We start from the raw sequence: 54,760 nt of genomic DNA on the forward strand, positions 1-54,760 counted from the left end.
GCTCGAGGGCGCCGAGGTCCCACTTCTGGGCGAGCGTCAGCTCGGGCAGCAGCTCCGAGGCGTCCGGGCCGATGATGTGGCCGCCGAGCAGTTCGTAGTGGGCCCTGTCGGCCACGAGCTTGACGAACCCGACCGGGTCGCCGAGGCCGTTCGCCTTGCCGTTGGCGGTGAACGGGAACTTCGCGACGAGCACGTCGTGGCCCTCGTCGCGGGCCTGCTGCTCGGTGAGCCCGAAGGACGCGACCTGCGGCGAGCAGAACGTGGCGCGCGGCATCATCCGGTAGTCGCCGAGCTCCATGGTCTCGGCGTCGGCGATGGTCTCGGCCGCGACGACGCCCTGCGCCTCGGCGACGTGCGCGAGCATGAGCTTCGCGGTCGCGTCGCCGATCGCGTAGATGTGCGGCACGTTGGTGCGCATGCGCTCGTCGATCGCGATGGCGCCGCGCTCGGTGAGCTGCACGCCGGTCGCGTCGAGGCCGAAGCCCTCGACGTTCGGCGCGAAGCCGACGGCCATGAGCACCTTGTCGACGACGAGCGAGCCCGGCTGGCCGTCGGAACCCGTGTACGTCACGGTGACCTGCGAGCCCTGGTCGGTGACGGTCTCGACCTTCGTCGACGTGAGGATCGGCACGCCGAGGTTGCGGTACTGGCGCGTGATCTCCTTCGAGACCTCGGCGTCCTCGTTCGGCAGCGCGCGGTCGAGGAACTCGAGCACGGTCACCTCGACGCCGTAGTTGCGCATGACGTAGGCGAACTCCATGCCGATGGCGCCCGCGCCGACGATCGCGATCGAGCGCGGCAGCTCGCGGGTGAGGATCTGCGTCTCGTACGTGACGACGTTCTCCGAGAGCTCGACGCCGGGCAGCAGCCGCACCTTCGAGCCCGTCGCGATGATCGCGTTGTCGAAGGTGAGGTTCTCGACGGTGCCGTCGGACTTGGCGACGTCGATCGCGTTCGGGCCGGTGAACGAGCCGCGGCCGTCGAACTCGGCGATGCCGTTCTTCTTCATGAGGAAGTGCACGCCCTTGACGTGCTTCTCCGAGACCTGGCGGCTGCGGTCGAATGCGGCGCCGAAGTCGAAGTGCACGTCGCCGGAGATGCCGAAGGTCTGCGCCTGCGCGTGGAAGATGTGCGCCAGCTCGGCATTGCGCAGCAGCGCCTTCGAGGGGATGCAGCCGACGTTGAGGCACACGCCGCCCCAGTACCTCTCCTCGATCACGGCGACCTTCCGGCCGAGCTGGGCGGCGCGGATGGCGGCCACGTAGCCGCCGGGACCCGCACCGAGGACGATGACGTCGAAGTGGGTGGTCATGGCGCCCAGCCTAGGCGGGGCGCATCGGATCGGAACAGGGCGGCATCCGCCTGCCAACGTTCGGCGGGTTCCGGACATCGCGTTCCGGAGCCCTCCCGGGCCGGCGACGGGCGACGTACCGTGATCCGGTGACCACACGTTCCGGCATCCGCACCTGGGTGCAGTTCCTCTCCGCTGGGCTCGTCTGGGGCGCGAGCTTCCTCTTCATGGCGGTGGCGCTGACGGGCATCTCGTTCACGCAGGTCGCCTGGACGCGCACGGTGCTCGGCGGCCTCACGCTCGGCCTGGTCGTCCTCGTCGCGCGGCCGCGCGTCGACGGCGGGCCGGTGCTGCCCCGGCAGCCCGTCGTGTGGGTGCACTTCCTCGTCATCGGCGTGCTCGGCTGCGTCATCCCGTTCCTGCTGTTCTCGTGGGCGCAGCAGTCGGTGACCTCGAGCCTCGCGTCGATCCTCAACGCGACGACGCCGATCATGACGGCCGTCGCCGCCACCCTGGCGTTCCGGGTCGAGCGGCTCGATGCGTCGCGCTGGCTCGGCGTGCTCGTCGGCATCGCGGGCGTCGTCGTCGTCATCGCGCCCTGGGCGGCCGAGCTCGGCGGATCCCTCGCGGGCCAGCTCGCGTGCCTCGGCGCGACCGCCTGCTACGGGCTCATGTTCGGCTACACGCGCCGGTTCCTGAGCGGCCGGCCGATCGCGCAGACCACGTTCGCGTTCCTCCAGGTGGGCATGGGCGCCGCGGTGATGCTGCTGCTCACCCCGATCCTCGCCGTCGGTCCGGTCGCGCTCGACGTGCCGATCGTCGCGAGCCTGGCGGTGCTCGGCATCCTGGGCACGGGCCTCGCCTACGTCTGGAACATCGGGGTCATCCGCGACTGGGGACCGACCAACGCCTCGACGGTCACCTACGTCACGCCGGTCGTCGGCGTGGCGCTCGGCGTGCTCGTCCTCGGCGAGCCGATGTCGTGGAACGAGCCGCTGGGCGCGCTCGTCGTGATGCTCGGCATCCTGCTGGCGCAGGGCAGGGTCCGGATGCCGCTTGCGCGCCGGTCGGCCACGGCCGTGTGACGCGGGCCCCGCGAACGGTCGCGGGCGGCTGCTCCTCGCCCGATGACCGATCGATCCCTGTGCAGCCGCCGCGCGATGTGATGAGGTGAGCAGGTGACGAGCGCCTCGCAGCCCGCCCCCGATCCCGCCGTCGACGCGACCTCCTCCGCGGCCGACCTCGGCGCCGCGTTCCGCGCGGGCGCGACGACGCCCGTCGAGGTCGCCGAAGGCGCGCTGGCGCGCATCGCGCGGTTCGAGCCGGTCGTGAACGCGTTCTCCGACCACGACCCCGACACGGTGCGAGCGGATGCCGCGGCCAGCGCCGAGCGCTTCCGGCGCGGTGCACCGCTGGGCCCGCTCGACGGCGTGCCGGTCACGGTCAAGGAGAACATGCTGCGCGTCGGCGTCCCGTCCCGGTCCGGCTCCGCGGCATCCGGCCCGGTCGTGCCCGACGCCGACTCGCCGATCGTCGCCAGGCTGCGCGAGGCGGGCGCCGTCATCCTCGGCTCCACGACGATGCCCGACTGGGGCATGCTCTCGTCCGGCGTCTCGAGCCTGCACGGCGTCACGCGGAGCCCGCTCGACCCGGCGCTCACGGTCGGCGGCTCGAGCGCCGGCGCCGGTGCGGCCGCCGCCGCGGGCATCGGCCCGATCCACCTCGGAACCGACATCGGCGGCTCCATCCGGTTCCCTGCTGCGTGGCTGGGCCTCGTCGGGCTGAAGCCGAGCGCGGGGCGCGTGCCGATCGATCCGCCGTACCTCGGGCGGGTCGGCGGGCCGATCGCGCGCCGCGTGGCGGACCTCGCCGCGGCCATGGCGGTCGTGACCCGGCCCGACGTGCGGGACCACACGGCGCTGCCGTACACGCAGCTCGATTGGACGGACCCCGGCCTCGACGTCCGCGGCCTCCGGATCGCCGTGCACACCGACGCGGGCGCCGGGCTCCCCGTCGATCCCGAGATCGCCGCCGCGGTGCGGACGGCAGCGGAACGGTTCGCCGCGGCGGGCGCGGAGGTCGTCGAGCTCGCGCCGTTCATGGACGACCGTCTGCTCGGCCAGGCCGACCGGTTCTGGCGCGTCCGGTTCCGCCGCACGTACGACGAGCTCGCGCCCGAGGCGCGGGCGCGCGTGCTGCCCTACATCGCGCGCTGGGTGGCGCCCGGCGCGGAGGTCACCGGCATCGAGGCGCTCGCCGCGTACGACGACATCGGCGAACTCCGTCACCGTACGGTGCTCGCGACGGCGCCGTTCGACGCGGTGCTCTCACCCGTCGCGCCCATGGCGGCGTTCCCGGCCGAGCGGCCGATGCCGTGGGGCGAGGAGGACCTCGGCATGGCGCACATCGCCTTCACGCTCCCCTGCAACATGTCCGGCCAGCCCGCCGTCAGCATCAACGCCGGCACGACGGCGGACGGGCGCGCGATCGCGCTGCAGATCGCCGGTCAGCGCTTCGCGGACCTCCGGGTGCTCGCGCTCGCCGCGTGGTGGGAGCGTGAGCGGCCGACGGATGCCGCGGCGCCGACCGTCCCGCCGGCGCCGGCAGCGTCATCGGCTCGCTGAGTCCGTCGAGCGCGCGTGCCGCGCGTCCGGGTGGGTCTTGACATCCGCTCGCCTGGATGATTGGTTACTTACTGAAGTAACTAACCAATGAACCGAAGCGAGGCGCCGTGGACGAATCCCGGCCGATCTTCCTGCAGATCGCGGAGCAGATCGAGAACGACATCGTCGACGGGCACGTCGCCGAGGATGCCGCGATCCCGTCGATCAACGAACTCGCCGCGTTCCACCGCATCAACCCCGCGACCGCGCTCAAGGGCGTGAACCGGCTCGTCGAGCAGGGGCTCGTGGCCAAGCGCCGCGGGGTCGGCATGTTCGTCGTCCCGGGCGCGCGCGAGCGCCTGATCGAACGTCGCCGCGCCGAGTTCGCGGCCGAGTACCTCCGACCGCTCATCGTCGAAGCCGCGAAGCTCGGCATCGGCGTCGACGAGCTCGCGGGCATGGTCCGCGAGGAAAGGATCCTGACATGACCAGCACCGTCGTCCGTGCGCGCGGACTCACCAAGCGCTACGGATCGTTCACCGCGATCGACGGCATCGACCTCTCGCTCGAGGAGGGCCGCATCTACGGCCTGCTGGGGCGGAATGGCGCCGGCAAGACGACGGTGATGCAGCTGCTCACCGGCCAGATCTTCCGGAACGGCGGCACGCTCGAGGTGTTCGGGCGCGAGCCGGCCGAGCACGCCGACGTCCTGCGTCGCATGTGCTTCATCGCGGAGGCCCAGCGGTACCCCGAGGACTTCACGCCGGCGCACGTACTCCGTGCCGCGCCGTGGTTCTTCGAGCACTGGGATACCGCGTTCGCCGAGCGGCTCGTCGCCGACTTCCGGCTGCCGCTGAAGCGGCGCATCAAGAAGCTCAGCCGCGGCCAGCTCTCCGCCGTGGGCGTCATCGTCGGGCTCGCGTCGCGGGCGCCGCTGACCTTCTTCGACGAGCCGTACCTCGGACTCGATGCCGTCGCGCGGCACATCTTCTACGACCGGCTGCTCGAGGACTACGCGGCCCACCCGCGCACCGTCGTGCTCTCGACGCACCTGATCGACGAGGTCGCGAACCTCCTCGAGCACGTGATCCTCATCGACCAGGGGCGCATCCTGCTCGACCGCGACGCCGATGAGGTGCGCGGCAGCGCGACGACCGTTGCGGGCGCCCGTGCGGCGGTGGAGCAGTTCGTCAGGGACCGGCAGGTGATCGGCCGGGAGGGCATCGGCGGACTGGCCTCCGTCACGATCGACGGCCGCCTCGACACGGACGAGCGCATCCGCGCCGCCGAGCTCGGCCTCGAGCTCGCCCCCGTCTCGCTCCAGCAGCTCATCGTCCACCTGACCGGCGCCGAACTCGCCGAGTCGACCGAGAAGGAGGTCGCGGCATGACCGCCGTCACCACCGCGTCCGTGCCCGTCGCGGAGTCGTCGCGTCGCGTGCGACCGAACGAGATCCTGCGCATCGTGCGCCTGCACACCGTCAACCCGGCCATCTTCTTCGGCGTGCCGTGGCTGATCCTCGCCGGCGCCTGGGCCGTGACCATGATCGTCGCGCTCATCATCCAGGGCGCGGCGGGCCCGCTCGATGCGACCGAGACCGGCTTCGAGTACAGCTGGGCGGTGCTCTCGCCGCAGTGGTACCTCATCGTCGTGGGCGTCCAGGCCGTCTCGTTCACGTTCCCGTTCGCGCTCGGCTTCGGTGCGACGCGACGCGACTACTGGCTCGGGACCGGCTTGATGTTCGTGATCGTCTCGGTCGTGAACGCCGCCGCCATCGCGACGCTGCTGCTCATCGAGCGGGCGACGAACGGCTGGTGGATCGGTGCCGGCATGTTCGACGCGCTCTGGTACGTCGGGGCCGACTGGGGCACGGCGTTCTACACCACCTTCGCGCTCCAGCTCCTCGTGCTGTTCATCGGGGCGGGCGTCACGACGGTGTACATGCGCTGGCGCATGACGGGCATGATGACGGTGCTCTTCGGCGGCGTGGCGCTCATCCTCGCGATCATCGCGTTCCTCACGTTCACCGAGAGGTGGGAGGCGCTCGGCAGCTGGCTCGCCTCGATCGGCGTCGTCGGCGTGTTCACCCTCGTGCTCGCGACGGCGCTGGTCTGGGCGGTCGCGGGCCTGCTCGTGATCCGGCGGGCGACGCCGCGGTAGGGGGCCGCGGGCGTCCGAGGGGGCGCGGGCGTCCGAGAGGGCGCGGCATCCGGGGGTGTCGCGCCCCTCGTCGCGCCGGCGGGTGGCGCCGCCCGAGTCGACCCGCCTGCGCGGCATCCTGCGCCTTGCGGAATACCCCATGGGGGTATACCGTTCAGCTTGGAAGACGTACCCCATCGGGGTACTCTCGAACACGATCCGATCACGAACGAGGAGAAACCCATGACCGAGCGCGAGTACCAGGTGACCGGCATGACGTGCGGGCACTGCGAGCTGTCGGTGCGCGAAGAGGTCGAGCAGGTCGCCGGCGTGACCGGCATCCAGGTCTCCGCCGCCGCCGGCACGCTCACCCTCTCCGCCCCCGCCGACCTCGACGACGCCGGCGTGATCGCCGCGGTCGAGGAGGCCGGCTACTCCGCCGTCCGCGTCTGAGCATGCGCACGGCAGCCCGACTGGGGCTGTTCGCGGCGGGCGCGGCGGCGGTCTTCGCCGTCGCACTCGCCGCGGCGCCCCTGGTCATCCCGGCCGACGCGTCGGCCGCCTGGACCTCGAACGAGGAGGATCCGATGGACCCCGCCGGCACCGGGCACGGCGGCCCCGCCGCCGCAGCGGCCTCCGCCGACGACGTGCGCGGCCTCTCCGTCTCGCACCGAGGCATCACGCTCACCGCACTCGCCGCGCCGTCCCGGGCGGGTGAAGCCGGCGAGATCTCCTTCCGGCTCACGGATGGCGCGGGCGCCGCGGTCACCGATGTCGAGATCTCGCACGAGAAGCCGCTCCACCTCATCGTGGTGCGCACCGACGGCGCCGGTTTCCGGCACGTCCACCCGGTCGTCGACGAGGCCGGCACCTGGCACGTGCCGTTCACGTTCGATCGCGCGGGCGCCCACCGGGTGTTCGCCGACTTCGTCCCGGCAGCGGTCGGCGAGGCCGTCACGCTCACGAGCACGGTCGAGGTCGCGGGCGACGTCGCGCCCGAGCCGCGCACGACCGACGTCACGACCTCGACGGTCGACGGCCTCGAGGTCGAGCTCGACGGCGCACTCGTCACGGGCGCCGAGAGCGAACTCACCTTCACGGTCACGCGCGACGGCGAGCCGGTGACGAGCCTCGAGCCGTACCTCGGGGCGTACGGTCACCTCGTCGCGCTCCGCCAGGGCGACCTCGCCTACCTGCACGTGCATCCGATGGGCGAGCCCGGCGACGGCGTCACCGACCCCGGCCCCGAGATCGCGTTCATGGCGACCGCGCCGACGGCCGGCCGGTACCTGCTCTACCTGGACCTGCAGGAGGGCGGCGTCGTCCGTTCGATTCCCTTCGTCGTCACGGCGACGGCAGGGGCGACGGATGGCGCCGGGTCCGACTCGCACGAGGGCGCCGACTCGCACGGCGGCACCGACACGCACGGGGAGGACCACCGATGACCGACCTCGCGACCGGATCCGCCGACCAGCGCGTCGTCGAACTCGAGATCGGCGGCATGACGTGCGCGTCGTGCGCGATGCGGATCGAGAAGAAGCTCAACAAGCTCGACGGGGTCACGGCGACGGTGAACTACGCCACCGAGAAGGCGCGCGTCTCAGCGCCCGCGGGTGTCGACGAGGCCGAGCTCATCGCGACGGTCGAGGCGGCGGGGTACCGTGCCGAGCTGCCGCCGCCTCCGGTGGTGGCGAGCCCGGCCACCGGGGCGGGCGGGGCCGGCACGGCCGCGCCCGCCGAGACCCGGGCCGATGCCGAGCTCCGCTCGATCCGCACGCGCCTCATCGCCTCGGTCGTCCTCTCCGTGCCGGTGATCCTGATGTCGATGATCCCGGCGCTGCAGTTCACGTACTGGCAGTGGGCCTCGCTCGCGCTCGCCGCACCCGTGGTGACGTGGGCGGCCTGGCCGTTCCACCGCGCGGCCCTCGTCAACCTGCGGCACGGTGCCGCGACCATGGACACGCTCGTCTCGCTCGGTGTGACCGCCGCGTTCCTGTGGTCCCTGTACGCGCTGTTCCTCGGCACGGCGGGCGTGCCTGGCATGGTGCACCCGTTCGAGCTCACGGTCGCACCGAGCGACGGCGCCTCGAACCTCTACCTCGAGGTCGCCGCCGGCGTGACGATGTTCATCCTGCTCGGCCGCTACCTCGAGAAGCGCTCCAAGCGTGCGGCGGGGGCGGCGCTCCGCGCCCTCCTCGAGCTCGGCGCGAAGGACGTCGCGGTGCTCCGCGGCGGTGTCGAGACGCGTATCCCCATCGAGCAGCTCACCGTCGGCGACCGGTTCGTGGTGCGCCCCGGCGAGAAGATCGCGACCGACGGCGTCGTGGCGGAGGGCCGGAGCGCGGTGGACGCGTCGCTCGTCACCGGCGAGTCGGTGCCCGTCGAGGTCGAGACCGGCGACGCCGTCATCGGCGCGACCGTCAACGCGGGGGGACGCCTCGTGGTTCGCGCCACGCGCGTCGGCGCCGACACGCAGCTCGCGCAGATGGCGCGGCTCGTCGAAGACGCCCAGGCCGGCAAGGCCGAGGTCCAGCGCCTCGCCGACCGGGTCGCGGGCGTCTTCGTGCCCGTCGTCATCCTCATCGCGGTCGCGACGCTCGGCATGTGGCTCGGCGGCGGGTTCCCGCCCGCGGCCGCGTTCACCGCGGCGGTCGCGGTGCTCATCATCGCCTGCCCGTGCGCACTGGGCCTTGCGACCCCGACGGCGCTGCTCGTCGGCACCGGACGCGGCGCGCAGCTCGGGGTCCTCATCAAGGGCCCCGAGATCCTCGAATCCACCCGGCGCGTCGACACGATCGTGCTCGACAAGACCGGCACCGTCACGAGCGGCCGGATGTCGCTCGCGGGCGTGCACCCCGCCGACGGCGTCGACGAGGGCGAGCTGCTGCGCCTCGCGGGCGCGCTCGAGCACGCCTCCGAGCATCCCGTCGCGCGGGCGATCGCGGATGGCGCGGCCGCGCGCGTCGGCGCGCTGCCGACCCCCGAGTCGTTCGAGAACCGTCCCGGCCTCGGCGTGCACGGCGTGGTCGACGGGCACCTCGTGCTCGTCGGACGTTCCGCGCTGCTCGACGACTGGTCGATCGAGCCCGACGCGCGAGTCGCGGCATCCGTCGCCGCCGCCGAGGCCGAGGGGCGCACCGCGGTCGTCGTCGCCTGGGACGGCGCGGTGCGCGGCGCGCTCACCGTGGCCGACGCCGTGAAGCCGACCAGCGCCGACGCGATCGCGCGGCTGCGGGGCCTCGGGCTCGAGCCGATCCTGCTGACCGGCGACAACGAGACCGTCGCGCGACGGGTCGCCGGCGAGGTCGGCATCGACCGGGTGATCGCCGAGGTGCTGCCCGCCGACAAGGTCGCCGTGGTCGCCCGCCTGCAGGGCGAGGGACGCACCGTCGCGATGGTCGGCGACGGCGTGAACGATGCCGCCGCGCTCGCGCAGGCCGACCTCGGCATCGCGATGGGCACGGGCAGCGACGTCGCGATCGAGGCCGCCGACCTGACGCTCGTGCGCGGCGACCTGCTCGCCGCGGTCGACGCCATCCGGCTCTCGCGGCGGACGCTCCGCGTCATCAAGGGCAACCTGTTCTGGGCGTTCGCGTACAACGTCGCGGCGATCCCGCTCGCGGCGCTCGGCCTGCTGAACCCGATGCTCGCCGGGGCCGCCATGGCGTTCTCGAGCGTGTTCGTCGTCGGCAACAGCCTGCGCCTGCGCGGGTTCCGGTCCGCGGTGCCCGCGCACCGCGGATGACGCGGGCGGTCCGCCGGGCCGCCCGCGTCGCCTAGGGTCGAAGCATGAACGCCGAGACCCCGGACCGCGACGCCGCTGCGACGGGCGGCGCGACCAGCCCCGCCGAACGCGACGCCGCGATCAGCCGGCTGCTCGGCATCCGCTCGAGCATCGACAACATCGACGCCGCGCTCATCCACCTGCTGGCCGAGCGCTTCAAGTTCACCCAGCAGGTCGGCCGGCTGAAGGCCGAGCACGGACTCCCGCCGAGCGACCCCGATCGCGAGAAGCGCCAGATCGAGCGTCTCCGCTCGCTCGCGGAGGACGCGCACCTCGACCCGGCGTTCGCCGAGAAGTGGTTCAACTTCGTCGTGGCCGAGGTGATCCGCCACCACGAGGAGATCGCCGACGGAGCGGACCGCCCGTGAACTGGTATCCCACCGCGGTTCCGCCGCAGGAGGGACGCCAGGTGCTCGTCACCGGCGCGAACGCCGGGATCGGCTTCTTCACGTCGGCGCGACTCGCCCGCGCCGGCGCGCACGTCACGATGTCGGGCCGGAGCGCCGAGCGTCTGGCCGCCGCCGCCGCCGCGATCAGGGCACGGATGCCGCGGGCGGTCGTCGACACGCTCGTGATCGACACGTCGTCGCTCGACTCGGTCCGCGCGGGCGCGGACCGGCTGCTCGACCGCGCGCCGCTCGATGCGGTCGTGTTGAACGCCGGCATGGTGCACACGCCGTCCGAGCGCCGCGAGTCGGTCGACGGGCACGAACTCGTCCTCGCGACGAACGTTCTGGGGCACTTCGCGCTCGTCGCCGACGTCGTGCCGCACCTCGCTCGCGGCGCGCGCGTCATCACGCTCGGCTCGCTCTCGACGCGGCTCTCGACGTTCCGCGTCGACGACCTCGAGCTCGCCCGGTCGTACGACTCGTGGCGCGCGTACGCGCAGTCGAAGATCGCGGCCTCCTCGCTCGCGTTCGAGCTCGACCGGCGCCTGCGCCGTGCGGCGACGGATGCCGCCGAGGCGGTCGGCGCGGCATCCGTCACGCCCCGCGTGCACAGCATCGTGGCGCACCCTGGCTACGCGATCTCGGGGCGCACGCCTCGCGTGCCCGGCGTGAACCAGCCGCCGACCGCCGACCGGTTCGCGGACGCGCTGCAGGCGGCGTGGGCGCAGGGCAAGCACCGCGGGGCCGACGTGGTCGTGCACGCGGCGACCGCCGACGACGTCGAGGGCGGCCAGTTCTGGGGCCCGCAATGGCTGGTCAAGGGTGCGCCGCGGCTCGCCACGCCGACCCGGACCAGCCGGGATGCGCGGATCGGGGCGCGGGTGTGGGCGTTCGCCGAGGACGCCGTCGGGCGACGCGTCGACGTCGGGGTGCGTTCGTGATCCGGGGGATGGTGTCGCGCTGGTGGTCGCAGCCCGGCGTCCGGATGCGGATCGCCCGGGTCGTGGTCGTGATCGGCGCCGCGCTGGGCGTGTTCGGCGTGCTGAGCGGTCGCTACGGATTCCTCTTCGCCGGGATCATCGTCGTGGGCCTCGGCGCCGGGCTCGGGCCCGCCCGCATCCGGAAGCGGCGCGAGTAGGCCCGACCGCGTAGCGTGTCCGCATGATCAGCCGCGACCTCGCCCTGCAGCTGCGCGACGCCGGCCTGGTGTGGCATCCCGACTCCGGCGACCGCTTCCAGCTCGACCTGCCGAGCGATGTCGAGGCCGACGTCGAGGCCGACACGTTCACGGTCAGCGAGATGACGATCGAGACCCGCCGCTACCCGACGGGCACGATCCTCGCGTTCAACGGCACGACCGAGTGGGCCCTCGACTCGGTCGCCCTCGCCGACGCGGTCTGGCTCCCGCGGGAAGACCAGCTGCGCGAGCTGCTGCGGGCCACGTTCCGCGCGCTCCGGCGCCTGCCCGACGCCTTCGAGGTCGAGGTCGAGCTCGGCGGGGAGCGGCGCCGTTTCGAGCACCCCGACGCGGCCGAGGCGTACGGGATGGCGCTGCTCGCGCTGATCGAGCGCACGCGCTGATCGGGGGGCGGGGTAGCGGGCCCGGCCGCGCAACCGGCCGGACCCGTTGGACGCCGGCCCCTACTGCAGCGCCTTCGCCTTCAGCGCCTCGTACTCGGCGGCCGTGATCGCGCCGCTGTCGAGCAGCCTCTTCGCCGACTCGATCTCCGCGGCGGCCGACTGCGGTGTGCCCGCGACCGAGCGCACGTACGCGTCCTGCTGGGCGCTCATCTCCTGCGCGCGTGCCAGGTTGCGCTTGGTCATGCTGTCGCCGCGCGCGATGAGGTAGATGAAGGCCGCCAGGAACGGCACGAAGACCAGGAAGATCACCCACAGCGCCTTCGCCCACCCGTTCAGCGTGTGGTCGCGGAAGATGTCGATGAACACGGTGATGAAGATCCAGATGCACGCGACGATCACGTAGAACCAGAAGATCCAGACGATGAAGTCCCACAGGCTGTTCACGGCGTTCCCTTCGACAGTGGGGGTGAGGGCCACTCCCGCGTGGCGCTGACGCTAGCCACTGCACGACGGTCGTCGTGGGACCAAAGGCACATGCCGGAACCCGGGGTCACTCGGCATAGGCTCGGAGCGTGGGTCGAACGGATGCCGCCGACGCGACCGCGCGGGCACGCGACGCGGTCGACCGGGCCGTGCAGGTTCTCGCCGAGGCATCCGCTCGCACGGAGACGCTCGCCGAGTTCGTGCCCGGCCACCGGGTGCTCGGGATGCCTCGTGCGCCGCGCATGCGGGTGATCGGGCCGATCTGGCGCCTCGGCGCGCTGCTGCTCGACGCCGACGGGCGGTTGTACTCGACCGGCCGTGTCGTGCGCGCGGAGCGCGCGGTGCGGCGGAGCGTGCTCGCCGAGTCGGTCGCCGAGCAGCGGGCCTACCGCGCGGCCGCGATCCGCGGCGGGATCCCCGAGGGCGCGAGCGTGGTGTTCGACGCGGTGCCCCTCGAGCTGGACGCCGAGGCGCTCGGGTCCGGCGCCGGGCCGCTCGTGCTCACCACGTCGCCCGACGGCGAGGCGGTCGTCGGCGTGCGCTGGAACCCGAACTCGGCGGATGCGGTGCTTCCGCTCGCGTCGTACCTCGCCGAGCGCGTCGAGCTGCTCGCACACCCGCCCCAGGGCGCCTGAATCGGGCGGCGATCAGCCTCGGGGCGTCTCGTCGTCCGCATCCGTCCGGCTCGGTCGCTGCTCCTGCTCGGCGATCGCCTCGATCACCGAGTCCTGGAGCCCGCGCTGCCCGGTGTGCAGCTCCTGGTAGGTCTCGCCGGCGCCCATGATCGGCCCGAACGCGGCCCGGGCGCGTTGCCCGCGCGGTGCGCGGATCGCGCGCACCGTCATCCCCACGACGAGCGCCGCAGCGAAGAGCGCGGCGAGCACCCCGACCGCGATCTCCATCAGAAGCCGTACGCCGTGATCGCCGGCAGGCCGCCGTCGCGCCAGCCCTCGAGCGCGAAGCGCTCGTGGTGCACGAGCCGCTCGGGCAGGTCGTCGAGCGCGAACCACTCGAGCGCACTCGCCTTGTCGGGCTCCTGCAGCGACGGGATGCCGCGCCAGGCGCGCGCCACGAAGAACACGTCGAGCCGCTGGTCGATCGGCAGCCCCGTCGGCGCCGTCCGGTGCATGGCCGTGACGGGTTCGAGGGCGGCCTCGTCGACCACGACCCCGATCTCCTCGAGGGTCTCGCGAACGGCGCCCGCCATGATCGTCTCGCCCGGGTCGACGTGCCCGGCGGCCGAGGCCGCCCACCAGCTGTCGTAGTAGCCGGTGCCGTCGCGCATCTGCAGCAGCACGCGGTCGCCGTCGACGAGGAACACGTACGCCGCGGGGATCAGCGCGAACGTGCCGTGCGCGGCGGCGTACGCCTCCGGGTACGGCTGGCGCGGCTCGTCGGACACGGGTCGAGGACGCCCGGCTCAGTACCCGACGACCGGGCCGAACGCGTCGGCGAGCGGGGCGCGGTTGACGCCGCGAAGCTCGTCGATCGACACCGTGAACGCGCCCTGGATCTCGAGCGAGCCGGACGCGGCATCCGTCACGCCGATGCGGCGCACCGGGTAGCCGCGGCCCTCGCAGAGGCCGCGGAACTTCACGTCGTCCTCGCGGGGTACGGTCACGATCACGCGGCCGGTCGACTCGGAGAAGAGCGCGGTCGCGAGGTCGATGCCCGCGTCCTCGGTCACCTCGCCGAGGAACACGCGCGCGCCGACGCCGAAGCGGTTCACGCCCTCGGCCAGCGCGATCGCGAGGCCGCCGTCGGACAGGTCGTGCGCGGAGTCGATGAGGCCCTCGAGCGCGGCGGCGCGCAGCAGTTCGGCCAGCCGCTTCTCGCGGCCGAGGTCGACGTGCGGCGGCACGCCGCCGAGGTGGTCGTGCACGACGCCGGCCCAGGCCGAGCCGTCGAGCTCGGAGTGCGTCTCGCCGAGCAGGTAGATGTTGTGGCCCTCGTCCTGCCAGCCCGACGGGATCCGGCGCGCCACGTCGTCGATCACGCCGAGCACCGCGACGACCGGCGTCGGGTGGATCGGCACGTCGCCGGTCTGGTTGTAGAAGCTGACGTTGCCGCCCGTGACGGGGATGCCGAGCTCGAGGCATCCGTCGGCCAGGCCCTCGACGGCCTCGGCGAACTGCCACATGACCTCGGGGTTCTCGGGGGAGCCGAAGTTGAGGCAGTCGGAGATGCCCATCGGCGTGGCGCCGGTCACGGCCACGTTGCGGTACGCCTCGGCGAGCGCGAGCTGCGCGCCGCGGCGCGGGTCGAGCTGGCAGTAGCGGCCGTTCGCGTCGGTCGCGACCGAGACGCCGAGGCCCGACTCCTCGTCGACGCGGATCATGCCCGCGTCATCCGGCGCAGCCAGCGCGGTGTTGCCGAGGACGTAGTGGTCGTACTGGTTCGTGATCCATGCGGCATCCGCCTGGTTCGCCGAACCGACCAGCTGCAGGAACTGCGCGCGAAGCCCGTCGCCGTCGTCGTCGGCCGGACGCTCGAGCGCGGCGGCCGTGTCGGCCTGGAGGGCGTCGAGGTACGACGGGTAGGTCATGGGCCGCTCGTAGACCGGGCCGTCGACCGCGACCGTGCGCGGGTCGACGTTCACGATCTCCTCGCCGCGCCAGGTGATGCTCAGACGGCCGGTGTCGGTGACCTCGCCGAGCACGCTCGTCTCGACGTCCCACTTCTGCACGACCTCCATGAAGCCGGCGAGCTTCTCGGGGCGCACGATGGCCATCATGCGCTCCTGGCTCTCGCTCATGAGGATCTCCTCGGGCGTGAGCGAGGGGTCGCGCAGCAGCACGTCGTCGAGCACGATCGCCATGCCGCCGTCGCCGTTGGCCGCGAGCTCGCTCGTCGCGCACGAGATGCCCGCCGCGCCGAGGTCCTGGATGCCCTCGACGAGGTCGCCCTGGAAGAGCTCGAGGCAGCACTCGATGAGCACCTTCTCGGCGAACGGGTCGCCGACCTGCACCGCGGGGCGCTTGGTCGGGCCGCCCTCGGCGAACGTGTCGGACGCGAGGATCGACGTACCGCCGATGCCGTCGCCGCCGGTGCGGGCGCCGAAGAGCACGACCTTGTTGCCGACGCCCTTGGCGTTGGCGAGGTGCAGGTCCTCGTGGCGGAGCACGCCCACGGCGAGCGCGTTCACGAGGGGGTTCTTCTGGTAGGTCGGGTCGAACCAGGTCTCGCCGCCGATGTTCGGCAGGCCCAGGCAGTTGCCGTAGAAGCTGATGCCCGAGACCACGCCGTGCACGACGCGCGCGGTGTCGGGGTCGTCGATGGCGCCGAAGCGCAGCGCGTCCATGACGGCGACGGGCCGCGCGCCCATCGAGATGATGTCGCGCACGATGCCGCCGACGCCGGTCGCGGCGCCCTGGAACGGCTCGATGAAGCTCGGGTGGTTGTGCGACTCGATCTTGAAGGTGACCGCCCAGCCCTCGCCGATGTCGAGCACGCCGGCGTTCTCGCCGATGCCCACCATCAGGTGCTCCTTCATCTCGGGCGTGACCTTCTTGCCGAACTGGCGCAGGTGCACCTTGCTCGACTTGTAGGAGGCGTGCTCGCTCCACATGACGGAGTACATGGCGAGCTCGGCGCTCGTCGGGCGCCGGCCGAGGATGTTGCGGATGCGCTCGTACTCGTCGGGCTTCACGCCGAGCGCCGCGTACGGCTGCTCCTTCTCGGGCGTCGCGGTCGCGACCTCGACGGTGTCGAGCACCGGCGTCGTGGGGGCTGCGGCCCCGTCGGGGGCAGCGGTCGTGGCGGGTGCGTCAGTCACGGTGTGGCGAGCTCCTGGAAACGGCGGCGAGACGGATGCCGCGGGCGGATGCCGGTCCCCCCGAGTCTACCCGTCGTGCTCAGGCGAGCAGTGCGGCAGCGAGCGAGCGTGCGACTGCCGTTCAGTCGCTACCGAGGCGGTATCGCCGTCGGCGGCTGGTCCGCGGAGCGGTCGGCACGAGCGCCCCCTGTGACACCAGCACGCGAAGTCGCGGTCGAAGCGCGTTCGGTGAGCTGCTCACACGTTCCGCGATCTCGGAGACACTCAGTTCCCCGGCCTCGCGCACCGCCTGAAGGATTCGCTCGTCCATTGCAGTGGGCTGGTTGCCGAGTTCCTGTTCAGTTCCGATGCCCCCGAACAGACTCTCTGCCTCGCGCTCTGCTGCGTCGAGCCGAGGACCTCGGCGATACGGTTCGCCAGGTCGAACCGGGTACTGAATCCAGCCGGAATCTGCGAGGCGTTGAAGCAACTGGCGTGCATCGCCGCTATCCATCCCGAACGTGGAGCGGAGGACCTGATCGTCGATCGGTACGTCGCGATGGACCATGACCATGGCCATCTGCGAGTCGGTATCGAGGTGGGATGCCCCGATCCCATCCAGCCAGCGGGTCGTGTCGGGGTCCAACAGGCCGTGACGTTCGAGCGTGAGCATGACGTTGGTCGTTGTGACGTCGAATATCGGGGCGCCCAAACCGGCTCGTCCGAGCGCACCGGCCATCCTGGGCACGCCGGATCCGGCGTTCTCGGAAACGGTCTCATCTCGTCCCGGAAGGAGTACCTCGGTCAGGAGTGCAGCGAGCACGGCGTTGCGAGATCTCGACACGCCATCGAAGAGGTCCACGACCCTCCTGCCGCCCCAGATATCACCTGGATTGGCGATCTCGATTCGGTCCGGGTACATCTCGACCCTGACCTGTTCTCCGAGTGCCCACTCGCTGTAGTCGCGGTGGGTGAGCGCGTTCACCACCGCCTCGCGAATCGCATCGACTGGCACCTCCGGCTCGTCGGACGCGCCGGCACCGCGGGAGACACGCCGGGTCTTGAGGTTGTCGAGGACAGCCCGGACGGCGTCTTCCACCATCACGGGGATCGGGCCTTCGATCACCTTGCGATCCAGCATCCGCACGTCGCCGACGATCGTGCTCTTCGAGCGGCCCGGGTACACGGCGAAGGTGATCATTGCTTGCGGCAGGAACTGCTGGGGATAACGCCCCAGCGCGAGCAAGCCTGCGACGGTTGGCGTCGATTCGTCCCGAGAAAGGACGTTGTGTCGCCGAAGAATCTGCTCGGGGGAATCGAGACCTGCGATCGATCTCGGTCTCGTGCGCTCGAGTCGTTCGATGAATCGGTGCATCTCTCGCTGGTCCAAGTCAGCGAGCGTCGCACCTTCGACGGCTCGTAGGTCATCCCTTGGCTGGTGGCCGGACGTTGAGAGGAGGAAGACCCCATAGGTGCTCGTTCGGCGGTCGCCATCGCCGACGCGTTCGTATGTTCCGGACTCCTTGCCCTGGGTAGTGACGAATGCCGGCTTCTGGTTCGGCGGCAGTTCCTCGACATCGACGACGACGACCGGGCTGCCGTCGACTTCTCCGACGTCGATCGTGCCGATCGGTCGAGGTGTTATCGGTCCCGCGATCTCGTTGTGGCGTCGTGGGCGGAATGCGTCGGCTACCGCATTGCGGATCGCCTCTGCGTCGAATCCGGGGGCCGGCGCGAATCCGCCGTCCTCCCGGAGGCCGAGGATGATCACGCCGCCGGCGTGATTGCTGAAAGCGCTCACGGTTGGCCAGATGCTCTTCGGAAGCGCTGTCACGGCGGCTTTGACTTCGACGTTGGTCAGCTCAGTTCCGACCGTCCGCAGCCGACCCATCAGGTCGCCGAGATCCCCTAGCGATGTCTCCACCCCGCCCCCAGTCACGCGGCACTCGCTGTCACTATACCCATCACTATAGTCCTCAGTGTAGTTCGACAGTGAGGCGGCAGTGACGTGCAGTGACGAAATCGGTGACGGTCAGTGGCGGCATGAGACGTCGGGGCTGCATCGACCCGAGCTTGTGAGGCAGCCCTGCCGCGGTGCGCTACTCGGCGCGCGAGAACGCGGCGGCCCGCTCGACCTGCTCGCGCGTGAGCGCGACGCCCGTGTAGAGCTCGAACTGGCGTGCGGCCTGCAGCGCGACGACCTCGGCGCCGGTGATGACCGCGGTGCCCGCGGCGCGGGCCGCCGCGATGAGCGGCGTCTCGGCGGGGAACGCGACCACGTCGAAGACCGTCGAGGCGCGCTCGATGAACCGTTCGTCGAACGCCAGTGCGGCGGCATCCGCCCCCTGCATGCCGAGCGGCGTGACGTTCACGATGACGTCGAAGTCGGGCGCTGGGTCGGAGGCCGCGCAGGCGTAGCCGTACTTCTGCGCGAGCGCCGGCCCGGCCGCCGCGTTACGCGCGAGCACCGTGAGGTCGCCGAAGCCGGTACCGCGGAACGCGGCGACGACGGCCTTCGCCATGCCACCCGACCCGCGCACGACGACCCGCGCGGCGGGGTCGAGCCCGTGCTCGGCGATGAGCTGCGCGACCGCCTCGTAGTCGGTGTTGGATGCCGTGAGCCGGCCGCCGTCGTTCACGATCGTGTTCACGGACTCGATGGCCGCGGCCGAGTCCTCCATGACGTCGACGAGCGGGATCACCGCCTCCTTGAACGGCATCGACACCGAGCAGCCGCGGAACCCGAGCGCCCGCATGCCGCGGATCGCGCCCTCGAGGTCGTCGGTCGTGAACGCCTTGTAGAGGAAGTTCAGGTTCAGCTCGTCGTAGAGGAAGTTGTGGAACCGCGTGCCGAGGTTCGACGGGCGACCGGAGAGGGAGATGCAGACCTGCATGTCCTTGTTGAGGATCGGCATGCGGCCATTCTCCTCGCCGCCTGACGGTGAATATGTTGTGAGAGCGCTCTCTTCACTTGCGGGACGGTGAGCGGTTTCCCGTGCGCCGAGCGGGCGCAACCGGACAATCCTCCACCGATCCCAGTATCCACAAGAGGCTTGCGGGAATCGCGGATGCCCGCCTACCCTGACGGGGACCACCTCGGTGGATCCCTTCACCTACTGCAATGGAGCACGAATGGACTCGAAGAAGAGAGCGCTCTCACGGCGAGCGGCGGCGGCGGTGGCGGCTGCGGCCGTGGTCGCCGCATCGCTCGCCGCAGCCGCACCGGCCTCAGCGTCCGGCAGCATCTCCGTCCTCGCCGACTTCGAGGGCGGCGCACCGGACGGGTTCTTCTCCTACGGCGCGGCGGGCTTCGGCATCGTCGACGTCGCCGCCGACTCGCCCGACGCCAAGCCCGGCCAGAACGAGCCGACGAAGGTCGTCTCCTACGGGTGGGACGTCACCGCGCCGGGCTCCTTCGGCGGCGTCGGCCAGACGTTCGCCGGCGCCCGCGACGTCAGCGCGTTCGACGGCGTGACCCTCATGGTCGACGGTTCGGGCAACGGCGCGTCCTACCAGGTCGAGCTCTTCGACGGCGGGCCGAACGCCGACGCCTCCGAGCGCTTCGACGTCGACCTCGTCGACGACACCGACGGGTGGAAGGAGGTGCGGCTGCCCTGGTCGGCCTTCACGCGAGCGACCGACTTCCAGCCCGGCGGGGCGCCCGACGACGGGCTCGGGCTCACGACGCTCTGGGGCTACGCGATCCCCGCCGTGAACGGCGCCGACACGATCCGAGTGGACGACATCGCCGTCTACTCCGACTCCGACCTCACCCCGTCGGTCTCCTTCGCGGCCGAGGCCGCATCGGCGATCGAGGGCGACACGCTCGACGTCGAGGTACGGCTCGACCTCGCATCCGACGCGCCCGTGACCGTCGAGCTCGCCGCCGTCGACGGCACCGCGACGCACGCCGACGGCGACTATGCCGACCCCGCCGCGACCGTCGAGTTCGCGCCGGGCGAGACCACCCGCACCATCCAGGTCGCGACGACCGGCGACGACGTCGAGGAGGCCGACGAGACCTTCACGCTCGAGCTCGCCGCGCCGTCGGGCGCGCAGCTCGGCTCGGTCACGGCGCTCGAGGTGACGATCCTCGACGACGACGGCGAGGTCGTCGGACCGCCGGCCGGCCGAACCGCCATCGTCGACGACCACGAGACGGCGCTCGTCCGCGGCGACGCCGGCGGCATCCCCGTCGGCTGGTTCGAGGCGCAGGACCCGAGCAGCACCGTCGCGTTCGAGCGCACCGATGCCCCGCCGGCGCCGGTTCCGGGCGCGCCCGACGGCAACGACGTGCTGCGCGCCGACTTCGACGTGACGAGCTTCGGCGTCGTCGTGCGCAACTTCACGAACGAGGCCGCCGACGCCTGGATGACCGAGGACTGGTCGACCTACGAGGGCATCGGGTTCTGGATGTACGGCAACGGATCGGGCACCGACCTGTTCCTCGACCTGCTCGACAACCGCAACTCGGGCTCGACGACCGACGACGCCGAGCGCTTCGTCGTCTCGTTCGCCGACGACTGGCGCGGATGGCGCTTCCTGACGTTCGACTTCGCCGAGTTCCAGCGCAAGAACATCGGCAACGGCGCTCCGAACGACGGGCTCACCCTCACCGACGTGCACGGGTACGCGTTCGGCTCGCTGCGCACGGACACGCCCCAGACGTTCCTCTACGACGACGTGCTCGTCTACGGCGAGGCCGAGCCGCCCGCGCTGGCGGTCGGGTTCGACCGGTCGGGCTACGAGGTCGACGAGGGCGACACCGCGACCGGCGTCATCCGCCTGAACCGCGTGGCCGAGACGGACGTCACGGTCGACTGGGCCGCCGAGGCGACCGAGGCGCGCACCGCGACGGAGGACCTCTCGGCGGTCGCCGACCGCGACTTCACGCCGGTCGCCGGCACGGTCGTGATCCCCGCCGGGGAGCGCGAGGCGACCGTCGAGCTGCCCACGATCGAGGACGGCAAGCACGAGGTCGACGAGACGTTCGTCGTCCGGCTCTCCGACCCGCAGGGCGCCGAGTTCGGCTTCGTGCGCACCGCCACGGTGAGCATCCAGGACGACGACCCGATCGACGCCTCGCTCGTCGAGGACTTCGAGACCGTGCCGTGGCTCTACGACGTGACCGGCGACGCCGAGCTCACGACGCGCGAGATCGCCGCGGGCGACTCCGACGCCGTTCCGGGCCAGGGCGCGTACGAGCGGGTCGCGGACTTCACGCACCGCGGCACCGCGACCATGACGCGCGAGTTCGCCGGCGGACAGGACTGGTCGGACGCCGACGGCATCAGCTTCATGGTGAACGGCACGGGCAAGCCCACGCGCATCACGGTCGGCATCCAGGACGACCCGGCGCCCGACGCCGGCCCCGACACGTGGGGGCTCGCGTGGAGCGACGAGTTCGACGGACCCGCAGGCGCACCGGCGAACCCCGAGAACTGGACGTACGAGACCGGCGGCTGGGGATGGGGCAACGACGAGCGCCAGTACTACACCGACAGCACCGACAACGCGGCGCTCGACGGCGACGGCAACCTCGTCATCACGGCCCGGGAGGTCGACGGCGAGGCGGAAGGCCTCGAGTGCTGGTACGGCCCGTGCGAGGTCACGTCGGCGCGCCTGATCACCGAGCAGAAGCAGGAGTTCGAGTACGGCCGCATCGAGTCGCGCGTGCAGCTGCCCGAGGGCACCGGCATCTGGCCGGCGGTCTGGTCGCTCGGCACCGACTTCCGCGAGGTCGGCTGGCCGCAGACGGGCGAGATCGACGTCATGGAGTACGTCGGACGACTGCCGAACGAGGTGTTCGGCACGATCCACGGCCCCGGCTACTCGGGCGGCCAGTCGTACGGGGGCATCTACGACTTCGGTGCGCCCGTGCCCGACGGCTGGCACGAGTTCGCCGTCGAGTGGACGCCCGAGGAGATCACCTGGGAGGTCGACGGCATCGTCTTCCACCAGGCCGACCCGGCGGATGTCGCCCCGAACGAATGGGTGTTCGACCACCCGTTCTCGCTCATCACCAACATCGCGGTGGGCGGCAACTTCGGCGGTACGCCCGGCGAGGACCTCGTGTTCCCGCAGTCGCTCACGGTCGACTACGTGCGCGTCTACCAGGCACCCGACACGGCCGAGCGGTTCGTCGCGAGCGTCGTCGACCGCACGGCGGGGTGGCACGAGGTGACGATCCCGTTCGACGCCTTCAAGCGGGCCGACGAGCAGCCGGCGGGCGCGCCCGACGACGGGCTCACGCTCACCGACGTGCAGGGCTACTCCCTCACGTTCGCCGGCAAGGGCACGCACTCGATCGACCGCGTGACGGTCGACTGACCGGGTCGCCGAAGCCCCATGAACGAGGGCGGGGCGGATGCCGCGGCATCCGCCCCGCCCTTCGTCATGGCGCCGATGCCGTTCTCAGGAAGAATCCGGCGTGTCGCGGTCCGGCCCGGCGTGTCGTCCTGAGAAACGGGCGGAATCGCGCGGAACTCCTGAGAACGGTGGCTCGGCGAGCGTCAGGAGCGGCCGCCGGGCGGGCCGATCAGGAGCAGGATGACGAACACCGCCGAGATGCCCAGGATCGCGAGCACGGTCAACAGCAACGGGCGTGCGAGGAACCAGTGCAGCATCCGGTTCACCACGTTGCGGTCGGCCGGGTGGTCGGTCGCCTCGCGCCGCCACGGTCCCTCGAGCCTGCGCCGACGGAGCAGCCAGACCTCGAAGGGGATGGTCGCGTACGGGATCACCGCGAAGAGCACGCCGAGCACGATCAGCCCGACGGGCCAACGCTGGTTCACCCCGACGAGCGCCGCCGTGAACGCATAGCCGAGGAACACGAAGCCGTGGATGGATCCGCCGACGAGGACGGCCCAGTCGAGGCCGAGGGTGGCGCGCATGATGAGCGCCGTGATGAGGACGGTCCACGTGATCGCCTCGGCGACCGCGAGCAGGCGGAACAGCCGCTTCGGCGTCAGCCCCGGCGCGACCGACGTCACGGGGGTGGTGACCGGCGGAAGCCGGAGCGGATTCGAGGTGGAGGCGGTCGTCGGGGTCGCGTTCGGGTTCGCGTCGGGGGAGCTCACCGTCCCATCCTCGCAAGGCAGCCGTCGGGGCGCATCGACCGAAGGATGGACGGGGCTCCGGAGTAGGGTGTTCCGGTGAACGAAGCGCAGGTCCGCGAGCTCGTCGAGGCGAAGCTCGCCACGATCCCCGACTTCCCCGAGCCGGGCATCGTGTTCCGGGACCTCACCCCGGTCTTCGCGGACGGGCCGGCGTTCCACGCGCTGTCCGAGGCGCTGACCGCCCCGTTCGCCGGACGGTTCGACCACCTCGCCGGCCTCGAGGCGCGCGGCTTCCTGCTCGCCGGCGCCGCGTCGGCGCTGTGCGGCGCGGGCGTGCTGCCGGTCCGCAAGGCGGGCAAGCTGCCGCGCGCCGTGCTCCGCGAGGAGTACGACCTCGAGTACGGCACCGCGGCCCTCGAGGTCCACGAGGGCGAGCTGCCGCCCGGCTCGCGCGTGCTCATCATCGACGACGTGCTCGCGACCGGCGGCACCGTCGAGGCCGCCGCACGCCTGATCGAGCGGGCCGGATGGCACGTGGCCGGCGTCTCGGTCGCGATCGAGCTCGGCGGGCTCGGCGGCCGCGACCGGCTCGGCGCGCGGTACGAGATCCGCAGCCTGCTGACGTACTAGCCCCCGCCGGCCCGCGGCCGCCCGCTCGCCCCGCCGGTCCCGGTAGGCGAGGACCGCCCATCCGGCAACCCCGTGGCATCCGCTCGGTTCGGGCGTAGGTTCGGACCATGGCAGCAACACCCGACTTCAGCGACCTCCGCGCGGTGTACGTGAACTGCACCCTCAAGCGATCACCCGAGGTCAGCAACACGCAGGGCCTCATGGACGCGAGCATCGCCCTGATGCGGCAGCACGGCGTCGCCGTCGAGACGTTCCGGTTCGTCGACCACGACGTGGCGACCGGGGTCTATCCCGACATGCGCGAGCACGGCTGGTCGACCGACGCGTGGCCGGAGGAGATCTGGCCGAGCATCCGCGACGCCGACATCCTCGTGATCGGCGGGCCGATCTGGCTCGGCGACAACTCGTCGGTCACGAAGCGGCTCATCGAGCGCCTGTACGCGATGTCGACCGAGCAGAACGACAAGGGCCAGTACGTCTTCTACGGCAAGGTCGGCGGCGCGATCATCACCGGCAACGAGGACGGCCTCAAGCACTGCGCGATGGACGTGCTGTTCTCGCTGCAGCACATCGGCTGCACGATACCGCCCGCGGCCGACGCGGGGTGGATCGGCGAGGCGGGACCCGGACCGAGCTACCTCGACGAGGGCTCGGGCGGTCCCGAGAACGACTTCACCAACCGGAACACGACGTTCATGACGTACAACCTCATGCACGTCGCGAAGCTGCTGAAGGATGCCGGCGGCATCCCGGCGATCGGCAACGTGCGCACCGAGTGGGATTCGGGCGAGCGGTGGGGCTACCGGCCCACGCCGGACGACCCGAACCCCGAGTACCGCTGACCGCGCGGCCCGGAGCGGGGCCCGCTCGGAGCCCGGCTCGGGGCCCGGCGCGAATCCCGACTCGCCGTCAGCTCGGCACGTCGGCGGCGCAGCGGAACCCGAGGTGCGTCGTCGACGAGTCCTCGGCCTGCGACGACCGGGCCGCCGGCCGATACCGGCGGCAGTACTCGGGCGCGCAGAGGTGCGAGCCGCCCTTGGTCACGTGCAGCGCGCGCGACGGGGCGACGCCGGCCAGCAGGTCGGCGCGGGAGCCGCGGTCGACGGATGCCGCACCGGGCGGAACGTGTCGCGGCGTGAACGGATCGGAGGTCCACTCCCACACATTGCCGATGACGTCGACGAGGCCGAAGCCGTTGGGCGGGTACGAGCCCACCGGCGAGGTGCCGCCCCAGCCGGCGTTCCGGTACGGGAAGTCGCCCTGCCAGGTGTTCGCCATGACGGCGCCGTCGGGCGTGCGTTCGTCGCCCCACGCGAACTCGGCCCCGTCCAGGCCACCGCGGGCGGCGTACTCCCACTCGGCCTCGGTCGGAAGGCGCCGCCCCGCCCATTCTGCGTAGGCCGCGGCATCTGCGAAGGCGACGTGCACGACCGGATGGTCGGCGCGCCCGTCGAGGTCGGAGCCGTGCCCGAACGGATGGCGCCAGTCGGCGCCGGGCACCCATCGCCACCACTGACGCCAGTCGCGCAGGTCCACGGGGCCCTCGGTCGGCGTGAAGACGAGGGAGCCGGGCACGCGATCGGCCTCCGGGACGTCGGCGAACTCCTCCGGGTCGAGCGGACGCTCGGCCGTCGTCACGTATCCCGTCGCGTCGACGAACGCCGCGAACTGCGCGTTCGTGACCGGGTGGCGCTCGATCGCGAACGCGGCGACGCGCCGTTCGTGCTGCGGCGCCTCCTCGGCGTAGTGGACGTCGCTGCCCATGCGGAACGTGCCGCCGGGCAGGGTGACGAGCTCGGTGAGGGCCATCCGTTCAGGCTACCCGCGGCGGTGCGGCGGACGCCCCGCAGGCCCGGTCCGAATCGGGCTGGCCGCCCCCTCGGCATCCGCTGGGCAGGCGCCGAGAGTGCGCGTCCGGATTTGCGATCGCGGCGGGGGCCCCGCCTACGCTGGTGGACTTCGACCGGAGGGAAGCCCGTTGCCCGACGCATCCGCCTGGGAGACCACGCTCGTCTTCGCGATCGCGCTCGTCATCGCGGTCGTCGCGACCTTCGTCGTCTCCGCCATCGCCTCGATCATCGTCCGCGCCGTCGCCCGCCGCCGCGACTGGGCGGGCATCCTCATCCGCCGCGCCAGGTGGCCGTTCCGCACGGTGCTGCTGACCGCCGGCGCCTGGATCTCGATCGCACTCGCCTTCCCGGGCGCCGCATGGCGCCCGGCGGTCGATCACGCGTTCCTCATCGCCCTGATCGCCGCGGGCGCCTGGCTGGCGGCGCAGCTGTTCCTCTTCCTCGCCGACGTGGGCGTGAGTCGATACCGCATGGATGTCGCCGACAACCGCGTCGCACGCCGGGTGCACACGCAGTTCCAGATCGTGCGCCGGCTCGTGGTGGTCGTCATCGTCATCATCGCGGTGGGCGCCATCCTGCTCACCTTCCCCGGCGTGCGCGCCGTGGGCGCGAGCGTGCTCGCGTCGGCGGGCATCGCGTCGATCGTGGCCGGCCTCGCGGCGCAGACCGTGCTCGCGAACATGTTCGCGGGCATCCAGATCGCGTTCAGCGAGGCGATCCGCGTCGACGACGTCGTGGTCGTCGAGGGCGAGTGGGGGCGCATCCGCGAGATCACGCTCACCTACGTGGTCGTCGTCACGTGGGACGAGCGGACCGTGGTCCTGCCGTGCACGTACTTCACCACGAAGCCGTTCCAGAACTGGACCAAGTACGGCAGCGCGCTCATCGGATCGATCGAGCTCGACGTCGACTGGCGCATCTCGACCGACGCGATGCGCGAGGAGCTCGACCGGATCCTCGAGGGCGAGGAGCTCTTCGACGGCCGCACGAAGGTCCTGCAGGTCACCGAGGCCACCGGCGGCCTCGTACGCGTGCGGGTGCTCGTCAGCGCCGCCGACTCGGCGGCGCTCTGGGACCTGCGCTGCCTCGTCCGCGAGGACCTCGTCGAGTGGATCCGGGAGCAGGATGCCGCGGCGTTGCCGCAGCAGCGTGTGCTCGTGGGTGCGGAGCCGGCCGAGGTCGCGGACCGATCGGCCGCGGGCGGGCGGCGCGAGACGACGGATGCCGCGGACGAGCGCGCGTCGGAGCCGAAGCCGGTCACGGGCTCGACGCCGCGCGCCGGTCTCTTCTCCGGGACGGCCGACGGCGAGCAGCGCGCGTCGGAGTTCACCCAGGCGATCCCGGTGCAGCCGCCGGAGGAGGCCGCGCGTGCCGACCGTGCCGGCCGCGGGGCGGACGCATCGGACGACGTATCCGATTCCGGGGACGATCGGCGCGGGCCGGACGGGGAACCGCGGACGCGCGTCCCTTGATCTACGGAGCTCCTCCTCCGTAGGCTCACAGCACGCTCATGGGAAAGCCCCTTCCGGGTGATCCCAGGGGCACGTGCCGCCTTCACCGGCATGCCGTTCACACAGGGGAGACTCGATGTCCACTGGCTCGACGCCGAAGCACCACCGATCCCGAACCGTCACCTTGGCCGCGGCGGCCGCCCTGGCCGTCGCCGGCCCGCTCGTCGCCGGCGCTCCGGCGATCGCCGACCCGAACTTCCCGTCGACCGAGGGGGAGACCAGCACCGCGAGCATCGCCACCTACTCCGACCTCGTCACCGAACTCCAGCGACTCGAGGACACCGCTCGGTTCGGCGTCGACGTGCAGACGCTCGCCGAGGTCGGCACCGCGGTCTCGACGTCCGAGTCGGGCCGCGACCTCTACGTCGCGACGGTGGGCGACGGCGACGAGGCCGTCTGGCTGCAGGGCCGCATCCACGGCAACGAGCCCTACGGAACCGAGTCGCTCCTCGCCGTGCTCAAGGAGCTCGGCACGAACGGCTCGCCCGAGTGGACGCTGCTGCGGGACACCTACACGTTCCACGTCATCCCGATGTACAACCCGGACGGGTCGGAGCTCAACATCCGCCACACGATCCTGCAGGACGGCACGGAGAAGCGGATCGACCTCAACCGGGACTGGGGGGTCGGCAAGTTCGAGGCCGCCGAGTCGGAGGCGTTCTACGAGTACTGGACGATGGTCGACCCGGCGTTCGCGATCGACATCCACCACCAGGGCCTGAAGCGGGAGTACGGCACGGGCGACGACGTCACCCTGTCGCTCGGCATCTCACTCGCGCCCGGCGGACCCACGCTTCCCGGCATCGAGGGCGGGGCGTACGACGTGCTCACGCGTCAGATGCACGTGCACGTCTACGACGAGCTGGCCAAGTACGGGTACGTCAACATGGACCGCTACCAGGTCGGCGGCAGCCTCGAGATCGACATCAAGGGCGGTGTCGTGTCGGCGATGATGCTCGGCCTCGACCACGACGGGCTGAACCCGGAGGGTCACAGCAACCCGGCGATCTTCTTCGAGACCAGCGGCAACACGAGCGACGGCAGCCTCGGGCAGAAGGCCCGCGGCAAGTCGATCAAGCAGAACGTGCTCGCGCTGCAGGAGCTCCTGACCGGCATGGCCTCCGGCGAGGTTCAGCAGGAGGACCCGGCCCGCTGGGAGGAGATCCCGCACGCACCGGTCACCGGCTACCAGACCGACACCGGGGTCATCCCCGTTCCGTAGGTCGTGCCGTCGAGGGCCGGGTCGCCGCGGCGGCCCGGCCCTTCGCATGCGTGCGACCGCACGCCGCGGTCAGCGCGACGCGGTCAGGGGGTCAGAACGACTGCGCGGTCCCGGAGTCGGTGCCCGTGTCGCCGCCTTCGTCGCCCTCGTCGCCGAACCCGGGGCGATCCCCCGGCTCGCCCATGCCGGGGCGTCCGCCGCCGGGGCCGAAGCCGTCGCCGTCCCGGTCGCCGCCGAAGCCCGGCCCGGAGGGCACGCCGGTCGTGTCGCCGACGACGCCGCCGATGAGCGAGGCCGCGTTGCCCGCGACGAAGCCGGCGGCGAAGAAGACGAGTGCCGCGAGCAGGGCGCCGACGACGAGGACCCACACCCGGCGATACCAGGGCGCGCGCTCGGCGGCGGGCGGGGGTGCGCCGTGCGTGGGCGGCGTCGCCGCGGTGGGCTCGGCGGGGTGGAACATCGGGGGCGCCTGGCGGCCGTCGGCGGCGGGCTGCGCCTCGGATGCCGACGACGCCGCCGCTGCCGGAGGCAGCGGCTCGGTGGGAGCGGTCGGGGAAGCGTCCGACGGCGTCGCCCCGTCGGCCGCCGCCGTCGTCGTGTGCTGGGAGCTCATGATCGTGTCCTTCGGGCTGTCTCGGACGGATGCGGGCGCATCGGTCCGGCCACGATGCTCCGCCCGGAGGCTATGCGCGGGCTTTGGCCGAGCCCGGGAGCGCCCGCGAAGATGAACCGACGCGCAAGTTGTTTTGAGTCACTCAAAACAACTGCTACGGTGGACGCATGCCCGCCGAGCCCCACCGCGACGACGCCGCAGCGCGTCTCCGCGACGCGGGCCTCAAGGTGACCGCGCCGCGCCTCGCGGTGCTCGACGCCGTCAGCGGCCACGGGCACCTCGACGCCGACGCCGTGCTCGCGCGCGTCACCGGCACGCTCCCCGGCACCTCGCTGCAGTCGGTCTACAACGTGCTCGCCGCACTGACCGAGGCCGGCCTGCTGCGCCGGATCGAGCCCGCCGAGTCACCCGCGCTCTACGAGAGCCGCACGGGCGACAACCACCACCACGTCGTCTGCACGCGCTGCCGTGCGGTGGCCGACGTCGATTGCGTGGTCGGCCACGCGCCGTGCCTCGCACCGAGCGACACCGGCGGCTTCGCCATCCAGACCGCCGAGGTCACCTTCTGGGGCCTCTGCGCCGACTGCCGGCGGGAGGAGGCCGGCTAGCCCGGCGCCATCCGCTCGCCCGGCGCGCTCGCGCGCCGACCGCCCGACCGGGGCGGTGCTCGTCGTGCCCGCACGTCGTGCTCCGCTGCGCCGCGGCATCCACCCACCGAGAAGAGAAGGACGACATGTCGAACCCTACGACCCCGCCCGTGACGACCACCCAGGCAGCGACGACGACGCAGACCGGTACGCCGGTCGCCAGCGACGCGCACTCGCTCACGGTCGGCGCCGACGGCGCCACGGTGCTGCACGACCGGTACCTCGTCGAGAAGCTCGCCCAGTTCAACCGCGAGCGCATCCCCGAGCGCATCGTGCACGCGAAGGGCGGCGGCGCGTTCGGCCGCTTCGAGGCGACCCACGACGTGTCGGCCTACACCCGGGCCGCGGTCTTCCAGCCCGGCACCGAGTCGGAGACGCTGCTGCGCTTCTCGTCGGTCGCGGGCGAGCAGGGCTCGCCCGACACGTGGCGCGACGTGCGCGGATTCTCGCTGAAGTTCTACACGACCGAGGGCAACTACGACATCGTCGGCAACAACACCCCGGTGTTCTTCATCCGCGACGGTGCGAAGTTCCCCGATTTCATCCACTCGCAGAAGCGACTGCCGGGCTCGGGCCTGCGCGACGCCGATATGCAGTGGGACTTCTGGACCCTCTCGCCCGAGTCGGCTCACCAGGTCACCTACCTCATGGGCGACCGCGGCCTGCCGAAGTCGTGGCGCGAGATGCAGGGCTACGGCTCGCACACCTACCAGTGGATCAACGCCGCCGGCGAGAAGTTCTGGGTCAAGTACCACTTCCGCTCCCAGCAGGGCGACCTGCACCTGGATGCCGCGACCGCCGAGGCCATCGCGGGCGCCGACGCCGACTTCTACCGCCGCGACCTGTACGAGGCGATCGAGCGCGGCGACCACCCCAAGTGGGACCTCCACGTGCAGGTCATGCCCTACCAGGACGCGAAGACCTACCGCTTCAACCCGTTCGACCTCACCAAGGTGTGGCCGCACGCGGACTACCCGCTGATCCCGGTCGGCACGCTCACGCTCGACCGCAACCCGCAGAACTTCTTCGCCGAGATCGAGCAGGCCGCGTTCTCGCCGGCGAACACCGTGCCCGGCATCGCCATCAGCCCCGACAAGATGCTCATGGCGCGCGTGTTCAGCTACCCCGACGCGCAGCGCTACCGCGTCGGCACGAACTACACCCAGCTGCCGGTGAACGCGCCGCACGCGGCATCCGTGCACACCTACTCGCAGGACGGCGCGGCCCGCTACCACTTCAACGCGCCCACGGCGCCGGTCTACGCGCCGAACTCGGTCGGCGGCCCCGTGGCGTCGGCGGATGCCGCGGGCGAGGGCGGCTGGGAGGCCGACGGCTCGCTCGTCCGCACGGCCTACACGCTGCGAGCGGACGACTCCGACTTCGGGCAGGCCGGCGCGCTCTACCGCGACGTGTTCTCGGCCGAGGCGAAGGCCCGGTTCCTCGTGACCCTCTCGGGCCAGGCGCACGCGATCACCGTCGATGACATCCGCGAGCGGTTCTTCCAGTACTGGACGAACGTCGACGGCGGCCTCGGGGCCGCACTCCGCGACGCGTACGCGATCGGCGTGAACGCCGACGCACCGCAGCAGCCGGAGGCCGTCGAACCCGGCGAGGACGAGGCCGCCGCGTAGTCCCGCCTCCCGCGATGAGGAGTCCGGGTCGCGCCGCAGCGCGGCCCGGACGCCTCGCCTCCGCCTACGCGATCTCGGATCCGGCCCGCGTGAGGGTGGCGCGGGCTCGCGCTGCGAGCCGCGCGAACTCGGCGCGCTCGGTCGGGTCGTAGTCCGCGGCGTCCACGCTGGCCACCAGGCGTTCGAGCTGGCCTTCGAGCACGCGCACGTGCTCCGGCCGCGTCGTGCGCCGGCCCACATCGCCGATCAGGTCGAAGAGCCGCGCGGCGACATCCGGGTCGGAGGCCCCGTAGCGTCGCGGCTGCTGGACTCCCACCTCGACGAGCTCACGGAAGTCGTGCGCGACCGGGACGACCCTGGCCAGCCCGTCATCGTCGGCGTAGGCGCTGGGCGAGGGCGGGAGTTCGGCGAGGTCCCCGAGCAGCGCCGCGACGTGGCTCAGCGCGTGCACCGCGGTGGTCGGATCGTTGACGCCGGGCGAGAGGGCCTTCGTCGCGACGTCCGCGATCTGGCGGAGCCCGTAGCCGATGTCCTGCGGCGGCGTGCGCTCGTAGTCGATGGAGTAGGCGTCGACGATCGCCTGCTCGAGCGTCGAGCGGTCGGCACGGGTCATCGGCGTCGGCCGGTCGGCCCCCGCGTCCGGACCGGGCCACCATTCGGCGAGGATCGTGCCCTCGATCACGCTGGCGCCCACCCGGCAGACCTCGCGGATCACGGCGCCGTGCTCGTGTCCGGCCGAGATGAGGCGATCGCGATCGATTCCGGTCACGAACCCGGACCGACGCGCCGCGACGATGTCGACCTGATCCGGGCGGGCCGGCGCCGGCGCGGTCGGTCGGTCGTCGGAGCCGACCAGGGCGATCGTCCGGTCGGTCTCGCGGTGGACGTCCCGGAGCATGGTCTCGACTCGGAGGCGGCTCGCCAGGTGCGCCAGGAAGAGCACGAGCACGATCACGCTGCCGAGCGTGAGCACGAACGCGAGGGTGATCGAGATGCGCGGCACCTCGTCGCCGGTGTCCGAGACCGTGCGGAGGACGGTGAGCGAGTACGCGAACGTCCCGAGGAAGATCGCGAGCGTGAGGTGCACCATCCGGTCGGAGGCGAAGGTGCGCAGGAGCCGCGGCGACGCCTGGTTGCTCGCGAGTTGCAGCGCGACCACCGTCAGCGAGAACGTCAGGGACGTCGCCGTGATCAGCGAACCGCTGATGGTCGTGAGCACGGCCCGCGCTGCGTCGGTCCCCCCGCCGAAGAGCAGCGCCTGGAACCATCCGGAGAGGTTCTGGTCGACGGCCGCATCGAGGATGGGCAGGAAGACCCCCGCGATCACCGCGCCGATGGTCGCCGCGACGGGCAGGGGCCAGATGCGGGAGGAGAACGATTCGGAGAACGTCGCCCACCATCGGCGGGCCCCATCGGATGTCGGCATCGGCACCTCCCGCCGGCCAGCCTAGGCGGAGGCTCCGCATCACGGGAGGGCTTGACGACGGCTGCGGGCGGGAGGCTACGCCTCGACGAGGGTGCGGCGGATGACGCTGGTGAAGAAGCCGAGGCCGTCGACGCCCGACCGCATCGCGGCCGCGGTGTCCGGGCCGAAGCCAGGCTCGACCGCGTGCTCGGGGTGCGGCATGAGGCCCACGACGTTGCCGGCGGCGTTCGCGATGCCGGCGATGTCGCGCAGCGACCCGTTCGGGTTCACACCGACGTAGCGGAACGCCACGCGGCCCTCGCCCTCGAGCCGGTCGAGCGTCTCCTCCGACGCGATGAACCCGCCCTCGCCGTTCTTCAGCGGGATGGTGATCTCCTGACCGGCCTCGAACTCGCTCGTCCACGCGGTCGATGCGTTCTCGACGCGGAGCACCTGGTCGCGGCAGATGAACGACCCGTGGTCGTTGCGGATGAGCCCGCCTTCGAGCAGGTGCGCCTCGGCGAGCATCTGGAAGCCGTTGCAGATGCCGAGCACCGGGAGGCCCCGGTTCGCGGCGTCGACGACCTCGGTCATGATCGGGCTGAGCGAGGCGATCGCGCCGCAGCGCAGGTAGTCGCCGTAGCTGAATCCGCCGGGCAGGATCAGGGCGTCGACGCCCTCGAGGTCGTGCGAGCCGTGCCAGAGCGCGACGGGCTCGCCGCCGGCGAGGCGGACCGCGCGGTGCGCGTCGCGGTCGTCGAGCGAGCCGGGGAACGTGATGACGCCGATGCGCATGGGTCGACTCCCGGGCCTCAGTGCGTCTCGCCCGCGGGGGCGTCGTAGCCGTCGTGGTGCTCGGCGGCCTCGGCGGCGGCCTCGATGTTCGACTGCTCGTAGTGGATGCCGACGACGTCCTCGATGACGGAGTTCGACAGCACGTTCTCGGCGAGCGCGGCGACCTCGGCGCGGAGGTCGTCGTCGACCGGCCCGTCGACGGTCAACTCGAAGCGCTTGCCCACGCGCACCCCGCTGATGGAGCCGTGCCCGGTGCGGGAGAGCGCGCCGGCGACGGCCTTCCCCTGCGGGTCGAGCAGTTCGGCCTTGGGCATCACTTCGACGACGATGGTGGGCACCGCGGTTCTCCGTTCGGTGTCGAGGGTGTGGATGCCTCGATTCTATCCGTCGCCCGGACGCCGCTCGTCGCTCGCCGGAGACTGCGGCCGTGAGCGGCGGGACCGCGCGCACGTGCGGAGCGCGCCCGCCCGATCAATCGCGCACGATCGCCCGCACGATCGCGCCGATGCCGACGAGGATCGCCACGCCGGCGGCCGCCGCGAGGCCGAGCACGAGCGCCGGGTTCTCGCGGTACTTCTCCTGGAGCCAGTCCGTCGCGTCGTCGATGAACTCGGCCGCATCGTCGGCCGCGTCGGCCGCGAGGGCCTTCGCCTGGCTCGCGGCGTCGGACGCCGCGGCCGTCGCCCGGCCGATCGCCTCGTTCGCCGCGCTCGACACGTCGTCGAGCACGTCGGACGCCTCGTCTGAGGCGGCGTCCGCCGCGGCCTTCGCGCGCCCGACCGCCTCCTCGACGCGGTCGTCGAGGTCGCCGCCCGTCCGATCAGTCGCATCCGTCATGGAACCATCCCCTTCCATCCGATCGGCGTCGATCCCATCATGCTCCCGGGCGGCGCCTCGATCGAGTCATCCGTCGCGATCGTCCTCCGCCGCGCGCTCCGCGGCGGCCTCGTCGTCCGGCGCACCCGTCGTCGTCGACGGCAGGTCCCCGAGCTCGGGGCCGCCGTGGGCCGACGGATCCTCGTGTGCACGCCCGTGGTCGCGGGCGGCCTCGGTGTCCATCGACGTCACCGGCTGCTTCGGATCGGGCATCGGACGGCCCGGCTCGCCGTACGATCCGCTCATCGGCGGCCCATCGCCCGGACGATCGCGCCGAGCACCACGACGCCCGCCACCGCGGCGCCGATCACGACGCCCGGCCGCTTGCGGTACTCCTCCTTCACGCGCTCGGTCCACTCGCCGGTGACGCGCTTGGCGTCCTCGGCCAGCCGATCGAGGTCGGCGTTCTCCGCGGCATCCTTGAGCTTCGACGCGGCCTGCTTGGCCGCATCGGCGGCGGCATCGGCGACCTGCCGAGCGGCGCCGGTCGCGGCGTCCGCGGCGGAGCTGATCGGCGATCCCGACGTGGCCCCGACCGAGTCGACCGCCTCGCGATCGCCGTCCGGTCCCGGGCCCGCCGGCGCGGCCTTCCCGGTGGAGGCCCCCGTGGCCGACGAGGTCGAGCCCGGCCCGTCGTCCCCGGTCGTCGAGGACTGCGTGGCGCCGGCATCCGCCGCGCCGGCGGACTCGACGGCGTCGGTGCCGATGGGCGGCGTTGGCGGCATGGTGGACGTGCCGTGCGGGGTCGTCTGGTCGTCTCGGCTCGGGGACTGGTCGCTCATCCTCGTCACTCCTCCTGTCGTGGGACGGCCGCGTGCACAGGGCGCCGCAGCGGGTGCCAGCAGTCTCGCCGAGCCGCGGGTCGACGTCGAGGGCGTTGACACATCCGCCGCACCCGCGTAGCGCGCGCGCAGGCATCGCCCGGCGGACCTCACCGGCGGGGTGGGGTTCTCCCCGATGCGGCCACGACATCCTCGCAGCACGATGCGGTCATGAATCGGTTCGCACAGGTCCTCGCCTCCATCGAGGCGCTGACGCTCATCGTGATCGGCGCGCTGGAGACCTTCTTCCACCGCAGCCCCGGGTTGTATCCGATCTTCCTCATCGAGCCGGGCGAGTACGACGCCGTCGCGCTCTGGACGCGCAACGTCGGCGTCTACAACATGCTGATGGGCGCCGCGATCGTCGTCGGGCTCGTCCTCGTGCACCGGGCGTCGGTCGCCGCGGGGCGGGCGATCATCCTCACGGTCAGCGCCATGCACGTCGTCCTCGGGGTCTCGCTCGTCATCACTGCGCCGGAGCTCTGGCTCTCGGCCGTGTTCGAGTCCGGACTCGCGCTCGCGGTCATCGTCGCGATCGCGGTCGGCGACCGGGGGAGCGCCCGAGGGGCACCGAACGCGCCGGAAGCGCGGGCCGCGCTGGACGCGGGGGCCGCGCAGGACGCGCGCGCCGCGGCTACCCCAGCCCCGCCCGCTCCGCGATCACCTCGCGCAGCACCTCGCGCGTGACGTCGAGGCCGCGGTGCACCTCCTCGAAGCTCGTCGAAAGGGGCGCGAGCCCGAGGCGCAGGCCGCCGACGTCGCGGTAATCGGGGATCACGTCGCGCTGCCAGAGACGGGCGGTGACCTCGCGCATGGCGTCGTGCTGGAGGATCACGTGCCCGCCGCGCTCCGCCGCGTCGCGCGGCGAGCCGACGGTCACCCCGAGCGGCGCGAGCCAGGCGTCGGCGAGTTCGATCGCGTACTCGGTGAGCGCGACCGACTTGGCGCGGATCGCCGGCATCCCGACGTCCTCGATCATCGCGAGCGTCTCCTGCATGGCGATCATCGCCGTGATCGGCGACGTGCCGCTCGCGAAGCGGCGGATGCCGGACGCGGGCACGTACTCGGGCCCCATGGCGAACAGGTCGGCGGTGCCGAACCAGCCCTGGATCGGCTGCCGCAGCACGGAGTGCAGGTCGTCGCGCACGTATGCGAACGCGGGGGAGCCCGGTCCGCCGTTGAGGTACTTGTACGTGCAGCCCACCGCGAGGTCGAACTCCCAGAGGTCGGCGTGCACGGGCACCGAGCCGGCCGAGTGGCAGAGGTCCCAGAGGATCAGCGCCCCGGCATCGTGCGCGATGCGCGTCAATTCGGGCGCGTCGGCGACATACGCCGACCGGTACGACACGTGGTTGACGACGACGAGCGCCGTCTGCGGCCCGGCCGCCTCGGCGAGCTGCTCCGGGGTGACGCCGCGCTCGAGGTCGACGTCGATCCAGCGCAGGCGGCAGCCGGTCTCGGCGGCGATGCCCTCCAGCACGTACCGGTCGGTCGGGAAGTTGTCGCGGTCGACGACGATCTCGCGCCGCTGCGGGTCGCGGGCGATCTGGGCGTCGACGGCGGCCCGTGCGAGCTTGTAGAGCAGCACGGTGGTCGAGTCGCCGATGACGGTCTGACCGGCCTTGGCCTCGATCACGGCGCGGCCGATGCGGTCGCCGATCTCGTACGGCAGCTGCAGCCACGACTCGTCCCAGCCGCGGATGAGTCGCCCGCCCCACTCCTCGCGCAGGAACCGCTCGACGCGCTCGATCGCCGCCACGGGCGGCCGGCCGAGCGAGTTGCCGTCGAAGTAGACGAGGTCGGAGTCGGCGCCGACGAAGCGCTTCCGCAGGTGCGCGAGCCCGTCGGCGCGGTCCTGACGTCGGGCGTAGGCGAGCAGCGAATCCATGTTCAGCGGAGCTCCAGTTCCTCGGTCGGCACGAGGCGCGCGGTGGCGAGCCATCGGGCGACGGCGTCGGGGTCGGGCAGGAAGGTCGCGACGCCGGCGTCCGCCCATCCGGGCGCCACGTCGGGCCACGGGTCGGCGAGGGCCGCGATGACGTCGGATGCCGCGAGCCCGGCCTGCACGAGCGCGGCGACCTCGACGGGGTTCACGCCCGGTTCGAGCTCGCCGTTGCCGGCGTCGGTGCCGTAGACTACGCGCCCGCCTGCGGCGTGGAATCGCCGCACGTTGTCGATCGCGGTCTCGGCGACGGATGCCTCGTCCCGCACGTGGATCGCGAGCGTCGAGATCCACGCCTGGCCGGCGGCCGCGGCGCGGGCGACCACGTCGTCGTCGAGGCGCTCGCTGAAGGGCGCGTGCACGAGCACGTCGGCACCGGCGTCGATCGCGAGCTGCGCCATCCCCGCGCCCTCGGCGTGCACCGCGACGGGCAGCCCGGCGGCGTGCGCCGCGACGACGATCGCGTCGAGCGTGGCCCGGTCGAGGGCCGGGCCGGCGACCGCGTTCAGCGCGACCTTGACGACGGATGCCCCGAACCGCCGCTGCTCGTCGACCGCCGCCTCGATCGGGCCGCTGAGCGCGCGGTGGCGTCGCTCGCGCAGGTCGTCGGCGTCGCCGCCCACGGGGTCGAGTTCGCGCACGCTCCCGGCAGGCGCCCACGGGCGCCCGGACGGGTACCCGCCGCGTGCGGTCAGGAAGGCGCCCGCGTAGCGCACGTGCGGCAGCCCGTCGGCGCGGGCGATCGCCGCGATCGCGCCGGGATCGGCGCCGAGGTCGACGACCGCGGCGATGCCGCGCGCGACGGCGGGCGCGGCATCCGCCAGCTGCAGGTGCACGTGGTGGTCGATGAACGGCGGCAGCATGGTGCCGCTCTCGCCGGGGTGGTCGCCGTTCAGCGAGCGCCGGACGTGACGCGCGAGCGGGCCGAGGGGTTCGATCGGGCCGACCGGGTCGGGCGAGTGCGCGGCATCCGTCATCGCGCTCACCCCGGGATCTCGGTGCGGACCGCGTAGAGCTCGGGGAAGAACGTCAGCTCGAGCGCGCGCTTCAGGAACGGTGCGCCGCTCGACCCGCCCGTGCCCGTCTTCGAACCGATGATGCGCTCGACGGTCTTCAGGTGCCGGAAGCGCCAGAGCTGGAAGTTGTCCTCGAGGTCGACGAGCTCCTCGCACGTCTCGTACGCCGCCCAGTTGTGCTCGGGGTCGGCGTAGATCGCGGCGAACACGGGCACGAGCTCGTCGTGGAACGTCCACGCCTTCGTCACGTCGCGTTCGAGCACCTCGGCGGGGATGTCGTACCCGGCGCGGGCGAGCAGCCGCAGGAACTCGTCGTAGAGGCTCGGCGCCTCGAGGGCGCGGCGCACGATCGCGCTCGCCGCGGCATCCGCCTCGAAGACCTGCAGCATCTTGGCGTTCTTGTTGCCGAGCGTGAACTCGACCGCGCGGTACTGGTACGACTGGAACCCGCTCGCGTTGCCGAGCACGCCGCGGAACTGCGCGTACTCGCTCGGCGTGAGCGTCGCGAGCACCGACCACTGCTCGGTGAGCGTCTTCTGGATGTGCTTGACGCGCGCGATGCACTTCAACGCGGGGGCGAGGTCGTCGGCCCGCATGAGCTCGCACGCGGTCGCGAGCTCGTGCAGCACGAGCTTCAGCCACAGTTCGGTGGTCTGGTGCTGGATGATGAACAGCAACTCGTCGTGGTGCTCGGGGCGCGAGATCGGCCGCTGCGCGGCGAGCAGCGTGTCGAGGTCGAGGTAGCCCCCGTAGCTCATGCGGTCGCTGAAGTCGGTGACGACGGATGCCTCGATGCGTCGGGTGTTCGCCTCGACGCCCCGTTCCTCCGTCGCGATCGCTCGGTCGTCGCTCGGTGCTGCCACGCGGCCAGCCTAGCCACCGGACGTAGGGTCGTCGCATGTCCGAGGAGTACCGGTTCACCGCGGTCGTCTACCGGTGGGAGGAGCGCGCCACCGATTCGTGGTTCTTCGTCGACGTGCCCGAAGACCTGTCGGAGGAGATCCGCGACCGCCCGCGGATGCCGCGCGGCTTCGGGTCGGTCCGGGTGTCCGCGACGATCGGCGGCACCACCTGGCGCACGTCGATCTTCCCCGGCAGGGCGCGGTACTCCCTCCCGCTCAAACGCGCGGTCCGCGACGCGGAGGGCATCGAGCCCGGGGAGGCCATCGACGTGCACATCCAGATGCTCGAGTGACCCGAGGAAAGGGTGCGGCGGGCATCCCCCGGAGCAGCAGTCCACCCCGTACCCGCCGCACCGGCGCCCCTCCCCCGAGTGGGCGCACGTCTTCCGCCTAGGGAAGCGGAGTCGACACTCCGAATGCTACCGGATCCGGACAACGCCCGGCGCCACGGGCGTACGCTGGTGCGGTGACCACCACCGTGTCGACGCGGCGGGACGCCCGCCGCAACCATGAGCGCCTGCTCGTCGAAGCCCGGCGACTCTTCGCCGAGCGCGGCATCGAGGCGCCCCTCGACGAGCTCGCCACGCGCGCCGAGGTCGGTGCGGGCACCGTGTACCGTCACTTCCCGACGCGGGACGCCCTGATCCGCGAGCTCTACGACACCGGCGTCGACGACCTCCGCGCCTTCACCGCCGAGGTCATCGAGGCCGAGAGCGGATGGCAGGCCATCGAGATGTGGCTCGAACGCCTGTCCTCGTGGCTGATCGAGCGGCCGTACCTCCCGGCGGTCATGCGCCGGGTCGCCGAACTCGATCCCGACCACCGTCCGGGCACCGAGTTCCAGGCCGTCGCCGACGGCATCGTCGCGCGGGCCCAGGCCGAGGGCGCGCTCCGCGCCGACGTGACGACGGTCGACATCAGCGTGCTCGTCGACATGCTCGGTTCGCTCGGCCAGTACGGCGGTGCGTACCTGCCGTTCTGGCGGCGCCAGCTCGTCCTCGTCCTCGACGGGCTTCGAGCGCGTCCCGACGCGACCGAGCTCCCCGGCGCCGCGCTCGACTTCGGCGAGTTCCACGACATGTCGCACCGGAAGCGCCCCGAGGACTGATCCCGTCGACGCCGCGGCGCCGCCGCGGGCTACTCCGCCGAGCGCACCTCGACGACGTTCGCCCACGGGTCGTCGAACGCGAGCGTCCGACCGTCGTCACGCGACGCAACGCGGAAGTGCGCCATCCGCTCACCCAGTTCGCCGAGGTCGTCGGCCGTCGGCACCAGGATCTCGACCTTGCCGAGCCCCAGTGCGAGCTGCCGCCGCCCGGCCCCGCGGCTCTTCCACGTGTTCATGGCCATGTGGTGGTGGTAGCCGCCGGCGCTGACGAAGAGGGCCTGGTCGCCGTAGGTCGCGGTCTGGTCGAACCCGAGGCGGTCCACGTAGAACTCCCGCGCGCTCGCGACGTCGCCCACGGAGAGGTGGACGTGTCCGACGGCGGCGCTGCCGAGGCCCGTGCCCGCGGCCGCGGCATCCGCCCCTCGCTCGCTGAGGTGCTCGCGCAGGTATCCGTTCGGGTCGAGGAAGATCGTGGCCATCTCGACCGTGCCGTGCGTCCAGCTCCAGGTCGAGCGGTCGCGGTCGAAGTAGAGCTCCACGCCGTTGCCCTCCGGGTCGTCGAAGTAGAACGCCTCGCTCACGAGGTGATCGGCGCTGCCCGTGAAGGTGCCGGGGTGCTTCGATGCGACGGAGAGCAGCGCCGTGGCGAGCGCCTCCCGCGTGTCGAACAGGATCGCGGTGTGGAAGAGTCCCGCGCTGCGGGGCGACGCGTGCTTCAGCTCGGGCGCGTGCTCGAGGATCACGGCGGGCACGCGGCCCCGGCCGAGCACGGCGACCGGGCCCTCGTGGCTGAGGAGCTCGAGCGTGACGCCGTCGCGGTAGTACCGGATCATGGCGTCGAGGTCGGCGACGCGGAGCGTCACCGGTCCCATCGCGGTGTCGTCAGCGAGGCGGTCCGGGGCGGCGCCGGCTGCGGCACCTGAATCAGTTGTAGGCACAACTATTTCAACCACGTCCCCTCGGCGGGTATTCCCACCGGCTCGAGCGAGCCGCCGGGCGGCTGCCGCGCTACAGCCCGAGCGTGAGCCGCTCCACGAGCGCCCGGTAGCGTTCGGCGGTCTGCTCGACGATCTCCGTCGGCAGCGCCGGCGGGGCCTCGGTCGCCGACTGGTCCCAGTTCGCGGCGAGCCAGTCGCGGACGATCTGCTTGTCGAAGCTCGCCATGCGGATCTCGGGCGTCGCGCCCGTGAGGTAGGCCTCGAGGTCCCAGTAGCGGCTCGAGTCGCTCGTCAGCACCTCGTCGGCGAGGGTCACGATGCCGAGTTCGCGGTCGGCGCCGAACTCGAACTTCGTGTCGGCGAGGACCAGCCCGCGCTCCTCGGCGACCTCCGACGCGTGCCGGAACACCGAGAGCGAGATCGCGCGCAGCTGCTCGGCGACCGTCTCGCCGACGAGCTCGACCGTGCGTTCGTACGAGATGTTCTCGTCGTGCTCGCCCATGGGAGCCTTCCACGCGGGCGTGTAGACGGGCTCCGGCAGCCGGTCGCCGTCCTCCAGGCCCTCGGGCAGCGCGATGCCGCCGATCGCGCCGGTCGCCGCGTACTCCTGGTAGCCGCTGCCCGTGAGGTAGCCGCGCACCACGCACTCGACCGGGAACATGTCGAGGGAGCGGCAGAGCATCGCGCGCTCGGCGACCTCGGCCGGGATCTCGGGCAGGTCCGCGTAGCGGTCGTCCTCGGCGTACGCGAGGTGGTTCGGCACCTCGGGCAGCTGGTCGAACCACCAGCGCGTGAGCGAGGTCAGCATCGCGCCCTTGCCGGGGATGGCCGGTTCGAGCACGTGGTCGAACGCGCTCACGCGGTCGCTCGCCACCACGAGCACCACGGGCGAGAGGCTGAGCGGGTCGCCCGTCCAGCTGTCGTCGTCGGTCATCAGCGCCGTCGGCACGTAGAGGTCGCGCACCTTGCCCGAATACACGTGGGTCCAGCCGTCGAGGTCGTCCGTGGCGGTCATCCTCGTCTCCTCTCGAATCTCCCCAGCAGTCTGAGCAGCAGCCGCGTCAGTCGGCGACGCGTGCGGCGATGTCGGTGCGGTACTGCCCGCCGTCCAGGCGAAGCTGCCCGATCGCCTCGTACGCGCGGCGGCGTGCCTCGGCGAAGTCGTCGCCCAGGGCGACCACGTTGAGCACGCGGCCGCCCGTGGCGATGAGGTGCGGCTCGGCGTCGTCGTCGGTCGAGCCGACGGCGGTGGCCGCGTGCGCGAGGTGCACTCCGGCGACGGATGCCGCGGCATCCAGGCCGTCGATGCGGCGCCCGGTCTCGGGCGACTCGGGGTAGCCCTCGCTCGCGAGCACGACCGTCACGGCGGCGTCGGGGCGGAACTCGGGCCGCGGGAGGGCGCCGAGCCCGCCGGTCGCAGCGGCGAAGAGCAGGCCCGACAGCGGCGTCGCGAGCCGGGGCAGCACGACCTGGGTCTCGGGGTCGCCGAAGCGCGCGTTGAACTCGATGACCCGGATGCCGCGGCTCGTCAGGATGAGCCCGGCGTAGAGCAGGCCGATGAACGGCGTCTGCTCCTCGGCGAGCTGCTTGACGGTCGGCAGCGCGATGGTCTCGATGACCTCGTCGACGAACGCCTCCTCGCTGCCGAACCGCTCGTCGAGCCACGGCAGCGGCGAGTACGCGCCCATGCCGCCGGTGTTCGGGCCCTCGTCGCCGTCGCGCAGTCGCTTGTAGTCCTGCGCGGGCGAGAGCGGCAGCACGTTCGAGCCGTCCGAGAGGAGGAACAGCGAGACCTCCTGGCCGTCGAGGAACTCCTCGACGAGCACCGGACCCTGCTGCAGGTAGTGCGCGGCGTGCGCGAGCGCGGCCTCGCGGTCCTCCGTGACGAGCACGCCCTTGCCCGCGGCGAGGCCGTCGGCCTTCACGACGTAGGGGGCCCCGTACTCGTCGAGCACCTCGGTCACCTTCGGCAGCGAGTCGACGAGGCTCGCGCGGCCGGTCGGCACCCCGGCCTCCTCCATGACGCGCTTGGCGAAGGTCTTCGATCCCTCGAGCGCGGCGGCCGCCCTGGCGGGGCCGAACACCGCGATGCCGCGCGTGCGGAGTGCATCGGCGACGCCCGCGACGAGCGGCGCCTCGGGGCCGACGACGACGAGCTCGACGTCGTTGTCCATGGCGTAGTCGGCGACGATCACGGGGTCGGTCGGGTCCAGCGCGATGGTCTCGACGCTGCCGCGCGCCGACGAGGTGGGGGATGCCGCGATCCCGGCGTTGCCGGGCGCCGCCACGATCTCGTGGCCGGCCTCCTCGTCGAGCAGGGCGAGGATGATGGCGTGCTCGCGCGCGCCCGAACCGAGGACGAGGATTCTCACCCGCTCAGGCTACCGGACCCCCTCCGAGCGGCCCGGCTCGGTGACGGCCCGCACCGCCGGCGGGGAGGTGCGTGCGGGAGGATGGTCGCATGCCACGCAGGATCGGAGACGTCGAGGGGCGCGACGCGGTCGCCGCGGTCGTGCGAGCGGATGCCGCGGCATCCGTCGAGCGGAACACCCTCGCCCTCGCGGTGCGCTACACGCTGCAGCTGCTCGCCGAGCGCGCACCCGGCGGGACCGTCGAGGTCCGCGTGCCGCCGTTCGGCGCGGTGCAGTGCATCGAGGGGCCGCGGCACACGCGCGGCACGCCGCCGAACGTCGTCGAGACGGATGCCGCGACCTGGCTCGCCCTCGCCACGGGGTCGCTCGCCTGGGCGGACGTGCGCGCGTCCGGCCGGGTGCACGCCTCGGGGCAGCGCGCCGACCTCGACGGCGTCGTCCCCGTGATCGATGCCGCACGCCTCTCCTGAACCCCGCCCGCAGCACGCCGGCCGCGTGCGGGACAATGGACGGGTGAGCGATGCGAACCGTCCCGATCCCGCCGAGCCCCACGAGTCGGCGCAGCCCGACGTGGGCGACCCCGGGGCATCCGTCGCACCGCTCGAGCCGGAGGCCGCGGGTGACGAGGTCGGCCCCAAGGTCGAGCGCATGGACGTCGATCCGGAGGCCGGCGAGCACCTCGAGACCGAGCTGTCGAGCGATGCCGTCACGGTGCGGCGCTCGCCGCGGTACGGGAGCTTCCTCCTGCTCGGCGCGGCGCTCGGCGTGCTGGTGGCGCTGGTCCTGACGTTCGCGTTCCCCGAGAACCCGGACTTCGACCGGGGCCAGGTGTTCGGGTTCCTGCTCCTGTGGTGCGGTGCGGGCGGGCTCGCCCTCGGCGGTGCCGCGGCGCTCGTCATCGACCGCGTGCTCGCGAAGCGCCGCGGCACGGCCGTCGCCGAGCACGAGTCGACGCACTACGTCGACGACGAGCCGGCGGGCTGACCCGAGCGCGTTCGCGCTGCGGGCGCCGCGTCAGCTCAGCTGCGTGCGCTCGACCCAGTCGAGGTACTCGGGCGTGACCGTGCCGGTCACGTACTCGCCGGTGAAGCACGACAGGTCGAGCTGCCCGATCGAGGTGCCCTCGGTGATCGCCGCCTGCAGGTCCGCGACCTCCTGGTAGATCATGTGGTCGGCGCCGAGCTCGCGGGCGATCTCGGGGATCTTGCGGTCGTGCGCGACGAGCTCGGCCCGGCTCGGCATGTTGATGCCGTACACGTGCGGGAAGCGCACGGGCGGGGCCGCCGAGGTGAACGTGACCTTGTTCGCGCCCGCGGCGCGGGCCATCTCGACGATCTGCTTCGACGTCGTGCCGCGCACGATCGAGTCGTCGACGATGAGCACGTTCTTGCCCTTGAACTCGGTGCCCATGGCGTTGAGCTTCTGGCGGACCGAGCGCTTGCGCGCCGCCTGGCCGGGCATGATGAACGTGCGGCCGACGTAGCGGTTCTTGTAGAAGCCCTCGCGGTACTCGATGCCGAGCTTCTGCGCGACCTGCATCGCGGCGGGGCGCGACGAGTCGGGGATCGGCATGACGACGTCGATGTCGCCCTGGTCCATGTGCGTGGCGATCGTGTTCGCGAGCCGGTCGCCCATGCGCAGGCGGGCCTCGTAGACCGAGATGCCGTTCATGATCGAGTCGGGCCGGGCGAGGTAGACGTACTCGAACGAGCACGGCACGAGCCGCGGGTTCGCGGCGCACTGGCGCGAGATCATCTCGCCGTCGAGCGTGATGAACACGGCTTCGCCGGGCTCGACGTCGCGCACGATCTCGTAGTCGCCGTTCTCGAGCACGAGCGACTCGGAGGCGACGATCCACTCGTCCTTGCCGGCATCCGTCGTGCGCTTGCCGAGGATGAGCGGCCGGATGCCGAACGGGTCGCGGAACGCGAGCAGGCCGTAGCCGGCGATCATCGCGATGACGGCGTACGAGCCCTCGACGCGCTCGTGCACGTGCGACACGGCCTGGAAGACCTGGTCGGGGTCGAGCTCGAGGCCCGTGATCTGGCCCTGCAGTTCGGTCGCGAGGACGTTGAGCAGCATCTCGGTGTCGCTCGTGGAGTTCACGTGGCGGCGGTCGATGCGGAAGAGGTCCTCGGACAGCTCCCGCGTGTTCGTGAGGTTGCCGTTGTGGACGAGGATGATGCCGTACGGCGCGTTCACGTAGAACGGCTGGGCCTCCTCCTCGCGCTCCGCGGCGCCCTTGGTCGTGTAGCGCACGTGGCCGAGACCCATGTCGCCGAGGAGCGACCGCATGTCGCGCGTGCGGAACGCCTCGCGGACCTGCCCGCGCGCCTTGTGGATGTGGAACACGGGTCCGTCGGCGGTCGCGATGCCCGTCGAGTCCTGCCCGCGGTGCTGCAGGAGGAGGAGGCTGTCGTAGATCTGCTGGTTGACGGGCTCGGTGGAGACGATGCCGACGATGCCGCACATGCGAGCTAGGGCTCCTCGGGAGGTGGGTGAAGCGTCCGAGCTGGACGATACATCCTCGCATACGCGCGCGTGTGAGCCGCCTGAACGGATGCCGCTGCTCACGTGAGCGCGACGCGTCAGGCGGGCCGCCCCGCGGCCAAACGATGAACATACCTCGTCGCCGTCCTCCGTGGCGTGAATCTTCGGTTCCCTCTCGGCGCTTCTCGATTTCCCCGAAGGATGCCTCCGGCTCTCCCCCCGAACGGGGGCCGTGTGACACGCTTCCCCGCATTCGATATCTGCGGTGACGGCGACCATGGGGGGACCGCTGCCGCCTGCTCAGAAAGGGCTCACTCCATGAAGCTCACTTCCTTCCGGGCCGCGCTCGCCGGCGCCGCCCTCGTCGCGTGCGGACTGCTCGCCGCACCGGCCGCAGCGTCGGCCGCGCCGCCGTCGGTGCCGCCGGGCGTCGACCAGCGCGCGGTGCCCGCCGCCGAACGCGCCGCGGCCGCGTCCTACTGGACCGCCGAGCGCATGCGCTCCGCGGCTCCGGCCGACGTGCTGCTCGCCGGCAAGTCCGCCTCGACCCCGGCGGCGGACGTCGCCGCGGGCGCTCCGGTCACCTACGGGAAGCCGGCTCCGGCGCCGGACATCACGCCGATGGCGACGAGCGAGTCGCCCGTGTCGAACATCGGCAAGGTGTTCTTCACGCTCAACGGCCGCAACTACGTGTGCTCGGGCAACTCGGTGAGCTCGGCGAACGGCAGCGTCGTCGCGACGGCCGCGCACTGCGTGCACGGCGGCAAGGGCAAGTACGCGACGAACTGGACCTTCGTGCCGGCCTACGAGAACGGCGCCGCGCCCTACGGCCAGTGGGTGGCGACGAAGCTCGCCGCGCCGCAGCAGTGGACCAAGGGCGGCGACATCACCTACGACACGGCCTTCGCCACGGTCGGCCAGCTCGCCGGCAAGACCCTGCAGGCGACGGTCGGCGGCACCGCCATCTCGTTCAACCAGGCGCGCGGGCTCTCGTACGAGGCCTTCGGCTACCCGGCGGCGGCGCCGTTCAACGGCCAGACCCTGAAGTCGTGCGCCGGCACGGCATCCCCCGACCCGTATGGCCAGACGCAGTCGCAGGGCATCCCGTGCGACATGACCGGCGGTTCGTCGGGCGGCCCGTGGTTCCTCGGCAACGGCTCGCAGAACTCGGTGAACAGCTTCGGCTACAACAACATCCCGAACGTGATGTTCGGGCCGTACTACGGCTCGGTCGCCCAGGCGACGTACGCCACCGCGGCATCCTGATCGCCCGGGGCGGCCGCTGAGCCGCCCGACCTGATCGCGAAGCGCCTCGCGCCGAGGGACCGGTGCGAGGCGCTTCGTCGTCAGCGGGAGCGAAGAGCGCGCGCATGAGAATCCGGCTGGCGGGCGGCTCAGCGCGGTGCGCGCGAAGCTACCGCGCGTGCAGCTCCACGAACGTCCGCAGCATCCGGCTCGGCTCCGACACGACTGCGCGCGCGGCGGCGGCGAGCGTGAGCTCGAGCTCGTCGGCGGCGAAGTAGCCGTAGCTCGCGTAGGCGCGGATCCGCACCTGGATGCCCTCGAGATCGAGCTCGGGATGGAACTGAGTGGCGTACACGTTCGAACCGACGCGGAACACCTGCACCGGGCACGTCGGCGACGACCCGAGCAGCGTCGCCGACGGGGGCAGCGCGCGGATCGCCTCCTTGTGCCCGACGAACGCGTTGAACGTCTCCGGCAGCCCGGCGAGCAGCGGGTCCGCCGCCCCGGCGTCGGTGAGGGTCACCGGCACGACGCCGATCTTCTCGGCGTAGTGGTCGTCGATCACGGCGCCCTGGTGCGCGCCGAGCGTGCCGACGCCGTAGCAGGCGCCGAGGAACGGGAAGTCGCGCGCGACGACCTCGTCGAGCAGGGTCGCGAACTCGGCCTCGACCCGGTGCTGCACGGCTGACTTCCGCTCGGGCGGGTCGGAGGCGTTGAACGGCCCGCCGCCGACGAAGATGCCCGACAGTGCGTCGAGGTCGAGCCGCGGCATCCGCTCGGCCTCGAGGCGCACGCGGATGAGGTCGCGCTCGTCGAGACCGGTGCCGCGCAGGAAGAGCGCGTACTCCTCATCGGCGGGCTGGTCCTCGGCGCGGGTGGCGAGGAGCACGAACGGCTTCACGCGACCACGATATGCGTGGAGCCCGGCTCGCGTCAGTACTGCGAGGGCGTCGCGAGCACGGCCATCGTGCAGCGCGACACGCAGACGAGCTTTCCCGCCTCGTCGGTGATGCGGATGTCCCACACCTGCGTCGTGCGCCCGCGGGTGATCGGACGTGCCTCACCGTAGACCCAGCCGTCTGAGACGGGGCGGGTGTGGTTCGCGTTGATCTCCATGCCGACGCAGTAGAACCGCTCGGGGTCGACCGTGAAACTCGAGCCCCAGCTCGCGAGGGTCTCCGCCAGCAGCACCGAGGCGCCGCCGTGCAGCACGCCGCCCGGCTGGCGGGTGCGCTCGTCGACCGGCATCCGGCCCTTCAGGGAGTCGTCGGTGACCTCGGTCATCTCGATGCCGAGCGAGCGGATGGCGGTGCCCTCGCACCGCGCGTTGGCCCACTCGACGCTGGGCTCGCCGAACCAGATGCTCATGACGACCGAGTCTGCCACGGCCCGCCGGTCCGCCGGCCCCCGGCGGAGCGCTACGCGAGCTCGGCGATGATCGGGTGGATCGCGTCGTCGAACGCCGCGGCATCCGATCGCAGCGCATCGGTGACGGCCACGGTCTTCCGCCCGATCCACCAGATGCCGGATGCCGCGAGCGGCAGCACCTCGACGTTCAGCTCGAAGGAGTGCGCGCGCCGACCCACCTCGCGCTCGTGCTCGGCGATCGAGCCGGCGTACGCGCGGTACGTGTCGCCGGAGCGGGCGGCGGATGCGGTCCGGTACCGCTCGTGCGCCCACTCGGCCCAGGCGAGGCCGGCCTCGGCGTGCGGGCGGATGGCGGCCGCCAGAGCCTCGGCGCCGGTGACGGGCAGTGCGACGGCCGTGCCGTACTCGTCGACCAGCTCGAGCGGCACGGGCGACGGATGCGCCTCGGGCTCGACGGTCATCGACCACCACTCGCGCCACTGCTTCTCGAGCGCGTCGTGCGCATCCATGTCGCGCTCGCCCCCGGGGCCGACCCGACCGATGTCGCGGAGCCGCGGGAGCTCGGCCGGCGAGGCGATGCCGAGCACCTCGCGCAGGTAGAGCGCGAGCAGGACCCCGGTGCTCGCGTTCTCGCGAATCACCCACGACGGCGTGGCACCCGCGTGCATGCTCGGATTGTATCTCCGGCCGCCGACGCCGGGCCCGAGCGCCGCGCACCGCGCGGGTACCCTTGACGGGTGAGCGCGAACTCGTCCTATGCCGCTGCCGGAGTCGACACCGCCGCCGGCGACCTCGCCGTCGAGTTGATGAAGGAGGCGGTCGCGAAGACCCACGGGCCGAACGTGCTCGGCGGCGTCGGCGGCTTCGCCGGACTCTACGACCTCTCGTTCGCGAAGGACTACGTTCGCCCGCTGCTCGCCACCTCGACCGACGGCGTCGGCACGAAGATCGCGATCGCGCAGGCGCTCGACGTCCACGACACCATCGGGCAGGACCTGGTGGGCATGGTCGTCGACGACATCGTCGTGGTCGGAGCGACGCCGCTCTTCATGACCGACTACATCGCGTGCGGCAAGGTCGTGCCCGAACGCATCGCGGCCATCGTCACGGGCATCGCGCGCGCGTGCGCCGAGACCGGCACGGCCCTCGTCGGCGGCGAGACCGCCGAGCACCCGGGCCTCATGGGCGTCGACGACTACGACGTCGCCGGCGCGGCGGTCGGCGTCGTCGAGGCCGACCGCGCCCTCGGCGCCGAGCGAGTGCGAGACGGCGACGTCGTCCTCGCGATCGAGTCGAGCGGCTTGCACTCGAACGGCTACTCGCTCGTGCGGCACATCCTGTCGAACGCGAACCTGTCGTACACGGATGCCTCGGCCGACCTCGGCGCCACCTGGGGCGAGGCGCTGCTCGTGCCGACCCGGCTCTACTCCGGCCCGCTCGTGAAGCTCCTCGCGCACGACACGCTCGGCCCCGCGGTGCACTCGCTCTCGCACGTCACCGGCGGCGGGATCGCCGCGAACCTCGCGCGCGTGCTCCCGCGCGGCTCCTGGGTCGAGGTCGACCGCTCGACGTGGTCGCCGCAGCCCGTCTTCCGCGTGCTGAACGACCTCGCCGGCACGACGCTCGAATCGACCGAGGGCACGTGGAACCTCGGCATCGGCTTCTTCGCCGTCGTGGCCGCGGAGGCCGCGGCATCCGTCATCGCCGAGCTCGACACGCTCGGCCTGCCCGCCTGGCAGGCCGGCACGGTCTCGACGGGTGCCTACGATGCCGCCGCGCCCGGCTGGGAGCAGGGCGCCAAGGGCGTCGACGGCGGCGCGGTCCGCCTCGTCGGCGGCTACGCGAGCTGAGCGCATGCGCGCCGCCGTCTCGATCGGGCTCCCCGGAACCACCGCCCCGGAGACGTTGCGCGCGCTCGCCCCGAGGCTCGAGCGCCTCGGCTTCGACGGCCTGTGGCTGAACGACGTGCCCGGCGGCGACTCGCTCGACGGCCTCCGTGTCGTCGCGGAGGCGACGGAGTCGCTCCACCTCGCGACGGGCGTCATCCCGATCGATCGGCGACCGATCGCGAGCCTCGACCTCGCCGGCATCCCCGCCGATCGCACGACGTTCGGCATCGGATCGGGCGGCGCGCAGCATGCGGTGGCCGTGATCGGCGACGCGATCGCCGAACTCCGATCCCGCACCGACGCCGGTGTCGCGGTCGGCGCCCTCGGCCCGCGGATGCGTCGCCTCGCCGCCGAACGGGCCGACGCGGTCGTGCTGAACTGGTTGACGCCGGCGACCGCGGCGGACGCGATGGCCGACCTCCGCCGCGACGCCGGAGATCGAGCCGGGCAGGTGCGCGGCGTGCTCTACGCGCGCACCATCTCGGACGGGGCCGCGCGCGGGGCGTTGCAGAAGGAGGCCGACCGCTACGGCACGTACGCGAAGTACGCCGCCAACTTCGCACGTCTCGGCATCCGGCCCATCGATGCGACGATCAACCGCGAATCCGCCCTGCATGCCTACGACGGCATCGTCGACGAGGTCGTGCTCCGGGCGATCACCGTGGGCGGCACGCTCGAGGAGCTCGAACGCTTCGCCGAGACCGCCGCGGAGTGGCGTGCGAGCGCGCCCGACGCCTGAGGTGCCTGCGGGTCGGGTGCCTGCCGGACCCCGCCCCTGATCGTCGTCGGCGCGCGGGGGACCATCGGCCGGCCGCTGCGTCGTCGGCACCGCGCTCGGCGAGGGTGTCGGGTTCCTCGTGCCCGTCACCGGGTTCGCCCTCGCCGATGGCGCACGCCGCCCCGGTCGTGTTCGCCCTGTTCGCGGCATCCGGTGTGCTCATGGCCGTCACGATGTCCGTCGCGACGGGCCTCGGGCTCAGGCGGATGCTGCGGGGCTGACCGGGGCGCGCCCGCCGCAGCTCCGCCGGGACGCGGGGCAGCATGCGGGCACGCGAAGACCCCGGCGCGGCGACCCTCTCGGGCCTGCCGCTCAACCGGGGATGATCAGGAGCGGTGGGACCCGTCGTCGTGGACGTAGGAGTCGTCGTCGGCGTACTCCGCCCACTTCGACATCTCTTCGTCGGTGTGGTCAGGATGCGAAGCCGTGAGCTCGCGCTCGAGCGCGCTGTAATCGGTGGCCGGGCTGAAGTACTTCAGCTCCCGAGCGACCTTGGTGTGCTTGGCTTTCTGACGGCCGCGCCCCATGCGTGACCCCCTTACGACGTCTGGCCGGATGGGATGGACGTCACCCGGCTCTTTGATATGAACAATCCCGGCTGGTAGTTTACCACCGCCCCGGCGCCGGTTCGGATGCCACGGCGGCGCTGTGGAGGCGCTGCGAGCGCCCACAGGTGGCCCGGAGCACCCCTCCGGACGTGGTGGGATGGTGGGGTGGATGCGATCCCCGACCGCGTGAAGGTCGCGGTGATCGGCGCCGGACAGGCGGGGCTGTCCGTCGCCTATTACCTGCGACGCTTCGAACTCGTCGCCGACGAGGACTTCGTCATGCTCGATCGCGCCCCCGGACCCGGTGGCGCGTGGCAGCATCGTTGGTCGTCCCTGCGCCTGGGCTCGGCGCACAAGGTGAACGACCTGCCGGGCATGGGGGAGCTCGGCCTCAGCTTCGAGACCGCCGACCGCACGCTTCCGGCCAAGCAGGTCGTCGCGGACTACTACGGCAGGTTCGAGGAGCACTACCGGCTGAACGTGCACCGGCCCGTCGACGTCCGTCGCATCACCAACGACGGCGTCGACCTGCGGATCGAGTACGAGGACCTCAGCCCGCAGCCGACCGAGGAGCTGAAGAGCCGCGGGTTCTTCGGGCGGCGCCGGAAGACGTTCGAGGCGGCGGCACCGCCGCCCGCACCGCGCGGTGAGCTGCGCGCCCAGTTCCTCGTCAACGCGACCGGCACCTGGGGTTCGCCGTTCGTTCCCTTCTACCCGGGCATGGGCGACTTCCGCGGCCGGCACCTGCACACGTCCGACTTCACCTCGGCCGAGGAGTTCCGCGACCAGCACGTCGTGGTCGTCGGGGGCGGCACCTCGGCGATCGGGTTCATGCTCGAGCTCGACGGCGTGGCATCCGGCCTCACCTGGGTCTCGCGCCGTCCGATCGACTGGCTCGATCGGCAGGAGCTCGACCTCGAGGGCGCATCGGCCGCGGTGTCGCGCCAGGACGAGGCGGCCCGCGCGGGGCGCGCGCTGCCGTCGATCGTGAGCGGCACGGGCGTGCCCAAGAACCGGCGCATCGCCGCGGGCATCGAGCGCGGCCTCCTCGTCGCGAAGCCGATGTTCGACCGGATCGAGGCCGATCGCGTGGTCTGGGCCGACGGCACCGAGGCGAAGGCCGACGCCATCATCTGGGCGACCGGGTTCCGCCCCGAGCTGCGGCACCTCGCGCCCCTGAAGCTCCGCGAGAAGGCCGGCGGCGTGACGGTCGGGCAGGGTGCGGCCTGGCACGACCCCAGGATCTTCCTCGCCGGCTACGGCCCGCAGGCGTCGACGATCGGGGCCAGCCGCGCCGGGCGCATGATCGCGCGGCAGATCATGGCGATGATCTGACGGCCGCGACGAGCCCTACCCTCGCACGAGCAGGTACGTCCCGAACGCGGCGGCGATGCCGAGCGCGAGGGTGACGAGCACGTTGAGGATCGCCGCACGCCAGCGGCCGCCGTCGGCGAGCTCGATCGTCTCGACGCACCACGTGCTGAACGTCGTGAGGCCGCCGCAGAACCCGGTGACGAGGATCAGGCGCACGTCGTCGGAGAGGGCGGCCCGCTCGGCGAGCCCGATGACCGCGCCGGCGACGCCGGACCCGACGACGTTGACGACGAGGATGCCGCCGGGCAGGTGCCCCGGGCGGACCGGGTAGGCCTTCGAGAGCAGGTACCGGATGACGGCGCCGACGGCGCCCGCCACGAGGACGGCGGTGACGACGAGCGCGCTCACAGCGTCGCCCCGTCGTCGGTGACCTCGGTCGGCATGGGGCGATGGGCGAGCGCCGACCCGAGCTTCAGGCCGGCCGCCGCGAGCGCGAGTCCGGCGATGAGCGAGACCCCGAGGTAGAGCGCGGCGAGGGCCGTCGCCGCCTCGCGATCGAGGATCGCGACCGCGCCCATCACCGCGGAGAGCGTGGTGAACGAGCCGATCAGCCCCGACCCGACGCCCGCCTTCAGCCACGCGGATGCGGTGGGCCTCGTCCAGAGCCCGCCGGCGAGCCAGCCGAGGACGAACGTGCCGACGAGGTTCGCGATGAGCGTCGACCACGGAAAGGCGTCGTCGGCGTGCGGCAGCGCGGTGTCGAGCGCGAGCCGGAGGCCCGTGCCGACGAGACCGCCGACGAAGACCGCGAGGGAGGGGGGCACCCGTCGAGGCTACGCCGTGGCAGCCTCGCCGGGCGGCAGCACCCACACGTTCGAATCGAGCCAGGTGCCCTTCGGGTACTCGAACTCCTCGACCCGCTCGAGCACGAACCCCGCGCGGCGGCACAGCGCGTTGGACGCCTCGTTGTCGACACGCGGGTACGCCGCGATCGGGCGGGTCGCGTCGACCGCGCGCGCCGCCTCGATCAGCAGGGCGAGCGCCGCGCGTGCGACGCCCCGGCCCTGGTGGGCGGCCTGGACGGTCCAGCCGATCTCGAACATGCGGCGGTCGCCGTCGTCGTGAGGCCAGAAGCCGATCGCGCCGACGCCCTCGGGATGCTCGGGAGTGACGATGGCGTACATCTGCGACGAGCCGTCGCGCCATCCGCGCAGGTACCTCGCGTGCCGCGCGACGAGCTTCTCGTCGCTCTCGGGGCCGCCCAGGTGCTCCATGAGCTCGGGCGCGTTGTTGCGCACGAGCAGGTCGAGGTCGTCCGTCGACCAGGGGCGCAGCGCGACATCCGTCATGCCCTCATGCAAGCGGATGCCGCCGACATTCGCGACCCGCCTGCGCGACCTGCGAGCCTCGCGCGCTCAGCGCTGCGCGAGCTCGCGCAGCACCTCGGCCCGCACGTCGGCGAGCCGCGAGCGCAGCAGCGCGACCGTGTCGCCGTTCACCCTGCCGCGGTTGGCCTGGTTGCGCAGCTCGAGCCGGATCTGCTGGCGGAACTCGGTGATCGCGAGGTCGGCCTCGTGCATCGCACGCGTCGACTCGGCGCTCGGCTGCGCGGTGGCGCTCGTCGTGGTCGCCGCCTTCTTCGCCTCGCGCGCCGCGGTCGCGAGCTCGGCCCGGAGGCTCCGCATCGCCGAGTCCACCTCGGCGCGGACGCCCTCGGCGAGGCGACGCACCGAATCGGTCACGTCCTCCTCGATGGCGTCGAGCTCG

The 54,760-nt window shown here is 72.2% G+C and carries 60 protein-coding genes (2 of these 60 running past the window's edge); 29 read left to right on the plus strand and 31 right to left on the minus strand.

Annotation, left to right across the window (positions count from 1 at the left end; genetic code table 11):
* Nucleotides 1–1,312: the 5' portion of a dihydrolipoyl dehydrogenase gene (gene lpdA, locus ACQ393_RS12850; RefSeq protein ID WP_430647240.1), read on the minus strand. It extends 89 nt beyond the left edge of the window; the window shows 1,312 of its 1,401 coding nt (coding positions 1–1,312); it begins with the start codon at nt 1,310–1,312; its stop codon lies beyond the left edge, outside the window.
* Between the two features lie 128 nt (nt 1,313–1,440).
* Here lpdA and ACQ393_RS12855 point away from each other — a divergent pair, with 128 nt between their 5' ends.
* The 12 genes from ACQ393_RS12855 (at nt 1,441) to ACQ393_RS12910 (ending at nt 11,787) form a co-directional block, all read left to right on the plus strand.
* The gene (locus ACQ393_RS12855) at nt 1,441–2,376 is read left to right on the plus strand and encodes a DMT family transporter (protein WP_430647241.1); all 936 of its coding nucleotides are present in this window, start codon (nt 1,441–1,443) and stop codon (nt 2,374–2,376) included.
* A 93-nt stretch (nt 2,377–2,469) separates the two neighbouring features.
* Nucleotides 2,470–3,915, plus strand: a complete 1,446-nt coding sequence (locus ACQ393_RS12860) for an amidase (RefSeq protein WP_430647242.1) — start codon at nt 2,470–2,472, stop codon at nt 3,913–3,915.
* Between the two features lie 107 nt (nt 3,916–4,022).
* Nucleotides 4,023–4,382 carry a GntR family transcriptional regulator gene (locus tag ACQ393_RS12865; RefSeq protein WP_430647243.1) on the plus strand — a complete coding sequence of 120 codons (360 nt, stop codon included), beginning with the start codon at nt 4,023–4,025 and terminating at the stop codon, nt 4,380–4,382.
* Nucleotides 4,379–5,284 (plus strand): ABC transporter ATP-binding protein, encoded by a 906-nt coding sequence (locus tag ACQ393_RS12870; RefSeq protein ID WP_430647244.1) that lies wholly within the window; start codon nt 4,379–4,381, stop codon nt 5,282–5,284. Before ACQ393_RS12865 ends, ACQ393_RS12870 begins: the two co-directional genes overlap by 4 nt.
* Nucleotides 5,281–6,054, plus strand: coding sequence for a hypothetical protein (locus tag ACQ393_RS12875; RefSeq protein ID WP_430647245.1), 774 nt, complete (start codon nt 5,281–5,283; stop codon nt 6,052–6,054). Before ACQ393_RS12870 ends, ACQ393_RS12875 begins: the two co-directional genes overlap by 4 nt.
* Nucleotides 6,055–6,276: 222 nt before the next feature.
* Complete coding sequence (locus tag ACQ393_RS12880) at nt 6,277–6,486, plus strand: heavy-metal-associated domain-containing protein (RefSeq protein WP_430647246.1); 210 nt, start codon at nt 6,277–6,279, stop codon at nt 6,484–6,486.
* A 2-nt stretch (nt 6,487–6,488) separates the two neighbouring features.
* Entirely contained in the window at nt 6,489–7,478 is a 990-nt protein-coding gene (locus tag ACQ393_RS12885; RefSeq protein WP_430647247.1) for a heavy-metal-associated domain-containing protein, read from the plus strand.
* Nucleotides 7,475–9,778, plus strand: a complete 2,304-nt coding sequence (locus tag ACQ393_RS12890; RefSeq protein WP_430647248.1) for a heavy metal translocating P-type ATPase — start codon at nt 7,475–7,477, stop codon at nt 9,776–9,778. Before ACQ393_RS12885 ends, ACQ393_RS12890 begins: the two co-directional genes overlap by 4 nt.
* A 44-nt stretch (nt 9,779–9,822) precedes the next feature.
* Entirely contained in the window at nt 9,823–10,185 is a 363-nt protein-coding gene (locus ACQ393_RS12895; RefSeq protein ID WP_430647249.1) for a chorismate mutase, read from the plus strand.
* Nucleotides 10,182–11,147: an SDR family NAD(P)-dependent oxidoreductase gene (locus ACQ393_RS12900; protein WP_430647250.1), complete on the plus strand. Its 966-nt coding sequence runs from the start codon at nt 10,182–10,184 to the stop codon at nt 11,145–11,147. Before ACQ393_RS12895 ends, ACQ393_RS12900 begins: the two co-directional genes overlap by 4 nt.
* Complete coding sequence (locus ACQ393_RS12905) at nt 11,144–11,344, plus strand: hypothetical protein (RefSeq protein ID WP_430647251.1); 201 nt, start codon at nt 11,144–11,146, stop codon at nt 11,342–11,344. The genes ACQ393_RS12900 and ACQ393_RS12905 overlap by 4 nt, the downstream gene beginning before the upstream one ends.
* Nucleotides 11,345–11,367: 23 nt before the next feature.
* On the plus strand, nt 11,368–11,787 hold the full coding sequence (locus tag ACQ393_RS12910) for a pilus assembly protein CpaE (RefSeq protein WP_430647252.1): 420 nt from the start codon (nt 11,368–11,370) through the stop codon (nt 11,785–11,787).
* 60 nt (nt 11,788–11,847) lie between these two features.
* Here the strand turns inward: ACQ393_RS12910 and ACQ393_RS12915 are convergent, their stop codons facing one another.
* The gene (locus ACQ393_RS12915) at nt 11,848–12,231 is read right to left on the minus strand and encodes an SHOCT domain-containing protein (RefSeq protein ID WP_430647253.1); all 384 of its coding nucleotides are present in this window, start codon (nt 12,229–12,231) and stop codon (nt 11,848–11,850) included.
* Between the two features lie 128 nt (nt 12,232–12,359).
* Here ACQ393_RS12915 and ACQ393_RS12920 point away from each other — a divergent pair, with 128 nt between their 5' ends.
* Nucleotides 12,360–12,905, plus strand: a complete 546-nt coding sequence (locus tag ACQ393_RS12920) for a hypothetical protein (protein ID WP_430647254.1) — start codon at nt 12,360–12,362, stop codon at nt 12,903–12,905.
* A 12-nt stretch (nt 12,906–12,917) separates the two neighbouring features.
* Here the strand turns inward: ACQ393_RS12920 and ACQ393_RS12925 are convergent, their stop codons facing one another.
* The 5 genes from ACQ393_RS12925 to ACQ393_RS12945 all read right to left on the minus strand — a co-directional run bounded on the left by ACQ393_RS12925 (nt 12,918) and on the right by ACQ393_RS12945 (nt 18,939).
* Nucleotides 12,918–13,172, minus strand: coding sequence for a hypothetical protein (locus ACQ393_RS12925; RefSeq protein WP_430647255.1), 255 nt, complete (start codon nt 13,170–13,172; stop codon nt 12,918–12,920).
* The gene (locus tag ACQ393_RS12930) at nt 13,172–13,672 is read right to left on the minus strand and encodes an NUDIX hydrolase (protein ID WP_430647256.1); all 501 of its coding nucleotides are present in this window, start codon (nt 13,670–13,672) and stop codon (nt 13,172–13,174) included. The genes ACQ393_RS12925 and ACQ393_RS12930 overlap by 1 nt, the downstream gene beginning before the upstream one ends.
* Before the next feature lie 18 nt (nt 13,673–13,690).
* On the minus strand, nt 13,691–16,045 hold the full coding sequence (gene purL / locus ACQ393_RS12935) for a phosphoribosylformylglycinamidine synthase subunit PurL (RefSeq protein WP_430647257.1): 2,355 nt from the start codon (nt 16,043–16,045) through the stop codon (nt 13,691–13,693).
* 121 nt (nt 16,046–16,166) lie between these two features.
* A complete protein-coding gene (locus tag ACQ393_RS12940; protein ID WP_430647258.1) occupies nt 16,167–17,963 on the minus strand; it encodes an ATP-binding protein in 1,797 nt (598 codons plus the stop codon).
* A gap of 160 nt (nt 17,964–18,123) precedes the next feature.
* Complete coding sequence (locus tag ACQ393_RS12945; RefSeq protein ID WP_430647259.1) at nt 18,124–18,939, minus strand: shikimate 5-dehydrogenase; 816 nt, start codon at nt 18,937–18,939, stop codon at nt 18,124–18,126.
* 217 nt (nt 18,940–19,156) lie between these two features.
* Between ACQ393_RS12945 and ACQ393_RS12950 the strand changes: the two genes are divergently transcribed.
* Complete coding sequence (locus tag ACQ393_RS12950) at nt 19,157–22,354, plus strand: carbohydrate binding domain-containing protein (protein ID WP_430647260.1); 3,198 nt, start codon at nt 19,157–19,159, stop codon at nt 22,352–22,354.
* A 182-nt stretch (nt 22,355–22,536) separates the two neighbouring features.
* Here the strand turns inward: ACQ393_RS12950 and ACQ393_RS12955 are convergent, their stop codons facing one another.
* On the minus strand, nt 22,537–22,995 hold the full coding sequence (locus tag ACQ393_RS12955) for a DUF3817 domain-containing protein (RefSeq protein WP_430647318.1): 459 nt from the start codon (nt 22,993–22,995) through the stop codon (nt 22,537–22,539).
* 183 nt (nt 22,996–23,178) lie between these two features.
* Between ACQ393_RS12955 and ACQ393_RS12960 the strand changes: the two genes are divergently transcribed.
* Both ACQ393_RS12960 and ACQ393_RS12965 read left to right on the plus strand, forming a co-directional pair.
* Nucleotides 23,179–23,712: an adenine phosphoribosyltransferase gene (locus ACQ393_RS12960; RefSeq protein WP_430647261.1), complete on the plus strand. Its 534-nt coding sequence runs from the start codon at nt 23,179–23,181 to the stop codon at nt 23,710–23,712.
* A 107-nt stretch (nt 23,713–23,819) separates the two neighbouring features.
* The gene (locus ACQ393_RS12965; protein WP_430647262.1) at nt 23,820–24,554 is read left to right on the plus strand and encodes a flavodoxin family protein; all 735 of its coding nucleotides are present in this window, start codon (nt 23,820–23,822) and stop codon (nt 24,552–24,554) included.
* 67 nt (nt 24,555–24,621) lie between these two features.
* Here ACQ393_RS12965 and ACQ393_RS12970 read toward each other — a convergent pair whose 3' ends face one another.
* Entirely contained in the window at nt 24,622–25,521 is a 900-nt protein-coding gene (locus tag ACQ393_RS12970) for a formylglycine-generating enzyme family protein (RefSeq protein WP_430647263.1), read from the minus strand.
* A gap of 169 nt (nt 25,522–25,690) precedes the next feature.
* Between ACQ393_RS12970 and ACQ393_RS12975 the strand changes: the two genes are divergently transcribed.
* Both ACQ393_RS12975 and ACQ393_RS12980 read left to right on the plus strand, forming a co-directional pair.
* The gene (locus ACQ393_RS12975; protein WP_430647264.1) at nt 25,691–27,034 is read left to right on the plus strand and encodes a mechanosensitive ion channel family protein; all 1,344 of its coding nucleotides are present in this window, start codon (nt 25,691–25,693) and stop codon (nt 27,032–27,034) included.
* Nucleotides 27,035–27,149: 115 nt separating this feature from the next.
* Entirely contained in the window at nt 27,150–28,295 is a 1,146-nt protein-coding gene (locus tag ACQ393_RS12980) for a M14 family zinc carboxypeptidase (RefSeq protein WP_430647265.1), read from the plus strand.
* Nucleotides 28,296–28,386: 91 nt separating this feature from the next.
* On the opposite strand, the gene ACQ393_RS12985 is transcribed toward ACQ393_RS12980, so the two are convergent.
* Nucleotides 28,387–28,908, minus strand: a complete 522-nt coding sequence (locus ACQ393_RS12985) for a hypothetical protein (protein WP_430647266.1) — start codon at nt 28,906–28,908, stop codon at nt 28,387–28,389.
* A 167-nt stretch (nt 28,909–29,075) separates the two neighbouring features.
* On the opposite strand from ACQ393_RS12985, the gene ACQ393_RS12990 reads away from it, so the two are divergent.
* Nucleotides 29,076–29,516 (plus strand): Fur family transcriptional regulator, encoded by a 441-nt coding sequence (locus ACQ393_RS12990; RefSeq protein ID WP_430647267.1) that lies wholly within the window; start codon nt 29,076–29,078, stop codon nt 29,514–29,516.
* Between the two features lie 125 nt (nt 29,517–29,641).
* Nucleotides 29,642–31,186, plus strand: coding sequence for a catalase (locus tag ACQ393_RS12995; protein WP_430647268.1), 1,545 nt, complete (start codon nt 29,642–29,644; stop codon nt 31,184–31,186).
* Between the two features lie 64 nt (nt 31,187–31,250).
* Here the strand turns inward: ACQ393_RS12995 and ACQ393_RS13000 are convergent, their stop codons facing one another.
* The 6 genes from ACQ393_RS13000 to ACQ393_RS13025 all read right to left on the minus strand — a co-directional run bounded on the left by ACQ393_RS13000 (nt 31,251) and on the right by ACQ393_RS13025 (nt 35,044).
* Entirely contained in the window at nt 31,251–32,612 is a 1,362-nt protein-coding gene (locus tag ACQ393_RS13000; protein ID WP_430647269.1) for a DUF2254 domain-containing protein, read from the minus strand.
* 75 nt (nt 32,613–32,687) lie between these two features.
* Nucleotides 32,688–33,386: a phosphoribosylformylglycinamidine synthase subunit PurQ gene (gene purQ, locus ACQ393_RS13005; RefSeq protein ID WP_430647270.1), complete on the minus strand. Its 699-nt coding sequence runs from the start codon at nt 33,384–33,386 to the stop codon at nt 32,688–32,690.
* Between the two features lie 17 nt (nt 33,387–33,403).
* Complete coding sequence (gene purS / locus ACQ393_RS13010; RefSeq protein WP_430647271.1) at nt 33,404–33,724, minus strand: phosphoribosylformylglycinamidine synthase subunit PurS; 321 nt, start codon at nt 33,722–33,724, stop codon at nt 33,404–33,406.
* Nucleotides 33,725–33,857: 133 nt separating this feature from the next.
* Nucleotides 33,858–34,223: a hypothetical protein gene (locus ACQ393_RS13015; RefSeq protein ID WP_430647272.1), complete on the minus strand. Its 366-nt coding sequence runs from the start codon at nt 34,221–34,223 to the stop codon at nt 33,858–33,860.
* Nucleotides 34,224–34,289: 66 nt separating this feature from the next.
* Nucleotides 34,290–34,508: a hypothetical protein gene (locus ACQ393_RS13020; RefSeq protein ID WP_430647273.1), complete on the minus strand. Its 219-nt coding sequence runs from the start codon at nt 34,506–34,508 to the stop codon at nt 34,290–34,292.
* Nucleotides 34,505–35,044: a hypothetical protein gene (locus ACQ393_RS13025; RefSeq protein WP_430647274.1), complete on the minus strand. Its 540-nt coding sequence runs from the start codon at nt 35,042–35,044 to the stop codon at nt 34,505–34,507. Before ACQ393_RS13025 ends, ACQ393_RS13020 begins: the two co-directional genes overlap by 4 nt.
* 210 nt (nt 35,045–35,254) lie before the next feature.
* Between ACQ393_RS13025 and ACQ393_RS13030 the strand changes: the two genes are divergently transcribed.
* Nucleotides 35,255–35,770, plus strand: coding sequence for a DUF1304 family protein (locus ACQ393_RS13030; RefSeq protein WP_430647275.1), 516 nt, complete (start codon nt 35,255–35,257; stop codon nt 35,768–35,770).
* Here ACQ393_RS13030 and ACQ393_RS13035 read toward each other — a convergent pair.
* The 3 genes from ACQ393_RS13035 to kynA are packed head-to-tail and all read right to left on the minus strand — an operon-like array spanning nt 35,718 to nt 38,904.
* Nucleotides 35,718–36,971: a kynureninase gene (locus ACQ393_RS13035; protein ID WP_430647276.1), complete on the minus strand. Its 1,254-nt coding sequence runs from the start codon at nt 36,969–36,971 to the stop codon at nt 35,718–35,720. The two genes, ACQ393_RS13030 and ACQ393_RS13035, sit on opposite strands and share 53 nt — an antisense overlap.
* 2 nt (nt 36,972–36,973) lie before the next feature.
* A complete protein-coding gene (locus ACQ393_RS13040; protein ID WP_430647319.1) occupies nt 36,974–38,002 on the minus strand; it encodes an amidohydrolase family protein in 1,029 nt (342 codons plus the stop codon).
* Nucleotides 38,003–38,007: 5 nt separating this feature from the next.
* Complete coding sequence (gene kynA, locus ACQ393_RS13045; RefSeq protein ID WP_430647277.1) at nt 38,008–38,904, minus strand: tryptophan 2,3-dioxygenase; 897 nt, start codon at nt 38,902–38,904, stop codon at nt 38,008–38,010.
* Nucleotides 38,905–38,939: 35 nt separating this feature from the next.
* On the opposite strand from kynA, the gene ACQ393_RS13050 reads away from it, so the two are divergent.
* Nucleotides 38,940–39,236 (plus strand): DUF1905 domain-containing protein, encoded by a 297-nt coding sequence (locus tag ACQ393_RS13050; RefSeq protein WP_430647278.1) that lies wholly within the window; start codon nt 38,940–38,942, stop codon nt 39,234–39,236.
* A gap of 173 nt (nt 39,237–39,409) precedes the next feature.
* Entirely contained in the window at nt 39,410–40,051 is a 642-nt protein-coding gene (locus tag ACQ393_RS13055) for a TetR/AcrR family transcriptional regulator (RefSeq protein WP_430647279.1), read from the plus strand.
* A 29-nt stretch (nt 40,052–40,080) separates the two neighbouring features.
* Here ACQ393_RS13055 and ACQ393_RS13060 read toward each other — a convergent pair whose 3' ends face one another.
* The 3 genes from ACQ393_RS13060 to purD form a co-directional block, all read right to left on the minus strand.
* Entirely contained in the window at nt 40,081–40,923 is an 843-nt protein-coding gene (locus ACQ393_RS13060) for a VOC family protein (RefSeq protein ID WP_430647280.1), read from the minus strand.
* Between the two features lie 136 nt (nt 40,924–41,059).
* Nucleotides 41,060–42,004, minus strand: coding sequence for a phosphoribosylaminoimidazolesuccinocarboxamide synthase (locus ACQ393_RS13065; protein WP_430647281.1), 945 nt, complete (start codon nt 42,002–42,004; stop codon nt 41,060–41,062).
* Between the two features lie 46 nt (nt 42,005–42,050).
* Nucleotides 42,051–43,361: a phosphoribosylamine--glycine ligase gene (gene purD / locus ACQ393_RS13070; RefSeq protein WP_430647282.1), complete on the minus strand. Its 1,311-nt coding sequence runs from the start codon at nt 43,359–43,361 to the stop codon at nt 42,051–42,053.
* Between the two features lie 89 nt (nt 43,362–43,450).
* Here purD and ACQ393_RS13075 point away from each other — a divergent pair, with 89 nt between their 5' ends.
* Entirely contained in the window at nt 43,451–43,831 is a 381-nt protein-coding gene (locus tag ACQ393_RS13075; protein WP_430647283.1) for a sterol carrier family protein, read from the plus strand.
* 43 nt (nt 43,832–43,874) lie between these two features.
* Nucleotides 43,875–44,345: a hypothetical protein gene (locus tag ACQ393_RS13080; RefSeq protein WP_430647284.1), complete on the plus strand. Its 471-nt coding sequence runs from the start codon at nt 43,875–43,877 to the stop codon at nt 44,343–44,345.
* Between the two features lie 30 nt (nt 44,346–44,375).
* Here ACQ393_RS13080 and purF read toward each other — a convergent pair whose 3' ends face one another.
* Complete coding sequence (gene purF / locus ACQ393_RS13085) at nt 44,376–45,833, minus strand: amidophosphoribosyltransferase (RefSeq protein ID WP_430647285.1); 1,458 nt, start codon at nt 45,831–45,833, stop codon at nt 44,376–44,378.
* 336 nt (nt 45,834–46,169) lie between these two features.
* Here purF and ACQ393_RS13090 point away from each other — a divergent pair, with 336 nt between their 5' ends.
* Entirely contained in the window at nt 46,170–47,117 is a 948-nt protein-coding gene (locus ACQ393_RS13090; RefSeq protein ID WP_430647286.1) for a trypsin-like serine peptidase, read from the plus strand.
* A gap of 148 nt (nt 47,118–47,265) precedes the next feature.
* Here the strand turns inward: ACQ393_RS13090 and ACQ393_RS13095 are convergent, their stop codons facing one another.
* Genes ACQ393_RS13095 through ACQ393_RS13105 form a run of 3 tightly spaced genes read right to left on the minus strand, consistent with a single transcriptional unit; the run spans nt 47,266 to nt 49,132 of the window.
* The gene (locus ACQ393_RS13095) at nt 47,266–47,997 is read right to left on the minus strand and encodes a glutamine amidotransferase (protein WP_430647287.1); all 732 of its coding nucleotides are present in this window, start codon (nt 47,995–47,997) and stop codon (nt 47,266–47,268) included.
* Between the two features lie 32 nt (nt 47,998–48,029).
* A complete protein-coding gene (locus ACQ393_RS13100) occupies nt 48,030–48,464 on the minus strand; it encodes a PaaI family thioesterase (protein WP_430647288.1) in 435 nt (144 codons plus the stop codon).
* Nucleotides 48,465–48,514: 50 nt separating this feature from the next.
* Entirely contained in the window at nt 48,515–49,132 is a 618-nt protein-coding gene (locus ACQ393_RS13105) for a zinc-binding alcohol dehydrogenase (RefSeq protein WP_430647289.1), read from the minus strand.
* 69 nt (nt 49,133–49,201) lie between these two features.
* Here ACQ393_RS13105 and purM point away from each other — a divergent pair, with 69 nt between their 5' ends.
* Complete coding sequence (gene purM / locus ACQ393_RS13110) at nt 49,202–50,314, plus strand: phosphoribosylformylglycinamidine cyclo-ligase (RefSeq protein ID WP_430647290.1); 1,113 nt, start codon at nt 49,202–49,204, stop codon at nt 50,312–50,314.
* 4 nt (nt 50,315–50,318) lie between these two features.
* Complete coding sequence (locus ACQ393_RS13115) at nt 50,319–51,092, plus strand: LLM class flavin-dependent oxidoreductase (protein WP_430647291.1); 774 nt, start codon at nt 50,319–50,321, stop codon at nt 51,090–51,092.
* 365 nt (nt 51,093–51,457) lie between these two features.
* Here ACQ393_RS13115 and ACQ393_RS13120 read toward each other — a convergent pair whose 3' ends face one another.
* Nucleotides 51,458–51,658: a DUF3073 domain-containing protein gene (locus ACQ393_RS13120; protein WP_430647292.1), complete on the minus strand. Its 201-nt coding sequence runs from the start codon at nt 51,656–51,658 to the stop codon at nt 51,458–51,460.
* Between the two features lie 186 nt (nt 51,659–51,844).
* Here ACQ393_RS13120 and ACQ393_RS13125 point away from each other — a divergent pair, with 186 nt between their 5' ends.
* Nucleotides 51,845–53,014: an NAD(P)-binding domain-containing protein gene (locus tag ACQ393_RS13125; protein WP_430647294.1), complete on the plus strand. Its 1,170-nt coding sequence runs from the start codon at nt 51,845–51,847 to the stop codon at nt 53,012–53,014.
* 15 nt (nt 53,015–53,029) lie between these two features.
* Here ACQ393_RS13125 and crcB read toward each other — a convergent pair whose 3' ends face one another.
* The 4 genes from crcB to ACQ393_RS13145 all read right to left on the minus strand — a co-directional run.
* Complete coding sequence (gene crcB / locus ACQ393_RS13130; RefSeq protein ID WP_430647295.1) at nt 53,030–53,401, minus strand: fluoride efflux transporter CrcB; 372 nt, start codon at nt 53,399–53,401, stop codon at nt 53,030–53,032.
* Entirely contained in the window at nt 53,398–53,817 is a 420-nt protein-coding gene (locus ACQ393_RS13135; RefSeq protein WP_430647296.1) for a FluC/FEX family fluoride channel, read from the minus strand. The genes crcB and ACQ393_RS13135 overlap by 4 nt, the downstream gene beginning before the upstream one ends.
* Before the next feature lie 9 nt (nt 53,818–53,826).
* Nucleotides 53,827–54,342 carry a GNAT family N-acetyltransferase gene (locus tag ACQ393_RS13140; protein WP_430647297.1) on the minus strand — a complete coding sequence of 172 codons (516 nt, stop codon included), beginning with the start codon at nt 54,340–54,342 and terminating at the stop codon, nt 53,827–53,829.
* A gap of 66 nt (nt 54,343–54,408) precedes the next feature.
* Nucleotides 54,409–54,760, minus strand: the 3' portion of a protein-coding gene (locus ACQ393_RS13145) for a PadR family transcriptional regulator (protein ID WP_430647298.1). The gene runs 260 nt beyond the window's last position; only the last 352 of its 612 coding nucleotides appear in the window; its start codon lies beyond the right edge, outside the window — the gene reads right to left on this strand; its stop codon occupies nt 54,409–54,411.

It is taken from the genome of Agromyces sp. GXS1127 (genome assembly GCF_050565425.1).
In the GTDB taxonomy this organism is placed as follows: Bacteria; Actinomycetota; Actinomycetes; order Actinomycetales; family Microbacteriaceae; genus Agromyces.

What these genes read in the sequence shown, in the direction of transcription:
- ACQ393_RS12870 (WP_430647244.1), top strand. Translation starts at nt 4,379, where the DNA reads ATGACCAGCACCGTCGTCCGTGCGCGCGGACTCACCAAGCGCTACGGA.
- ACQ393_RS12875 (WP_430647245.1), top strand. Translation starts at nt 5,281, where the DNA reads ATGACCGCCGTCACCACCGCGTCCGTGCCCGTCGCGGAGTCGTCGCGT.
- ACQ393_RS12880 (WP_430647246.1), top strand. Translation starts at nt 6,277, where the DNA reads ATGACCGAGCGCGAGTACCAGGTGACCGGCATGACGTGCGGGCACTGC.
- ACQ393_RS12885 (WP_430647247.1), top strand. Translation starts at nt 6,489, where the DNA reads ATGCGCACGGCAGCCCGACTGGGGCTGTTCGCGGCGGGCGCGGCGGCG.
- ACQ393_RS12890 (WP_430647248.1), top strand. Translation starts at nt 7,475, where the DNA reads ATGACCGACCTCGCGACCGGATCCGCCGACCAGCGCGTCGTCGAACTC.
- ACQ393_RS12895 (WP_430647249.1), top strand. Translation starts at nt 9,823, where the DNA reads ATGAACGCCGAGACCCCGGACCGCGACGCCGCTGCGACGGGCGGCGCG.
- ACQ393_RS12910 (WP_430647252.1), top strand. Translation starts at nt 11,368, where the DNA reads ATGATCAGCCGCGACCTCGCCCTGCAGCTGCGCGACGCCGGCCTGGTG.
- ACQ393_RS12925 (WP_430647255.1), bottom strand. Translation starts at nt 13,172, where the DNA reads ATGGAGATCGCGGTCGGGGTGCTCGCCGCGCTCTTCGCTGCGGCGCTC.
- ACQ393_RS12945 (WP_430647259.1), bottom strand. Translation starts at nt 18,939, where the DNA reads ATGCCGATCCTCAACAAGGACATGCAGGTCTGCATCTCCCTCTCCGGT.
- ACQ393_RS12950 (WP_430647260.1), top strand. Translation starts at nt 19,157, where the DNA reads ATGGACTCGAAGAAGAGAGCGCTCTCACGGCGAGCGGCGGCGGCGGTG.
- ACQ393_RS12965 (WP_430647262.1), top strand. Translation starts at nt 23,820, where the DNA reads ATGGCAGCAACACCCGACTTCAGCGACCTCCGCGCGGTGTACGTGAAC.
- ACQ393_RS12970 (WP_430647263.1), bottom strand. Translation starts at nt 25,521, where the DNA reads ATGGCCCTCACCGAGCTCGTCACCCTGCCCGGCGGCACGTTCCGCATG.
- ACQ393_RS12980 (WP_430647265.1), top strand. Translation starts at nt 27,150, where the DNA reads ATGTCCACTGGCTCGACGCCGAAGCACCACCGATCCCGAACCGTCACC.
- ACQ393_RS12985 (WP_430647266.1), bottom strand. Translation starts at nt 28,908, where the DNA reads ATGAGCTCCCAGCACACGACGACGGCGGCGGCCGACGGGGCGACGCCG.
- ACQ393_RS12990 (WP_430647267.1), top strand. Translation starts at nt 29,076, where the DNA reads ATGCCCGCCGAGCCCCACCGCGACGACGCCGCAGCGCGTCTCCGCGAC.
- ACQ393_RS12995 (WP_430647268.1), top strand. Translation starts at nt 29,642, where the DNA reads ATGTCGAACCCTACGACCCCGCCCGTGACGACCACCCAGGCAGCGACG.
- ACQ393_RS13000 (WP_430647269.1), bottom strand. Translation starts at nt 32,612, where the DNA reads ATGCCGACATCCGATGGGGCCCGCCGATGGTGGGCGACGTTCTCCGAA.
- purQ (WP_430647270.1), bottom strand. Translation starts at nt 33,386, where the DNA reads ATGCGCATCGGCGTCATCACGTTCCCCGGCTCGCTCGACGACCGCGAC.
- ACQ393_RS13015 (WP_430647272.1), bottom strand. Translation starts at nt 34,223, where the DNA reads ATGACGGATGCGACTGATCGGACGGGCGGCGACCTCGACGACCGCGTC.
- ACQ393_RS13020 (WP_430647273.1), bottom strand. Translation starts at nt 34,508, where the DNA reads ATGAGCGGATCGTACGGCGAGCCGGGCCGTCCGATGCCCGATCCGAAG.
- ACQ393_RS13025 (WP_430647274.1), bottom strand. Translation starts at nt 35,044, where the DNA reads ATGAGCGACCAGTCCCCGAGCCGAGACGACCAGACGACCCCGCACGGC.
- ACQ393_RS13030 (WP_430647275.1), top strand. Translation starts at nt 35,255, where the DNA reads ATGAATCGGTTCGCACAGGTCCTCGCCTCCATCGAGGCGCTGACGCTC.
- ACQ393_RS13035 (WP_430647276.1), bottom strand. Translation starts at nt 36,971, where the DNA reads ATGGATTCGCTGCTCGCCTACGCCCGACGTCAGGACCGCGCCGACGGG.
- ACQ393_RS13040 (WP_430647319.1), bottom strand. Translation starts at nt 38,002, where the DNA reads ATGACGGATGCCGCGCACTCGCCCGACCCGGTCGGCCCGATCGAACCC.
- ACQ393_RS13050 (WP_430647278.1), top strand. Translation starts at nt 38,940, where the DNA reads ATGTCCGAGGAGTACCGGTTCACCGCGGTCGTCTACCGGTGGGAGGAG.
- ACQ393_RS13060 (WP_430647280.1), bottom strand. Translation starts at nt 40,923, where the DNA reads ATGGGACCGGTGACGCTCCGCGTCGCCGACCTCGACGCCATGATCCGG.
- ACQ393_RS13065 (WP_430647281.1), bottom strand. Translation starts at nt 42,004, where the DNA reads ATGACCGCCACGGACGACCTCGACGGCTGGACCCACGTGTATTCGGGC.
- ACQ393_RS13075 (WP_430647283.1), top strand. Translation starts at nt 43,451, where the DNA reads ATGCCACGCAGGATCGGAGACGTCGAGGGGCGCGACGCGGTCGCCGCG.
- purF (WP_430647285.1), bottom strand. Translation starts at nt 45,833, where the DNA reads ATGTGCGGCATCGTCGGCATCGTCTCCACCGAGCCCGTCAACCAGCAG.
- ACQ393_RS13090 (WP_430647286.1), top strand. Translation starts at nt 46,170, where the DNA reads ATGAAGCTCACTTCCTTCCGGGCCGCGCTCGCCGGCGCCGCCCTCGTC.
- ACQ393_RS13100 (WP_430647288.1), bottom strand. Translation starts at nt 48,464, where the DNA reads ATGAGCATCTGGTTCGGCGAGCCCAGCGTCGAGTGGGCCAACGCGCGG.
- ACQ393_RS13105 (WP_430647289.1), bottom strand. Translation starts at nt 49,132, where the DNA reads ATGCACGCGGGTGCCACGCCGTCGTGGGTGATTCGCGAGAACGCGAGC.
- ACQ393_RS13115 (WP_430647291.1), top strand. Translation starts at nt 50,319, where the DNA reads ATGCGCGCCGCCGTCTCGATCGGGCTCCCCGGAACCACCGCCCCGGAG.
- ACQ393_RS13120 (WP_430647292.1), bottom strand. Translation starts at nt 51,658, where the DNA reads ATGGGGCGCGGCCGTCAGAAAGCCAAGCACACCAAGGTCGCTCGGGAG.
- ACQ393_RS13140 (WP_430647297.1), bottom strand. Translation starts at nt 54,342, where the DNA reads ATGACGGATGTCGCGCTGCGCCCCTGGTCGACGGACGACCTCGACCTG.